This is a genomic window from Streptomyces sp. NPDC053513 (genome assembly GCF_044544765.1).
In the GTDB taxonomy this organism is placed as follows: Bacteria; Actinomycetota; Actinomycetes; order Streptomycetales; family Streptomycetaceae; genus Streptomyces; species Streptomyces litmocidini.
Genome location: NZ_JBITXP010000012.1, coordinates 1 through 57,671, shown reverse-complemented (window position 1 = coordinate 57,671; position 57,671 = coordinate 1). Strand labels below are relative to the sequence as shown.

45 protein-coding genes, 2 tRNA genes and 1 rRNA gene are annotated in these 57,671 nt (G+C 72.8%); 23 read left to right on the top strand and 25 right to left on the bottom strand.

Annotation, left to right across the window (positions count from 1 at the left end; all coding sequences use genetic code 11):
* Nucleotides 1-20 precede the first annotated feature (20 nt).
* The 11 genes from ACIGW4_RS21705 to ACIGW4_RS21655 are packed head-to-tail and all read left to right on the top strand — an operon-like array spanning nt 21 to nt 12,849.
* Nucleotides 21-1,058, top strand: coding sequence for a diiron oxygenase (locus tag ACIGW4_RS21705; RefSeq protein ID WP_123459106.1), 1,038 nt, complete (start codon nt 21-23; stop codon nt 1,056-1,058).
* A 19-nt stretch (nt 1,059-1,077) separates the two neighbouring features.
* A complete protein-coding gene (locus tag ACIGW4_RS21700; protein ID WP_359587813.1) occupies nt 1,078-2,361 on the top strand; it encodes a lysine 2,3-aminomutase in 1,284 nt (427 codons plus the stop codon).
* Nucleotides 2,358-3,863, top strand: a complete 1,506-nt coding sequence (locus tag ACIGW4_RS21695) for a dipeptide epimerase (protein WP_399582364.1) — start codon at nt 2,358-2,360, stop codon at nt 3,861-3,863. The genes ACIGW4_RS21700 and ACIGW4_RS21695 overlap by 4 nt, the downstream gene beginning before the upstream one ends.
* Nucleotides 3,860-4,978, top strand: coding sequence for an Ldh family oxidoreductase (locus tag ACIGW4_RS21690; protein WP_123459104.1), 1,119 nt, complete (start codon nt 3,860-3,862; stop codon nt 4,976-4,978). Before ACIGW4_RS21695 ends, ACIGW4_RS21690 begins: the two co-directional genes overlap by 4 nt.
* Nucleotides 4,975-6,213 (top strand): acetyl-CoA carboxylase biotin carboxylase subunit family protein, encoded by a 1,239-nt coding sequence (locus ACIGW4_RS21685; RefSeq protein WP_399582363.1) that lies wholly within the window; start codon nt 4,975-4,977, stop codon nt 6,211-6,213. Before ACIGW4_RS21690 ends, ACIGW4_RS21685 begins: the two co-directional genes overlap by 4 nt.
* On the top strand, nt 6,210-7,424 hold the full coding sequence (locus ACIGW4_RS21680; protein WP_359587808.1) for a GNAT family N-acetyltransferase: 1,215 nt from the start codon (nt 6,210-6,212) through the stop codon (nt 7,422-7,424). Before ACIGW4_RS21685 ends, ACIGW4_RS21680 begins: the two co-directional genes overlap by 4 nt.
* 6 nt (nt 7,425-7,430) lie before the next feature.
* On the top strand, nt 7,431-8,351 hold the full coding sequence (locus tag ACIGW4_RS21675; RefSeq protein WP_123459101.1) for a branched-chain amino acid transaminase: 921 nt from the start codon (nt 7,431-7,433) through the stop codon (nt 8,349-8,351).
* A complete protein-coding gene (locus ACIGW4_RS21670; RefSeq protein WP_398712402.1) occupies nt 8,348-9,166 on the top strand; it encodes a hypothetical protein in 819 nt (272 codons plus the stop codon). The genes ACIGW4_RS21675 and ACIGW4_RS21670 overlap by 4 nt, the downstream gene beginning before the upstream one ends.
* Nucleotides 9,163-10,503, top strand: a complete 1,341-nt coding sequence (locus ACIGW4_RS21665) for an MFS transporter (protein WP_399582360.1) — start codon at nt 9,163-9,165, stop codon at nt 10,501-10,503. The genes ACIGW4_RS21670 and ACIGW4_RS21665 overlap by 4 nt, the downstream gene beginning before the upstream one ends.
* Entirely contained in the window at nt 10,500-11,777 is a 1,278-nt protein-coding gene (locus ACIGW4_RS21660) for an ATP-grasp domain-containing protein (RefSeq protein WP_398712406.1), read from the top strand. Before ACIGW4_RS21665 ends, ACIGW4_RS21660 begins: the two co-directional genes overlap by 4 nt.
* 1 nt (nt 11,778) lies before the next feature.
* A complete protein-coding gene (locus ACIGW4_RS21655; protein ID WP_399582359.1) occupies nt 11,779-12,849 on the top strand; it encodes an alpha-hydroxy acid oxidase in 1,071 nt (356 codons plus the stop codon).
* Nucleotides 12,850-13,084: 235 nt separating this feature from the next.
* Here the strand turns inward: ACIGW4_RS21655 and ACIGW4_RS21650 are convergent.
* From ACIGW4_RS21650 to galU, 7 genes are all read right to left on the bottom strand, one after another.
* Nucleotides 13,085-13,158, bottom strand: a tRNA-Ala gene (locus ACIGW4_RS21650).
* Nucleotides 13,159-13,253: 95 nt separating this feature from the next.
* On the bottom strand, nt 13,254-14,288 hold the full coding sequence (gene glpR, locus ACIGW4_RS21645) for a gephyrin-like molybdotransferase receptor GlpR (protein ID WP_123459096.1): 1,035 nt from the start codon (nt 14,286-14,288) through the stop codon (nt 13,254-13,256).
* 136 nt (nt 14,289-14,424) lie between these two features.
* Entirely contained in the window at nt 14,425-15,036 is a 612-nt protein-coding gene (locus ACIGW4_RS21640) for a GNAT family N-acetyltransferase (RefSeq protein ID WP_123459095.1), read from the bottom strand.
* Nucleotides 15,033-15,503, bottom strand: coding sequence for a molybdenum cofactor biosynthesis protein B (locus tag ACIGW4_RS21635; RefSeq protein ID WP_398712442.1), 471 nt, complete (start codon nt 15,501-15,503; stop codon nt 15,033-15,035). Before ACIGW4_RS21635 ends, ACIGW4_RS21640 begins: the two co-directional genes overlap by 4 nt.
* Before the next feature lie 92 nt (nt 15,504-15,595).
* Nucleotides 15,596-16,081, bottom strand: coding sequence for a cyclic pyranopterin monophosphate synthase MoaC (moaC, locus tag ACIGW4_RS21630; protein ID WP_030690225.1), 486 nt, complete (start codon nt 16,079-16,081; stop codon nt 15,596-15,598).
* 59 nt (nt 16,082-16,140) lie between these two features.
* Nucleotides 16,141-17,400: a gephyrin-like molybdotransferase Glp gene (gene glp / locus ACIGW4_RS21625; RefSeq protein WP_185094955.1), complete on the bottom strand. Its 1,260-nt coding sequence runs from the start codon at nt 17,398-17,400 to the stop codon at nt 16,141-16,143.
* Between the two features lie 145 nt (nt 17,401-17,545).
* Nucleotides 17,546-18,457 (bottom strand): UTP--glucose-1-phosphate uridylyltransferase GalU, encoded by a 912-nt coding sequence (gene galU, locus ACIGW4_RS21620; protein WP_123459093.1) that lies wholly within the window; start codon nt 18,455-18,457, stop codon nt 17,546-17,548.
* Nucleotides 18,458-18,561: 104 nt separating this feature from the next.
* On the opposite strand from galU, the gene ACIGW4_RS21615 reads away from it, so the two are divergent.
* Nucleotides 18,562-19,164, top strand: coding sequence for a 5-formyltetrahydrofolate cyclo-ligase (locus tag ACIGW4_RS21615; protein ID WP_399582356.1), 603 nt, complete (start codon nt 18,562-18,564; stop codon nt 19,162-19,164).
* Here the strand turns inward: ACIGW4_RS21615 and ACIGW4_RS21610 are convergent.
* Nucleotides 19,154-21,970 carry a penicillin acylase family protein gene (locus ACIGW4_RS21610; RefSeq protein WP_399582353.1) on the bottom strand — a complete coding sequence of 939 codons (2,817 nt, stop codon included), beginning with the start codon at nt 21,968-21,970 and terminating at the stop codon, nt 19,154-19,156. The two genes, ACIGW4_RS21615 and ACIGW4_RS21610, sit on opposite strands and share 11 nt — an antisense overlap.
* Before the next feature lie 213 nt (nt 21,971-22,183).
* Here ACIGW4_RS21610 and ACIGW4_RS21605 point away from each other — a divergent pair, with 213 nt between their 5' ends.
* The 6 genes from ACIGW4_RS21605 to mscL all read left to right on the top strand — a co-directional run bounded on the left by ACIGW4_RS21605 (nt 22,184) and on the right by mscL (nt 28,110).
* Nucleotides 22,184-23,746, top strand: coding sequence for a potassium/proton antiporter (locus ACIGW4_RS21605; protein ID WP_398712443.1), 1,563 nt, complete (start codon nt 22,184-22,186; stop codon nt 23,744-23,746).
* Between the two features lie 258 nt (nt 23,747-24,004).
* Nucleotides 24,005-25,285, top strand: a complete 1,281-nt coding sequence (locus ACIGW4_RS21600; RefSeq protein ID WP_399582351.1) for an MFS transporter — start codon at nt 24,005-24,007, stop codon at nt 25,283-25,285.
* Nucleotides 25,286-25,353: 68 nt separating this feature from the next.
* Entirely contained in the window at nt 25,354-25,677 is a 324-nt protein-coding gene (locus ACIGW4_RS21595; protein ID WP_123459088.1) for an FmdB family zinc ribbon protein, read from the top strand.
* Nucleotides 25,678-25,911: 234 nt separating this feature from the next.
* Entirely contained in the window at nt 25,912-26,757 is an 846-nt protein-coding gene (locus tag ACIGW4_RS21590; RefSeq protein ID WP_123459087.1) for an S-methyl-5'-thioadenosine phosphorylase, read from the top strand.
* Nucleotides 26,758-26,928: 171 nt separating this feature from the next.
* Nucleotides 26,929-27,465, top strand: a complete 537-nt coding sequence (locus ACIGW4_RS21585) for an RcpC/CpaB family pilus assembly protein (protein ID WP_399582346.1) — start codon at nt 26,929-26,931, stop codon at nt 27,463-27,465.
* A gap of 126 nt (nt 27,466-27,591) precedes the next feature.
* Complete coding sequence (gene mscL / locus ACIGW4_RS21580; RefSeq protein ID WP_260174849.1) at nt 27,592-28,110, top strand: large conductance mechanosensitive channel protein MscL; 519 nt, start codon at nt 27,592-27,594, stop codon at nt 28,108-28,110.
* A gap of 16 nt (nt 28,111-28,126) precedes the next feature.
* Here the strand turns inward: mscL and ACIGW4_RS21575 are convergent, their stop codons facing one another.
* From ACIGW4_RS21575 to ACIGW4_RS21550, 6 genes are read right to left on the bottom strand one after another with little or no spacing between them, the layout of a single operon-like run.
* A complete protein-coding gene (locus ACIGW4_RS21575; RefSeq protein ID WP_399582343.1) occupies nt 28,127-28,342 on the bottom strand; it encodes a hypothetical protein in 216 nt (71 codons plus the stop codon).
* 43 nt (nt 28,343-28,385) lie between these two features.
* Nucleotides 28,386-28,847, bottom strand: coding sequence for a hypothetical protein (locus tag ACIGW4_RS21570; RefSeq protein WP_123459083.1), 462 nt, complete (start codon nt 28,845-28,847; stop codon nt 28,386-28,388).
* Nucleotides 28,844-29,500, bottom strand: a complete 657-nt coding sequence (locus tag ACIGW4_RS21565; RefSeq protein WP_123459082.1) for a ubiquinol-cytochrome c reductase iron-sulfur subunit — start codon at nt 29,498-29,500, stop codon at nt 28,844-28,846. Before ACIGW4_RS21565 ends, ACIGW4_RS21570 begins: the two co-directional genes overlap by 4 nt.
* Entirely contained in the window at nt 29,497-30,144 is a 648-nt protein-coding gene (locus ACIGW4_RS21560; protein ID WP_123459081.1) for a 4Fe-4S dicluster domain-containing protein, read from the bottom strand. The genes ACIGW4_RS21565 and ACIGW4_RS21560 overlap by 4 nt, the downstream gene beginning before the upstream one ends.
* Nucleotides 30,145-30,151: 7 nt before the next feature.
* Nucleotides 30,152-32,476: a molybdopterin oxidoreductase family protein gene (locus ACIGW4_RS21555; RefSeq protein WP_399582339.1), complete on the bottom strand. Its 2,325-nt coding sequence runs from the start codon at nt 32,474-32,476 to the stop codon at nt 30,152-30,154.
* Nucleotides 32,473-33,618 carry an MFS transporter gene (locus ACIGW4_RS21550; protein WP_399582337.1) on the bottom strand — a complete coding sequence of 382 codons (1,146 nt, stop codon included), beginning with the start codon at nt 33,616-33,618 and terminating at the stop codon, nt 32,473-32,475. Before ACIGW4_RS21550 ends, ACIGW4_RS21555 begins: the two co-directional genes overlap by 4 nt.
* A 205-nt stretch (nt 33,619-33,823) precedes the next feature.
* Between ACIGW4_RS21550 and ACIGW4_RS21545 the strand changes: the two genes are divergently transcribed.
* The 4 genes from ACIGW4_RS21545 (at nt 33,824) to ACIGW4_RS21530 (ending at nt 40,097) form a co-directional block, all read left to right on the top strand.
* Nucleotides 33,824-34,999, top strand: coding sequence for a low temperature requirement protein A (locus ACIGW4_RS21545; RefSeq protein ID WP_399582335.1), 1,176 nt, complete (start codon nt 33,824-33,826; stop codon nt 34,997-34,999).
* Between the two features lie 141 nt (nt 35,000-35,140).
* The gene (locus ACIGW4_RS21540) at nt 35,141-37,603 is read left to right on the top strand and encodes an ATP-binding protein (RefSeq protein ID WP_399582334.1); all 2,463 of its coding nucleotides are present in this window, start codon (nt 35,141-35,143) and stop codon (nt 37,601-37,603) included.
* A gap of 755 nt (nt 37,604-38,358) precedes the next feature.
* On the top strand, nt 38,359-39,204 hold the full coding sequence (locus ACIGW4_RS21535) for a DNA-formamidopyrimidine glycosylase family protein (RefSeq protein WP_398713646.1): 846 nt from the start codon (nt 38,359-38,361) through the stop codon (nt 39,202-39,204).
* A gap of 122 nt (nt 39,205-39,326) precedes the next feature.
* Nucleotides 39,327-40,097 carry an SDR family NAD(P)-dependent oxidoreductase gene (locus ACIGW4_RS21530; RefSeq protein ID WP_399582332.1) on the top strand — a complete coding sequence of 257 codons (771 nt, stop codon included), beginning with the start codon at nt 39,327-39,329 and terminating at the stop codon, nt 40,095-40,097.
* Here ACIGW4_RS21530 and ACIGW4_RS21525 read toward each other — a convergent pair.
* The 9 genes from ACIGW4_RS21525 to ACIGW4_RS21485 all read right to left on the bottom strand — a co-directional run bounded on the left by ACIGW4_RS21525 (nt 40,045) and on the right by ACIGW4_RS21485 (nt 54,491).
* Entirely contained in the window at nt 40,045-40,383 is a 339-nt protein-coding gene (locus ACIGW4_RS21525) for a hypothetical protein (protein ID WP_123455709.1), read from the bottom strand. The two genes, ACIGW4_RS21530 and ACIGW4_RS21525, sit on opposite strands and share 53 nt — an antisense overlap.
* A gap of 223 nt (nt 40,384-40,606) precedes the next feature.
* Complete coding sequence (locus ACIGW4_RS21520) at nt 40,607-40,993, bottom strand: helix-turn-helix domain-containing protein (RefSeq protein ID WP_030694284.1); 387 nt, start codon at nt 40,991-40,993, stop codon at nt 40,607-40,609.
* A gap of 109 nt (nt 40,994-41,102) precedes the next feature.
* The gene (locus ACIGW4_RS21515; protein WP_359592465.1) at nt 41,103-41,624 is read right to left on the bottom strand and encodes a CinA family protein; all 522 of its coding nucleotides are present in this window, start codon (nt 41,622-41,624) and stop codon (nt 41,103-41,105) included.
* Nucleotides 41,621-42,295 carry a CDP-diacylglycerol--glycerol-3-phosphate 3-phosphatidyltransferase gene (pgsA, locus tag ACIGW4_RS21510; RefSeq protein WP_123455707.1) on the bottom strand — a complete coding sequence of 225 codons (675 nt, stop codon included), beginning with the start codon at nt 42,293-42,295 and terminating at the stop codon, nt 41,621-41,623. The genes ACIGW4_RS21515 and pgsA overlap by 4 nt, the downstream gene beginning before the upstream one ends.
* The gene (gene rimO / locus ACIGW4_RS21505) at nt 42,292-43,782 is read right to left on the bottom strand and encodes a 30S ribosomal protein S12 methylthiotransferase RimO (RefSeq protein ID WP_123455706.1); all 1,491 of its coding nucleotides are present in this window, start codon (nt 43,780-43,782) and stop codon (nt 42,292-42,294) included. Before rimO ends, pgsA begins: the two co-directional genes overlap by 4 nt.
* A 78-nt stretch (nt 43,783-43,860) precedes the next feature.
* A complete protein-coding gene (locus ACIGW4_RS21500; protein ID WP_123455705.1) occupies nt 43,861-44,688 on the bottom strand; it encodes a helix-turn-helix domain-containing protein in 828 nt (275 codons plus the stop codon).
* Between the two features lie 356 nt (nt 44,689-45,044).
* Nucleotides 45,045-47,870, bottom strand: coding sequence for a DNA translocase FtsK (locus ACIGW4_RS21495; protein WP_398713653.1), 2,826 nt, complete (start codon nt 47,868-47,870; stop codon nt 45,045-45,047).
* 138 nt (nt 47,871-48,008) lie between these two features.
* The gene (locus tag ACIGW4_RS21490; protein ID WP_093873786.1) at nt 48,009-48,683 is read right to left on the bottom strand and encodes a two-component system response regulator; all 675 of its coding nucleotides are present in this window, start codon (nt 48,681-48,683) and stop codon (nt 48,009-48,011) included.
* 327 nt (nt 48,684-49,010) lie between these two features.
* Nucleotides 49,011-54,491, bottom strand: coding sequence for a HAMP domain-containing protein (locus ACIGW4_RS21485; protein ID WP_399582328.1), 5,481 nt, complete (start codon nt 54,489-54,491; stop codon nt 49,011-49,013).
* A 269-nt stretch (nt 54,492-54,760) separates the two neighbouring features.
* Here ACIGW4_RS21485 and ACIGW4_RS21480 point away from each other — a divergent pair, with 269 nt between their 5' ends.
* Nucleotides 54,761-57,406: a SpoIIE family protein phosphatase gene (locus tag ACIGW4_RS21480; protein ID WP_399582325.1), complete on the top strand. Its 2,646-nt coding sequence runs from the start codon at nt 54,761-54,763 to the stop codon at nt 57,404-57,406.
* A gap of 91 nt (nt 57,407-57,497) precedes the next feature.
* On the opposite strand, the gene ACIGW4_RS21475 is transcribed toward ACIGW4_RS21480, so the two are convergent.
* Both ACIGW4_RS21475 and rrf read right to left on the bottom strand, forming a co-directional pair.
* Nucleotides 57,498-57,573, bottom strand: a tRNA-Thr gene (locus ACIGW4_RS21475).
* Nucleotides 57,574-57,578: 5 nt separating this feature from the next.
* Nucleotides 57,579-57,671 (bottom strand): 5S ribosomal RNA (rrf, locus tag ACIGW4_RS21470); the annotation flags it as partial.

Genomic DNA, 57,671 nt, shown 5'->3' with positions numbered 1-57,671 from the left:
ACCACGTGAGGCCCAGAACCATGGCTGACGACCGGAACGAACCGGTTCAGGACGAAGAGTTCCCCACCGGACTGCCGGAGGAGCTCAGGGGACTGCCCGAGGGCGTGCCCCGCCACAACCCCGACGACCAGATCGAGAGCGCCGTCATCCGCCGCCTGGTCGGCAACTGGCAGCGCCGCGCCACCGTCAAGCGCGACGAGCCCAACCTCGACGAGCTCTTCGAGCTCGACCGGCCGGACTACCCCGAGCGGATCCTGCCCTTCCGCGACCACCCCACGTTCCAGGCGCTGGACCCGGAGAAGAAGACCCAGCTGCTCAGCTGGGCCTGGATCGCGTACAACCGGCACACCATCATGGCCGAGCAGAAGGTGGCCAACCCCGCCTTCGCCCTGGTCATGGAGGGCGAGTACCCCGAACTCCAGGACGAGGCGCTCAACATCTCGCTGGCCCAGGCCATGGTCGACGAGCAGTACCACACGCTGATGCACCTCAACGCCAGTGCCGTCACCCGGCGCAAGCGCGGCTGGGCGATGCCCGACCACGAGCTGCCGATCTCCCACACGGCGCGCGAGCACCTGCGGCTGCGCGAGAGCGCGAGCGAGCGCTGGGAGGCCTCGCTGACCACCCTCGCCTTCGCGACGGTCTCCGAGATCTCCATCAACGCCTACCTGGACCTGCTCGCCGACGACCCGGACATCCAGCCGATCAACAGCAGCACGGCCAAGCTGCACAACCGCGACGAGTACTGCCACGCCTCTATCTCCGCCGTGCTGGCCGAGGTCGTCCACGACCGCCTCGACGAGAAGAAGCAGCGCTTCTTCCGCGACATGCTCTTCGAGGGCCTGGAGGCCTTCGTCGCCACCGACTACACGACGTGGCACCGGATCATGGACCTCGTCGGCGTCGAGGGTGGCCACGAGATGCTCCAGGACTGCCAGGCCGAGCAGAGCCGCAGCCGCCTCGTCCGCGACTACACCGGCCTGCACACCCTGATCGAGCGCATGGGCGTCCAGGACCTCGTCGAGTTCGACTGGTCCAAGTCCCACGTCGCGCGCTGAGCGGGAATCGAGAAGCCTGGTGAAGCACTACGCGAACGAGCGCCTTGCACAGCTCGCGCGGGACCGCGGCATGCCGGACGAGTACGTCCGCGACCTGCGCGTGGTCGCCGGCGTCCTGCCCTTCAAGGTCAACGAGTACGTGGCCGACGAGCTGATCGACTGGTCGGCGGCGCCCGACGACCCGATCTTCCGGCTCACCTTCCCCCACCGCGACATGCTGCCCGCGCCGGTCTTCGACCAGATGGCGGCGCTGCTGGACGCCGGGGCACCGCGCGCCGAGCTGCGCGAGGCGGCCGCCGCCGCCCAGCGGGACCTCAACCCGCACCCGGGCGACCAGCTCGAGGCCAACGTGCCCACCCTGGACGGCCGCCGCCTCGACGGACTCCAGCACAAGTACGCCGAGACGGTGCTGGTCTTCCCCTCCCAGGGGCAGACCTGCCACTCGTACTGCGGCTACTGCTTCCGCTGGGCGCAGTTCGTCAGCCAGGAGGAGCTGCGCCAGGCGCTGCGCGACCCGGCGGACCTCACGGGCTACCTGGCCCACCACCCCGAGGTCACCGACGTGCTGTTCACCGGCGGCGACCCGATGATCATGCGGACCGACGTGGTACGCCGCTGGGTCGAGCCGCTGCTCGCACAGACCCCGTCGGTGCGCACCCTGCGGTTCGGCACCAAGGCGCTGTCGTACTGGCCGCAGCGGTTCACCACGGGCCCGGACGCGGACGACCTGCTGCGGCTGCTCGAACAGTGCGTCGCACAGGGCCGGCACGTGGCCCTCATGGCGCACTTCTCGCACCCGCGGGAGCTGGAGACGGACCAGGTGCGCGAGGCGATCGCCCGGATCCGCGCCACCGGCGCCGAGATACGGGCGCAGGCCCCGCTGGTCGCGCACGTCAACGACGACCCGGCCGCCTGGTCGCGGATGTGGCAGCTCCAGGTCGAACTGGGCGTCATCCCCTACTACATGTTCGTGGAGCGCGACACCGGGGCGAGCAGCTACTTCGGCCTGCCCCTCGTCCGCGCCCTCGACATCTACCGCGAGGCCGTCCGCGGCGTCTCCGGCCTGGCCAGGACCGCCCGCGGCCCGGTGATGTCGGCCGCACCCGGCAAGGTCATGCTGCACGGCACCACGGAGGTGGCGGGCGAGAAGGCGTTCGTCCTCAGCTTCCTCCAGGCCCGCCGGCCCGATTGGGTCGGGCGGCCGTTCTTCGCGGCGTACGACGAGCACGCCCAGTGGTACGACGAGCTCAAGCCGGTCTCCTTCGGTACCACCCTGCCGACGTCCGCAGGGGAGCCGTGGTGAGGCTCCACGTCCACGAGATCCGTCTCACGGACCACGACATCTGGCGCAGCGCCCGGGAGGCGATCCCGGTGCAGCCGGGCGTGCTCGTCGAGCTGACGGCGGGCGGCCGTTCCGGCTTCGGCGAGGCCTCGGCCTTCATGACCGACCGCTACAACTCCTCGCTCGACGCGCTGCACGCCTCGCTACGCTCCGTCGCCGGCGTCCTGCGGGAGCTGCCGGCCGACGACCCCGAGGGCGCCTGGTCGGTACTGGCCCCGTTGCTGGCCGACTCGCCGTTCGCGCTGGCCGCGCTGGACGTGGCCGCGCACGACCTGGCGGCCCGGCTGGCCGACGTACCGCTGTGGCGGCGGCTGGGCGCCGACGAGCCCGGGGAACTGCACTCCAGCTACAGCATCGGTCTCGACGAGCCCGATGTGATGGTGCGCAAGCTCCTGGACCGACCGGGCTGGCCCGCGTACAAGGTCAAGCTGGCCGCCCCCGGTGACCTGCACATCCTGAAGGCGCTGCGCGAACACACCGACGCACCGTTCTTCGTCGACGGGAACTGCGGCTGGGAGCCCGACGCGACGGCCGCCGCGCTCGGCGCGATGGCCGAACTCGGCGTGACGCTCCTTGAACAGCCCTTCCCCCGCGAGTCGTGGGCGGCGGCCAAGGCGCTCAAGGAGATGTCCCCGATCCCGGTCTACGCCGACGAGAGCATCACCGGGCCGCACGACCTCGACGCCTGCGCCCAGGCGTTCCACGGCGTGAACCTCAAGTTGATGAAGGCCGGGGGCGTCACGCCGGCCCTGCGGATGCTGCGCGCGGCGCGGGCCGCCGGCCTCGGCACCATGCTCGGCTGCATGCCCGAGTCCAGCGCGGGCGTCTCCGCGACGGCCCACCTGGGCCCGTTCGTCGACCACCTCGACGCCGACAGCATCGCGCTCCTGGCGGTGGACACCGGCACCGGCATCCTGCTGGACGGCACGGGCCGCATCACGCTGCCTTCGGCGGCCGGCACGGGCTTCGTGCCCGAGTATCGGGGACCGGCCTTCACCGTGCGTCCCGCGGCGGTCGGCCAGGCCGGCTGGGACGGCGACGAGCTGTCCGTACACCGCGACGGCACGGCGCTGGCCTCGGTACGGATCCGGCGTCGGCCGGTGCCCGGTCGGGCACCGGCGGACACGGTCCGGCAGCTCGACGTGCTGCCCGCGCCGTCCGCAGACCCGGCGACCGCCGAGGAACTGACGGCGCTCGTCCGCGGAGCGGTGACGCGCGCGGTCGCCGACGGGGCGGACACCGTCTGGCTCCGGACCGGACACGACGGCACCCGGGAAGCCTGCCGCGCGACCGGCTTCCACGCCCTGCCGGGCAGCGCCGGACATGACGGCGGCAGCGCTGACGTCGGCGACGGCCCCGAAGGCGGCAGCGATCTCGACGGCGGCCGGCCCGGCGACGGCACCCTCCCGGACGGCCACGGCCCGTCCTCCCTCATGCTCTGGAAGGCGGACCGACCCGCATGACCCACGTGCACGACGTGCAGCACCCCACGGCCGCCGGGGAATCCGCCGGCAGCGCGGCCCCGGCCGCGCCCCTGCTCCCCGCCGCCACGGCCGTAGCCCTCGCCGAGACGGCCCTGACCGGCGCCGGCCTGTCCGCCGGGGACGCCGGGGAGGTGGCGAAGGCCCTGACCGAGACGTCACTGCGCGGCATCGACACCCATGGCCTGCGGCTGCTGCCGCAGTACCTCGACGAGTTGGCCGACAAGATCGCCACCGCCCGTCCGGAGATCCGTACCGTCCGGGACAGCGGCGCGGCCGTGATGCTCGACGCCGACGGGGCGCTGGGCGTGGTGGCCGGCCTGGCCGCCGCCCGGATCGCAGCCGAGCGGGCCCGCAGCCACGGCGTGGCCGCGGTCGGCGTCCGCAACTCCAACCACTTCGGTGCGGCCTCCGTCTACAGCCGGTACCTGGCCCAGGAGGGCCTGGTCGGCATCGTCACCACCTCCGCCGCCTCGCGGGTCGCCCCCTTCTCCGGGACCGAACCGCTGTACGGCACCAACCCGTTGAGCTTCGCCGCCGCCGTCGAGGACGACGAGTTCGCCCTCGACATGGCGACGAGCCAGGTCTGCTTCGGCGAGATCAAGGAGCGCCGCAAGCAAGGCCGGGCACTGGACCCCGGCTGGGCGACCGACGCCGAGGGCCGCCCGGCCACCGACCCCGAGCAGGCGTACGCGCTCTCGCCGCTGGGCGGCTACAAGGGGCAGGGCCTGGCCATGGTGGCCACCCTGCTCGGCGCGGTGCTGACCGGTTCGCCGGCCGACTGGGAACTGGAGCACATCGGCGCCTCCACCCCCGGCCGCAGCCGCGGCATCGGCCACCTGATCGTCTGCCTGGACCCGGCCGCCTTCGCCGGTCGGCAGGACTTCGAGGCGGGGCTCGCCGGCATGCTCGACACCACCCGCGGCACCCGGCCCGGCGCCGATGCCGAGCAGCCCGTCCAGGTGCCCGGCGACCCGCAGCGGCGGATCGCCGCCCAGCGCACGGAGCTGGGCATTCCGCTGGACCCGCACACCGCTTCGGCCTTCGCGGCGCTCGCCGCGGAGCAGGGCGTGGCCTGGCCGGAGGTGTCGGCATGATCCTCGTCCTGCTCAGTCCGCGCAACGCGGGCCTGCCGTTCGCCGAGTGGCTGCGCGAGAAGTCGGGCCGACTGCTCGCCGTCACCGCGGAGGGCGTGGACCCCGGGCCCGGCTTCGCCGAGGTCGAACGGGTCCCGGACTACACCGACGACGCCGCCGTCCTCGACGCCGCCCGGCGGATGGCCGGCCGGCACGCCGTCACGCGCGTACTGGCCCTGGCCGAGGTGGACGTGGAGCGGGCCGCGGCGCTGCGCGCCGAACTCGGTCTGCCCGGCCAGCTCCCCGAAAGCGCCCGCGCGTACCGCGACAAGGTGCTGATGAAGGAGCTCGCGGCAGAGGGCGGGGTGGCGGTGCCGCCGTTCGCGGCGGTCGCCTCCGCGGCCGACGTCGAGGCGTTCATGACCGCCCACCCGGGCCCGGTCGTGGTCAAGCCGCGCGGCGGATCCGGTTCCACCGGCGTCGCGGTGCTGCACGACCCGGCGCGGATCCCGGAGCTGGCCGACCGGCTGACCGCCGGGGACCACGAGGTCGAGGGGTACGTCACCGGTCGCATGTGTCATGTGGACGCGCTGCACGTCGGCGGGGAGCCGGTGGTGTGCGTGCCGTCCGTCTACACCGACGGCGGCTGCCTGTCGCACTGGACCGACTCCGGCAACGGCAGCTGGACGCTGCCCGCCGACGACCCGCTGTACGAGCGGCTGGTCGCGGAGACCTGGAAGCTGGTCGGTGCGCTGCCCGCCGCCCCCGCGCTCTTCGTGCACGCCGAGTTCTTCGTGACGGACGCCGGCGGGATCGTGCTCTGTGAGATCGCCGGCCGGGTGGGCGGCACCCCGATCCCGGCCATGCTGGAGGCCCTGCTCGGTCTTGACCCGCGGCACCTGTGGGCCAGGATCGAGTGCGGGCTGCCGGTGGACCTGGACGCCGTACGCGCGCACGCCGCCGCCGCGCCGCTGGTGGCCAACTTCGGCCTGCCGCCGCGCGACGGTCGCATCGTCCGGCTGCCCGTCGAAGCGCCGGCCGGGACACGGGAGTTCACCGTCCTCGCCCGGCTCGGCGAGGACTGGGGCGGCGCCCGGTACGCGGGTCGCAAGTCCGGCGACTTCATCGCGACCTGGCTGGTCGAGGCGCAGGACGCCGGGGAACTGCTCGCCCTCCTCGACAAGACGGGCGCGGCGGCGGAAGCGGCGTTCGGCTGGGAACCGGCGGGCGCCGAGCCTGAGGGGGCGTCCCGGTGAGCGACCTGACCGCGGAGGTCCTGCATCCTGACCAGCGGCCCACCGCCGCCGCGTTCCCGGCCCTCGCCGCGCCCGCGGTGTTCTGGGAGGACGACCGCTGGTGGCGCTTCACCGAGCGCACCGACCTGCACGAGGTCCGCTACCTCGCCGTACGCGAGTCCGGCGAGCTGGTGGCCCTCGCCCCCCTGCTCGTCACCCGCGACGGCGGCGGGCTGCTCTTCTACGACACCCCGAAGATGACCGGCGAGCTCAACGCCTTCGGCGCCCCGGAGCTGCTGGCCCCGGCCGAGCGGGCACGCTGGGACGAGCTGGGCGGCAGCCTGGCCGAGGCCCGCCGCGGCCAGTACCCCTCCGTGGCACTGGCCGTGTTCGGCTCGCACCACGGCATCGTGCACGCCACCGGCCGCGACGCGGCCGGCCGGGCGCGGGTCCTCGCCGAGCTGCCGCGCCTCCTGGACGAGGCCGCGGCCGAACTCGGCTGCCGCAGCAGCTCCCTGCTGTACGCCACCGACGAGCAGGCCGCTGTTCTCGGCCCGGCGGCGGAGGCCCGCGGCCACGTCCCGGCCGTGCTCGGCGCCGAGTCCGTCCTGCGGCTCGACGCGCCGGACTGGGACGCGTACCTGGCGGGCCTGGCCAGCCGCAAGCGCAGGCGTGCCCACCGGGAGCTGGGCGAGTACGCGGAGGCCGGCTTCCGCACCGTGGTCCGTGAGGGGCCGGAGGCGCTCTCGGACTCGGTCGTCGACCTCCAGGTCGCCCTGCGTGCCAAGTACGGGCTTCCCGGCGGACGGCCCCGCGTCCAGCGGGACTTCGACGCCATCCGCGAGACGGTCGGCGACAGCTGCCTCGTGCTGAGCGCCGAACGCGACGGCGAGACCCTCGGCTTCGTCCTGTACCTGCGGGCCGGCCGGGCCCTGTACGGGCGGACGGCGGGCTTCGACGACGACCGGGCCAGGGGCGTCTACTTCGCCCTCACCTACCACGAGACGATCCGCTGGGCACTGGCCCACGACGTGCGCGAGATCTGGTACGGCCTCGCCGCTTACGACGCGAAGAAGCTGCGCGGCTGCGACCTCGAAGCGCGGCACGGCTGGTTCCGCTTCACCGGCGAGGGCCGCGCAGAGCTCGACGAGACCGTACGCCTGCAAGGGGCGAGCGAGCGCGACCGGCTGCTCGGCCTCGGGCAGGACAGCACCACCTCACAAGGAGACTGAGCAGACATGCCACTGACCCCGACCCCCTTCATCTGGATGGACGGCGAGCTGGTCCCCTGGGACGACGCGAAGGTGCATGTGCTCACGCCGAGCCTGCACTACGGATGGGGCGTCTACGAGGGCATCCGCGCCTACGCCACGGACTCGGGCCCGGCCGTGTTCCGGCTGCGCGAGCACATCGCGCGGCTGCGCGACTCGGCGCGCGTGTACCTGATGGAACTGCCCTGGACCGACGAAGAGCTGATCTCCGCGGTGCTCGAACTGGTCCGGATCAACGGCCACGAATCCTGCTACATCCGCCCCATCGCCTACCTGGGTTACGGCGAGATGGGCGTCGCGCCGCAGCTGGACGCGGTGAAGATGTCGATCGCGGTGTGGCCCTGGGGCTCGTACCTCGGCGACAAGGCCGAGGCGGAGGGCTGCCGGCTGATCGTCAGCAACTGGCAGCGCAACTCCCACCAGACGGTGCCGCCGCTCGCCAAGGCCACCGGCGCCTACGTCAACAGCGCGCTCGCCAAGGTGGGCGCGCTGCGTGCCGGATACGACGACGCGCTGATGCTGACCGCGACCGGACACGTCGCGGAGGCCTCGGCCGCCAACCTGTTCCTGGTGCGCGACGGCGCCCTGGTCACGCCGCCGGTCAGCGACGGGGTCCTGCCGGGCATCACCCGTGACAGCGTCATCACCATGGCCCGCGACCTGGGCCTGCAGGTGACGGAGCGGAGCATCCCGCGCAGCGAGGTCTACATCGCGGACGAGGCGTTCCTGACCGGGACCGCCGCCGAGATCGTGCCGGTCGCCTCGGTGGACGAGCGCCCTCTGGGTGCGGGCGGCGTCGGCCCGGTGACCAAGCAGCTGCGCGACCTCTTCCGTGACGTGGTCGGCGGCCGGCACGACGGGTACGCGCGCTGGCTGGAGCGGGCGTGAGCGCGGTGGAGGCGGCCGGGGAAGCGGCTGCGACCGCCGCGGCCGCCGCGCTGGAGAACGCCACGCGGCGGCTGCGGACGGTGCTGGACGCACCGGAGGCGGGCGAGGCCGGTCCGGCCGGTGCCTCTGCCTGGCGGGCCGCGCTGGACGAGGAGCTGTGCGACCGGCTGATCGACCTGGCGGCCGCCCGGGCCTGGGCCGCGCATCAGGCGGCCCCGGCCGGCGGGCAGGACCCGGCGGCCGACGTACTGCGCGGGTGCGCGCTGTGGGCCGTGGAGACGGACACCGCACGCGTCCTGGCCATGACCGGAACGGGCCGGCCCGCGACGGACGCCGACGTGCCGGACGGCACCGCACGTGCCGCCGTGGCGGCGCACGGCCAGGTGGCGGCCCTGGTCACCGCGCTGGCCGCGGCCGAGGTGTACGACGGGGTGCGCGATCGGCTGCGTACCGCGCTGGGCCCGTGCCCGGTCGGCCGGGCGGCCGCCGCCTGGGAGATCGCCGAGTCAGCGCTGTCGGGCCTGGGCACCACGCGAGACGAGTGGGTCGGGGCCGACCCGGCGCACACCGCCGCCGGCGGCTGGGTGCTGGTGGACCGCATCGGCCGGCTTGCGCTGGCCGTGGCTCTGCTGTCGGCCGCCCCGGCGTACCAGGACGAACAGGCCGAGACCTGCGTCAACGCGGCCCGCCGGTACACCTGGAACCACCTGCGCCAGCCGGCCCCGGAGGCCGCCACAGCCGTCCACGTACGGCGTACCGCCGAACTGGTCGACTGGATCGCCGGATCCGCGCCCGCGGAACGGAGCGGCGTATGAGCGAGCAGCCGAGCGGCACGAAGGAGGAGGAACAGCGCGCGGCCGGCCGGATCGCCGGCATGCTGCTCGCCGTCCTGCCCAGGACACCCGCGGGACGCCGGCTCGCGGCCGGCGCCGCGGTCGACTCGGTCGGCTCGGGCATGTTCCTGGCCGCCTCCACCCTGTACTTCGTCACGGTCGTCGGCCTGCCCGCCGCCCGGGTCGGCCTGGTGCTGTCCGTCGCCGCGGTGGCCGGGCTGCTCAGCCCCGTGCCGCTCGGCCGGCTGGCCGACCGAGTGGGTCCGGTGCGGGTGTACGTCGCCCTGCTGACGCTGCGCGGCCTCGGCTACGCCGGATTCGCACTGATCGACGACTTCTGGCCGTACGCCGTGCTCACCTGCGTGCTCACCGCTCTGGACCGTGGCTGCTCGCCCCTCCAGCAGGTGGTCGTGGGCATCGTCGAGGGCGGGCAGAACCAGACCCGGACGATGGCCTCCATCCGCTCGGTGCGCAACATCGGCCTGACCGCGGGCTTCCTGCTCGCGGGCGCGGTCCTCGCGATCCAGGAACGGGCGGCGTTCGTCGCGCTGTTCCTGGCGAACGCCGCGACCTTCTGGGTGATCGCCGCCGTGGTGGAGCAACTGCGCCGCCGGGCCGCGGCCGTGCCTCCGCCGGCCCCCGCACCGCAGGCGGATGCCGCCGAGCCTCAGCCCACAGCGGTCCGCAGTCCCTTCCGGGACCTGCGGTTCATGCTCTTCACCGTCTCCAACGGCGTGCTGTCACTGCACGACTCGGTGCTCTTCGTACTCCTGCCGCTGTGGCTGACCACAGCCACCGACGCACCGTCCTCGGCGGTCTCGGTGCTGCTCGCGGTCAACACCGTGCTGACCGTGCTGCTCCAGGTGTACGTGGCCCGGTTCGCCGAGACCACCGCGGGCGCCCTGAGACTCGTACCCGTCGCCCTCGTCCCGCTGCTGGTCTCGTGCGCGGCGTTCGCCGGCGCCGAGCACGTCCCGGTGTGGCCCGCCGCGGCCTGCGCGGTCCTCGCCGTGGTGCTGCTGACGGTGGGCGAGAACCTGCACTCGGTCGCCGTGTGGAACCTGTCGTACGAGCTGTCGCCCGTGCCGGCCCGGTCCCGCTACCTGGCCGCCTTCAGCCTGGGGATGACCGGCCAGCAGATCGTCGGCCCGGTCCTGATGACTGGCGTGCTGCTGCCGCTGGGCACGGCGGGCTGGGCCTTGCTCGCCGCGGTGTTCGCGCTGGCCGCCGTGGTGGTACGGGCCACTGGCGCACCCCGCGCGACGCCCGCCCCGGCGCTCTCTTCCGCTTCCAGTTCTCCCAGCGAGGTGACCCCATGACAGAACACGTGCTGATCGTCGGCGGCGGCAGGGAAATCCCCGGCCTGATCCGCGACGCGGGCGGCCCGGACGTCGTCACGACCATCCTGTGCCGGATGGACTTCGTCCCCAAGATCCGCAAGCCCGGGCAGCACGACCGGGTGCTGGCCCTGCGCAGCGACGCCCCCGACGCGGAGTGGATCGCGCTGGCCGCCGCCGTCCACGAGAGGCAGCCCTTCACCCGCGTGGGCACCTTCGGCGAGCGGGACCAGGACCGGGCCGCGGCGGTCGCCGCGGCCCTGGGCCTGCCCTGTCACTCGCCGCAGACCATCGCGTATGTCCACGACAAGGACGCGATGCGCCGTCGGCTGGCCGAACTCGGCGTGGACGAGACCCCGGGCGGGCGGGTCGCCGACGTGGCCGAACTGCGGGCCTTCCTGGCGCAGCACGGCACTCCGTGCGTGGTCAAGCCGGTGCAGGGAGCGGGCAGCTTCGGCGTCTCCGTGGTCCGCAGCGCCGAGGAGGCGGAGGCGGCCTTCGCCCGCGCCGCGGCCGACTTCGAGGTCATCCCGGACGCGGGCGTGCTGGTGGAGCGCTTCCACGAGGGCCCGCAGTTCAGCGTCGAGGCCTTCTCCGAGGACGGCGAGCACGAGATCCTCGCCGTGACGCGGAAGTTCTCCGACCCGGTGGGCTTCGTCGAGCTCGGCCACGTCGTGCCCGCCGAACTGTCCCCCGAGCAGACCGACGCGGTGCACGGGTACGTGCGGCGGCTGCTCGATGCCCTCGACATCACGTACGGCGTCACCCACACCGAGGTCGTGCTGACGGCGGCCGGACCCCGGGTCATCGAGACCCACGTCCGACTCGCCGGCGACGAGATCCCGTACCTGGTTCACGACGTCACCGGAGTCGACCTGGTGGACTGCGTGGTGCGCCAGACGCTGGGACAGCCGGTCCTTGCGGACATCCGCAAGACGCTGGCCGACCCGTCGGTGGACCGCAGCCCGGAGGCGATCTGGTTCGCCGTCCCGCAGGCCCGCGGCACCCTCGCGCGGATCGGCGGCCTGGACGAAGCCGCCGCCCGACCGGGCGTGGTGGCCGCCGAGGCCCTGCTCGACGCCGGCGACGTGCTGGGGGACCTGGACAGCTCGGAGTCCCGGGCGGCCTTCGTACGCGCCCGGGGTGCGGACGCGGCCGAGGCCGTGGAGCGCGCCCGGCAGGCCGTGGCGGCGCTGGAGTTCGAGGTCACGGTGTCCGGTGACGGTGCGGCCGGCGGCGCGGGGAACTGGATCTGACATGACGGCGGCACAGGAAGTCTCCGGCTCGGCGAGCGCCGGCATCCGCGCGTCGGGGGAGCTGGCCGAGCTGGCGCGCAAGGTCCTGCCGAGGGCCGCGTACGAGTTCTACGCCGCCGGGTCGGACGAGGAGATAAGCGTGGGCGAGGCGGCGGCCGCCTGGCGCGGCCGACGACTGCTGCCACGGGTGCTTCGCGACGTCTCGTCCGTCGAAACGGACGTCGACCTGCTGGGGACCAGGCTCGCGTCGCCGGTGCTCGCCGGCCCGACGGCCTTCCACCGCATGGCGCACGACGAGGGCGAGACGGCCACGGCGGCGGGCGTCGCCGCGGCCGGCTCGCTGCTCGTGCTCTCCTCCCGCGCGACCCGCCACCCGGAGGACGTCGCCGCGGTGGCCGGGCCCTGGTGGTACCAGGTGTACTGGCTGCGGGACGCGGAGATCACCCGCCGCCAGGTCGATCGGGCTGTCGCCGCCGGCGCGCGGGCCCTGGTGCTGACGGTCGACGCCCCGTACGTGCCGCCCCGGGCGACTTCGGGACTGCCGCTGCCCCTGCCCGAGGACGACGAGCTGTGCCGCTCGGTGGGCATCGGCACCCGGCTGCCCGGCTGGGAACAGGACCCTTCGCTGGGTCTGGACGCCATCGGCCGACTGCACCGGATGTCCGGGCTGCCCGTCCTGGTCAAGGGGGTGTTGCGGGCCGACGACGCCAGGGCGTGCGTGGCCGCGGGCGCGGCCGGGTTGATCGTCTCCAACCACGGCGGCAGGCAGCTGGACCGCGCGGTCTCCTCCGCGGACGCCCTCCCCGCTGTCGCGGCGGCGGTGGGCACCGAGGTCCCGGTCCTCGTCGACGGCGGCATCCGCACCGGCACCGACGTGCTGGTAGCCCTCGCCCTGGGCGCCCGGGCCGTTCTGCTGGGCCGTCCCGTCGTCTGGTCCCTGGCCCTCGGCGGCGCCGCGGGCGTCACCACCCTCCTGGACTCGTACCGCGCCCAACTCGCCACGTCCATGGCCCTCGCCGGCTGCGCCCGGCTCGCGGACATCGACGGGGAGCTGCTGTACGGAGGGCCCTGACTCGCTCTGCACATGACCGTACCGATCGACCGCGACGCAGGCTGCGCGGTCGATCGGTACGGTCATGTGCAGAGCGACCAGGTGTCCGCACAACGACCCGCCAGGCCCGATACGCCGCCATCCACCACCCCGAACAAGCATCGAGCGACCCCCGAAACGACGAAGATCCCGCCCGATCTTGCGATCGGACGGGATCTCGTCACCATTCCTGAGCTGACTCAAGAACAGTCGTCTGTGGACCTGTGGGGATTTGAACCCCAGACCCCCTCGATGCGAACGAGGTGCGCTACCAGACTGCGCCACAGGCCCTTGCGACGTGTGAAACATTAGCATCCCGATCGGGAAGAACAAAAATCACTTCCTCCCCAGGTCAGCCGGGGGGCCGTCGCGGCCCCCGGCCGGGGTCATTCGTTGGCCGCTCGGGGGCGGTCGTCGTCGGCGTACTGGTCGAAGAGCGGGGTGCGGCCGTGGTCGCGGCCGCGGCGGGGCTGGGCGGTGCGCTGGCGGGGCGCCGGGGGCGGGGTGGGGGCCGGGTCGGCCGCCGTGGAGGAGCGGGCCGCGCTCCAGGTCTCCGGGTCCGTGATGTCGATGCCGCTCGTGGCGCGCGGGGCGACCGGGGCCGTGACGTACGTGGGGAGCGGCACCGGGACCGGGTCCCAGCTGTCGCCGCGGGCCGGCCCGCGCTCGCGCTGCTGGTCCACCCACTCCGCGTGGTCGGTCTGTTCGACCAGGGCGCGCCGGTCCGCCTCCTGCGGGGAGACCGCGGGGGCCACCGGGGCCGGGTCGGCCTCCGGCTCCGGGGTCGGGACCGGGCGGCGGCTCTCGCGCAGGCGGGCGGCGGCGGCTTCGGCGCGGCGCCGGTCCATCACGTACACGAAGCGCCGGCGCTCCTGGATCCGCAGGTGCACGATGTACGCGCTGAGGAGCAGCGCCGGGACCGCCGGGGCCCACAGGAAGGCGACGCCGCCGACGGCCGCGACGACCGCGCCGAGGGTGAAGGCGGCGAAGAGGAGCGTCGTGGTCCGGCGGCGCCGGGCGAGGACCTTGCCCCGGCGGGCGCGCTCGGCGGCGCCGGGGGCGGGCCGGGCCTGCGCGGGGGCGGGCGCCGGTTCCGGGCCGGGTTCCGGGAGTTCCAGGCGCGCTTCCGTCCTGGCCGCGGGCGCGGAGAAGGCCCGGACGTCGACCGAGCTCAGATGCTCGGTCTCCGCGTCCGGGTCCACGTCGGGCGTCGGTCCCTCCGCCGTACGGTCCCGCTCCTTGAGCTCCTTGGCGTACCGGCGCTCCATGCCCGCCCGTCCGGAAAGCAGCCGGATGGCGGTGCTGAAGCGTTCCGTCGGACGGGCTTCGTTCAGCTCGTCCTGCCTGCGGAGCCACATCGGCACCAAGTAGGCGGCCCAGGCCCCGACGATGACTGCGTAGATGAGGCCGCTGCTGCTCACGCCTCACACGGTAGAGGGGTTCTGTAACACGCATCGGCCAATTGGCCCGGTGTGTCGCACGATCTGGCTGATATCACTGAACTTTTTTGTGATTGTTCAGATCGATTGGTGCCAACTGGCGATTAAATTCGAACACTTATTGCATTCTTGCGCGGTGCCAGCGCCTCAGAAGTCCCTCCGGCACCTCCTCCGCCGTCAGCGCGAACACCAGATGGTCCCGCCACGCCCCGTCGATGTGGAGATAGCGGGGGCGGAGGCCTTCTTCCCGGAAGCCGAGCTTCTCCACCACCCGGCGCGAAGGCCCGTTCTCCGGGCGGATGCACACCTCCATGCGGTGCAACCCGACCACCCGGAAGCAATGGTCGACGGCGAGCGCGACCGCCGTCGGCATCACCCCGCGCCCGGCCACCTCGTTGTCCACCCAGTACCCCACGTGCCCCGAGCACATCGAGCCCCAGGTGATCCCGGCCACCGTCAACTGCCCGACGAGCCGCCCCCGGTACTCGATCACGAACGGCAGCATCCGGCCGGCGTTCGCCTCCGACCGCAGATGGCGGACCATCTGACGGAACGTGGGCCGCTGCGCGACCGGAGCGCCCGGCGGCGCCGGCGGGACCGTCGCCTCCCAGGGCCGCAGCCACTCGCGGTTGCGCCGGTTCACCTCGCGCCAAACCGCCTGGTCGCGCATCTTTATCGGTCGGAGCAGCACCTCGCCGTCGACGAGGACCACCGGCCAGGACGGGATCACGACGCTCTCGGGTGGTCGCCGCCGCGGATCTGGTCCACGGCATGGCGCAGGAGCGGCTCCAGGACCGCGAGCCCGTCGCGCACCCCGCCGGGGGACCCCGGCAGGTTCACGATCAGCGTGCCGCCCGCGACCCCGGCCAGGCCGCGCGAGAGCGCCGCCGTCGGGACCTTCTCGCGGCCGTACGCGCGGATCGCCTCCGGGATGCCGGGGATCTCCCGCTCCAGGACCCGGCGGGTCGCCTCCGGGGTCTCGTCGGTGGGCGAGATGCCCGTGCCGCCGGTGGTGACGATCACGTCGTACCCGGCGGCCACCCCGTCGCGCAGGGCCTCCTCCACGGGCGCCCCGTCCGGGACGACCCGCGGGCCGTCCACGGCGAACCGCATCCGGGTCAGGCCCTCGGCGATCAGCGGACCGCCCCTGTCCTCGTACACCCCGGCCGAGGCCCGGTTGGAGGCGGTGACGACCAGCGCGCGGTAGGCCGCCGCCGGGACCTCCTCGGGCGCGCCGGACGGCGCCTCGTGCTCGTGCTCGTGTGTCCCGGCCACCCGGCCCGCGCGCGTCACGCCTCGGCCCTCGTCCAGTGGCCCGACTTGCCGCCCGTCTTCTCCTCCACCCGCACGTCGGAGATGACCGCGCCCTTGTCGACCGCCTTGATCATGTCGACCACGGTCAGGGCCGCCACCGAGACCGCCGTGAGGGCCTCCATCTCGACGCCCGTGCGGTCCGTGGTCTTCACCGTCGCCAGGATCTCGACCGCCTCGTCCGTGACCGCCAGGTCCAGCGTGACGCCCGAGACGGCCAGCGGGTGGCAGAGCGGGATGAGGTCCGGGGTCTTCTTGGCGCCCATGATCCCGGCGATGCGGGCGGTGGCGAGCGCGTCGCCCTTCGGGACGCCCTCGCCGCGCAGCAGCTCGATCACGCGCGGCGAGACGAGGACCCGGCCGCTGGCGCGGGCGGTGCGGGACGTGACGTCCTTCGCCGATACGTCGACCATGCGGGCCGCGCCCGCCTCGTCGATGTGGGTGAGACCTTGCTGCGTGCTCATGGCCGTGACACTCCCGGTCGCTGTGTGAAGGACGACACCGTACCCTCAGCGTCGCCCCCTCAGCCGAGGAGGACCACTTCCAGCTCGTCGCCCGGCTCCACGCTCTCCGTCTCCTCCGGGACCACGAGCAGGCAGTCCGCGTGCGCGAGGGCCGCGATCAGGTGGGATCCGGCACCGCCCACGGGTGTGACGGCGCCCGTCTCCCGGTCGTACCTGCCGCGCAGGAACTGACGGCGGCCGGCCGGGGACGACAGGGCCTTGTCCGCGTCGAGCACCGCCCGCACCCGCGGCCGGTGCAGGTCCTCGACGCCCATCAGCGCGCGGATCGCGGGGCGCACGAACAGCTCGAAGGAGACGTATGACGAGACCGGGTTCCCCGGGAGGGCGAGCAGCGGAATCTGTTCGGCGCCGATCGCGCCGAAGCCCTGCGGCTTGCCCGGCTGCATGGCCAGCTTGCGGAAGTCGACCTGCCCGTCGGCGGTCAGCGCCTCCTTCACCACGTCGTACGCGCCGACGCTCACCCCGCCGGTGGTCACGATCAGGTCGGCCCGGATGAGCTGGTCCTCGATGGTGGAGCGCAGCGACTCCGCGTCGTCGGCGACGGCCCCCACCCGGTAGGCCAGGGCGCCGGCGTCCCGCGCGGCGGCGGCGAGCGCGAAGCTGTTGGAGTCGTGGATCTGGCCCTCGCCCAGCGGCTCGCCGGGCTGGACGAGCTCGCTTCCGGTGGAGAGGACGACGACCCGGGGGCGGGGGCGGACCTTCACGGTGCCCCGGCCGATCGCGGCGAGCAGGCCGATCTGCGGCGGCCCGAGGACCGTGCCCGCCTCCAGGGCCAGCTCCCCGGCCCGTACGTCGCTGCCCGCCCTGCGGACGTGGGCGCCGGCCTCGGCGGCCCGGTGGACCCTGACCTCGCCGCCGGCCCCCTCGGGGGCGGTGCTCGCGGCGGTCATGCCGGTGGCCGCGCCGCCGCCCGTGCCGCCGTCGGTCCACTCGACGGGGACGACGGCCTCGGCACCGGGCGGCAGCGGGGCGCCGGTCATGATCCGGGCGGCCTGGCCGGGGCCGACCTCCGGCAGGCCGCCGGCGCCCGCGGCGACGTCGCCGATGACGGTGAGGACGGCGGGGAACTCCTCGGTGGCGCCGGAGACGTCGGCGACCCGGACCGCGTACCCGTCCATGGAGCTGTTGTCGAAGGGGGGCAGCGCGACCGGCACCGTCACGTCCTCGACGAGGACGCAGCCCTGGGCGTCGAGGAGTTGCAGCTCGATCGGTTCGAGCGGGGCGACCGTCGCGAGGATGTCGGCGAGGTGCTCGTCCACCGACCACAGGCCGCGGGCCGGGCCCGCGCAGGGGTCCGCGGGGCCGTGCCCGTGATCGTGGGCGTCGTGCCCGCCATGGCCGTCGTGGCCGTGGTCGTCGTGCTCGTCGTGGGACGGCGACGGTGCCGCGCTGCTGCTCAAGGTGCTACATCTCCTCGCTGACGTATCTCCGGAGCCAGGCCCGGAAGTCCGGTCCCAGATCTTCACGTTCGCACGCGAGTCTGACAATGGCACGCAGATAGTCCCCGCGGTCGCCGGTGTCATAGCGGCGCCCCTTGAACACCACGCCGTGCACCGGGCCGCCGATCTTCTCGTCCGAGGCGAGCTTCTGCAGGGCGTCGGTCAGCTGGATCTCGCCGCCGCGGCCCGGCTCGGTCTCCCGCAGCGTCTCGAAAACGGCCGGATCCAGGACGTAACGGCCGATGATCGCGTAATTGCTGGGCGCCTCGCCCGGGTCCGGCTTCTCGACCAGGTCCGTCACCTTCACGACGTCCGGGTCGGCGGTCGCCTCGACCGCCGCGCAGCCGTAGAGGTGGATCTGCGAGGGCTCGACCTCCATCAGCGCGATGACGCTCCCGCCCTCCCGCTCCTGGACCTCCACCATGCGCGCGAGCAGCGGGTCGCGCGGGTCGATCAGGTCGTCGCCGAGGAGCACCGCGAAGGGCTGGTCGCCGACGTGCGGGGCGGCGCAGAGCACGGCGTGGCCCAGGCCGCGCGGAGCGCCCTGGCGGACGTAGTGCATGGTGGCCAGGTCGCTGGACTCCTGGACCTTGGAAAGGCGTTCGTCGTCGCCCTTCCGGGTCAGGGCTTCCTCCAGCTCGTAGTTCCGGTCGAAGTGGTCCTCCAGGGGACGCTTGTTCCGGCCGGTGATCATCAGAACGTCCGAGAGCCCGGCCGCGACGGCCTCCTCGACGACGTACTGGATCGCCGGCTTGTCGACGACCGGCAGCATCTCCTTCGGCGTCGCCTTGGTCGCCGGGAGGAAGCGGGTACCGAGACCGGCGGCGGGGATGACAGCCTTGCTGATCCGGCCGAGCCTGGGGAGCGACTGATTCATGCGGTGAACCTTAGTCGTTCGTAATGAGAAGAAGATGTGCCTTCGGTTAACTTCCTTCACATAAAGACACTTACAAGAATTTCGTACCTGCACACGAGGCCGTCATGACTTCCGAGTTGTCCGAAAAGACCGTGCTGCGCAGCCGACTTCTAACCGCCCGCGCCGCACTGACCCCCGCATTCCTCGTGGATTCGGCCGAATCCCTCGCCCGGCACGGCATGGAACTGGCCGAGCTCGCCGAGGCCGCCACCGTCGCCGCCTATGTGTCGGTGGGCCGCGAACCGGGCACCCGCGCGCTGCTCGACACCCTCCACGCGCGCGGGGTGCGGGTCCTGCTCCCCGTCCTGCTGCCCGACAACGACCTGGACTGGGCGGCGTACGAGGGACCCGGGGCGCTGACGAAGGCCGGCCGCGGCCTCCTCGAACCGACCGGGCCCCGGCTCGGCCCCGAGGCGGTGTGCGCCGCCGACGCCGTGCTGCTGCCCGGTCTCGCCGTCGACGGGCGCGGGATGCGGCTCGGGCGGGGCGGCGGCTCGTACGACCGGGTCCTCGCCCGGCTCGCGCGCGCGGGCGTGGATCCGGCCCTGGTGGTGCTCCTCTACGCGGACGAGGTGGTCGCCCGGGTCCCGGAGGAACCGCACGACCACCCCGTGCACGCGGTGGTGACCCCGGAGGGGGTCACCCGTTTCCCAGGCCCTACGGCTTGAGGACCAGCGTGTCCTTCGCCGCCGCGTCGACCGCGGCCTTGCCGTAGGCCCAGTCGTACAGCTCGCCCTTCGCCCAGGCGTCCGTCTGGTCCGTGTAGTTCGAGTGGAAGGCGTGGCCGGAGGCGCCGGTCAGGTTGACCCACCGGGACCTGTCCCAGTCGCCGACGTTGACGACCATCCGCATCGACGGCACCCAGATGACCTCGTAGCCGCCGGCCGCGTTCCAGCCGGTGGCGTCGACGGCCGCCTCGCCGCCGCCCAGGTTCCACGGGCCGCGGTTGAGGAGCTTCTGCACGACGCCGGGGCCGGCGGTGCCGAGGGTCTGGTTCTTCAGGGTCAGCTGGTGCAGCCGGCCCCAGCTCCAGGTGGAGACGTCCTTGCCGAGCTTGGCGGTCAGCTCCCAGCGGGCGTCCTTCATGGCGCGGGCGAGCAGCTGGTCACGGGTCTCGGTGGGCGGGTCCAGACGGTTGCCGGGGGTGGTCCACCACTCGTTCTTCTCCTGCTTGAGGAGCGGTCGGACCACCTCGTACCAGCGGTCGCCGCCGTCGGGCTGCGCCGAGTCGGGGTCGCGCTCGCCGCACTCGCGGACGAGCTTGTTCTGCTCGTCGACGGGACCGGTGGCCTCGGCCGGGCGGACGTTGATGCAGTCGCCCTCGGCGCGCAGCTCCTTGGGCAGCTTGTTGCCGAAGGCGAGCTTGAGGACGTTGCGCCAGACCGCGTTGAAGTAGGCGGCGGCGGCCGAGTCGGGCTCCTGGGTGTAGTCCCAGCCCTCCAGGAGCTTCTGCGCCTCGCGGACGTACGGGTCGGAGACGTCGATCTTCAGCAGCAGCGGGTTGAGCAGCGTCGCGATCTCGCTGCGGTTGTCCGTCTGCATGGTCCGCATGTCGTCCGGCGAGATCTTGCCGCCGTCCTTGGTCTTCGACTCGATGAGGTCGTTGATCCGCTGGCTGCGCGAGCCGTAGCCCCAGTCCTTGGTGAGCAGGTCGGGGTAGGTCTTGTCGTCGACGACGGCCTGGTTGGCGGTGACGATGTAGCCGCGCGCCGGGTTCTCCTCGTACGGCAGCTTCTCGAAGGGGACGTAGCCCTTCCACCGGTACGAGGAGTCCCAGCCGGGGGCGGGCAGGGTGCCGTCGCCCTTGGTCCGCTGCGGGATCTTGCCGGGCGACTGGTAGCCGATGTTGCCGTCGGTGTCGGCGTAGATCAGGTTCTGGGACGGGACCTCGAAGTTCTTCGCGGCGGCCCGGAAGGCGGTGAAGTCCTTGGCGCGGTCGATCGCGAAGATCGCGTCCATCGACCTGCCCGGCTGGAGGGCGGTCCACTGGAGGGAGACGCCGTAGCCGGTGCCGCGGTCGGGGGCGGCGTTGCCGACGGGGGCCTTCTGGCCGACGGTCTCCAGCTCGGAGGAGCGGTCGGAGACGAGCGGGCCGTGGCCGGTGGAGCGGACGGTGATCTTGCGGTCGGCGCCGCCGGCGACCTTGATGGTCTCCTCGCGGCTGACGAACGGCTTGACCTTGCCGTCGACGAGGTAGCCGTCGGGGCCGATCTTCTCCAGGTAGAGGTCGGTCACGTCGGCGCCGAGGTTGGTGAGGCCCCAGGCGATCTTGTCGTTGTGGCCGATGATCACGCCGGGCATGCCGGAGAAGGTGTAGCCGGCGACGTCGTAGCGGCAGGTCGCCGAGACCGAGCGGCAGTGCAGGCCCATCTGGTACCAGAGGGACGGCAGCTGGGGCGCGAGGTGCGGGTCGTTGGCGAGCAGCGGCTTGCCGGAGGTGGTGAGCCGGCCGGAGACGACCCAGGAGTTCGAGCCGATGCCGTTGCCGTTGGGGCCGAGCAGGGCGGGGACGGTGTCGAGGACCTCGGAGAGCGCGCCGAGCTGGGAGGAGACGCCGCCGGTGGAGCCCGTGGAGCCGGTGGAGCCCGTGGAGCTGGAGGAGCCCGTGGAGCTGGAGGAGCCCGTGGAGCCGGTGCCACCGGGGCCGGTGCCCGGGGTGTCCCCGGTGGTCGTCCCGTCGCCCTCGGTCGCCTCGCCCTTCGGGTCGAACTTCCCGTCGTCGCCGACCGTGCCCTTGTCGACGATCGGCTGGTGGAGCGCGTACGGGTACTCCGGGTACAGCTGCTTGATCTGCTTCGTGCTCAGCCGGCTCGTCATCAGCGAGCGGTCGATCTCGTCCTGCATGTTGCCGCGCAGGTCCCAGGCCATGGCCTTGAGCCAGGCCACCGAGTCGACCGGGCTCCACGGCTCGATCGTGTAGTCGCCGGTGAGGGCGAGCGCCGCGTACTCGACGGAGACGTCCTTCGGGGCGCGGTCCTTCAGGTAGGCGTTGACGCCGTCGGCGTACGCCTGGAGGTACTTCTTCGTCTCCGGCGACAGGACCTTGTCGTACTCCTCCTGCGCGACCCGGCGCCAGCCGAGGGTGCGCAGGAAGGCGTCGGTGTCGACCTGGCTCTCGCCGAACATCTCGGAGAGGCGGCCCGCGGTCACGTGCCGGCGGACGTCCATCTCGTAGAACCGGTCCTGCGCCTGGACGTAGCCCTGGGCGCGGAAGAGGTCCGTCTCGCTGTCGGCGTAGACCTGCGGGACGCCGTTCGCGTCCCGCTTCACCTCGACGTCGGCGGAGAGGTTGTCGAGGCGGATCTCGCCGGTCGTCTGCGGGAACGAGGCCCGGACGGTGCTGACCCCCCAGTACCCGCCGAAGCCGATGCCCGCGACCAGTGCGAGGACCAGGACGAGGAGGAGCAGGCGGGCACGCCGCCCTTTCTTCTTGGCGGTCTTCTTGCCGGGGGGCGCGGTCGTGTTGGAGGGCATCGCTGTCCTTCGAGGGGCAGGGTGGTCCTGGAGTACGGGAGCAACCTTAGGCGCAGCGTCCGGACGGCCCGGACGCGGTGTCAGGAAGAGAACCGTACTGGTGAGCGAGGAGACGCAAAGGGCGCGTCAAGAAAGCGTTAAAGATTAGGTAAGGTAACGAAGTACCGGCCGCTGGAGGAACGATCCAGCCGCACGTGAGGGAAGGAACGGCCACTGACTGTCCACCAGCTCAACGAACTCCTGCTCGTCTGCTCCCTCGTCCTGCTCGTGGCCGTCGCGGCCGTGCGGATCTCCTCCCGGAGCGGGCTCCCCAGCCTGCTGCTCTACCTGGGCATCGGCGTCGCCATCGGCCAGGACGGCATCGGCAACGTCGCCTTCGACAACGCGGAACTGACGCAGGTCATCGGCTACGCCGCCCTCGTCGTGATCCTCGCCGAGGGTGGTCTCGGCACGAAGTGGAAGGAGATCAAGCCGGCGCTGCCCGCCGCGGTCGTCCTCTCCACCGTCGGCGTCGCCGTCAGCGTCGGCGTCACCGCCGCCGGCGCCCACTACCTCGTCGGCCTCGACTGGCGGCAGGCCCTGATCATCGGCGCCGTCGTCTCCTCCACCGACGCCGCCGCGGTCTTCTCCGTGCTGCGCAAGGTGCCCCTCCCCTCACGGGTCACCGGTGTCCTGGAGGCCGAGTCCGGCTTCAACGACGCCCCCGTCGTCATCCTCGTCGTCGCCTTCTCCACCGCCGGACCCGTCGACCACTGGTACCTCCTGGTCGGCGAGATAGCCCTCGAACTCGCCATCGGCGTCGCCGTCGGCCTCGCCGTCGGCTTCCTCGGCTCCTACGGACTGCGGCACGTCGCCCTGCCCGCCTCCGGCCTGTACCCGATCGCCGTCATGGCCATCGCCGTCGTCGCGTACGCCGCCGGCGCCATGGCCCACGGCTCCGGCTTCCTCGCCGTCTACCTGGCCTCGATGGTCCTCGGCAACGCCAAGCTGCCCCACGCTCCCGCGAACCGCGGCTTCGCCGAGGGACTCGGCTGGATCGCGCAGATCGGCATGTTCGTCCTGCTCGGCCTGCTCGTCACCCCGCACGAGCTCGTCCACGACTTCTGGCCCGCCGTCGTCATCGGCCTCGTCCTGACGGTGGTCGCGCGGCCCATGGAGGTCCTGGTCAGCCTGCTGCCCTTCCGGATCCCCTGGCAGGAGCAGGCCCTGATGTCCTGGGCCGGCCTGCGCGGAGCCGTCCCCATCATCCTCGCCACCATCCCGATGGTGACGAAGGTCGAGGGCAGCGAACGGATCTTCAACATCGTCTTCGTCCTCGTCGTCGTCTACACCCTCGTCCAGGGCCCGACGCTGCCCTGGCTGGCGAAGGCCCTCAAGCTGGGCGACCCCGCCGAGGCCGCCGACCTCGGCGTCGAGTCCGCCCCGCTGGAGCGGCTGCGCGGACACCTGCTCTCCGTCGCCATCCCCGAGGGCTCCCGGATGCACGGCGTCGAGGTCGCCGAGCTGCGCCTCCCCGCCGGGGCCGCGGTCACCCTCGTCGTACGGGAGGACGCCAGCTTCGTGCCGGGGCCCGCGACCGTCCTGCGGCACGGCGACGAACTGCTCGTCGTCGCCACCGACCCGGTGCGCGACGCGACCGAGCGACGGCTGCGGGCCGTCGGCCAGGGCGGCAAGCTCGCCGGCTGGCTCGGCACCGGCGGCGCGACGGCGGCCTCGACGCCGGCCGCCACGGGACGGTTCCACCTGCCGGGGAGCGACCGCCGTAAGGAAACCTAGGGTTAATCCCAGGCATTAATTGGGGTGCGGGAGCGTTTTCCCAGGCGGGAAGACGCTCTTCCCTGTACCATGAAGGCACACCTGATCGAACCAACTCTGCCTGACGCAGAGCTGGCGCGACCGTATGGCGGCCGTGGCGCCCCTCCGCAGTGGGGCCGGCCCGGTATCTACCGCAGTAACGCGCATGAGGACAGCTCTCGGCGACACCCGCACCACCGTGCAGGGGGCGCGCTACCAGGCGGCAGAAAGGCAAGGACCGTGGCGTCCACGGTCATCACGGACAAGCGACCCGGCTACGGGCAGCTGCTGCGCACACCCGGCGCGCTGTCCTTCCTGCTCCCCGGCTTCGCCGCACGGCAGCCCTTCGCGATGCTGACCATCGGCATCGTCCTGCTCGTGCAGCACACCACCGGCTCCTTCGGCAGCGCCGGCGCGGTCGCCGCCGTCACCGGCGTCTCCATGGCGCTCTTCGCCCCCCAGAGCGGCAAGCTCGCCGACCGCTTCGGCCAGCGCGCCGTCCTGGTCCCCGGCGTCCTCGTCCACGCCGCCGCCGTCTCCCTGCTGGTCGTGCTCGCGCTGGCCGGCGCCCCGCTGTGGGCGCTGTTCCTGGCCGCGATCCCCGCCGGCGCCTCCGTCCCCCAGGTCGGACCGATGGTCCGGGCCCGCTGGGCCGCCAAGCTGGACGGCACCCCGCTGATGCCGACGGCCGCCGCCTTCGAGTCCGTCACGGACGAGTTCACCTTCGTCGTCGGCCCCGTCCTCGCCACCGCCCTGTGCACCGGCGTCCACCCGGCCGCCGGCCTGATCGCCGAGGCCGCCCTCACCCTCGTCGGCGGCCTGTTCTTCGCCGCGCAGCGCGCCACCCAGCCCGCGTACGGCCTGACCGCCGTCGGCGGCCGGCACGGCGGCGAGCCCCACCGCTCCGCCCTGTCCGTCCCCGGCGTCCGCGTCCTGATCGTCGCCTTCCTCGGCATCGGCTCCGTCTTCGGCGGCATGCAGGTCTCTCTCACCGCCTTCACCGAGGAGATCGGCAACCCCGGCGCCAACGGCCTGCTGTACGGCGTCTTCGCCGCCGGCAACATGCTCGCGGGCATCGCCATGGGCGCCGTCGCCTGGAAGACCGGCCCCCGCCGCCGCCTGATCACGGGCTACGCGGGCCTCACCGTCGCCGCCTCCCTGCTGTGGACCGCGCACTCGGTGCTGCTCCTCGGCGCCCTGGGCCTGGTCGTCGGCCTGTGCATCGCGCCCGCCCTGATCACCGGCTACACCATCGTCGAGACCCTGATCCCGGCCTCGGCCCGTACCGAGGCCTTCACCTGGCTCACCGGCGCCGTCGCGCTCGGCCAGGCCGCGGCCGTCACGGTCGCCGGCCGCCTCGCCGACGCACACGGCGCGAGCACCGGATTCCTGGTGCCGATGGCGGGCACGGCCCTCGCCCTGACCACACTGCTCGCCCTGCGCTCGCGGCTGAAGCCGCGCGAGGCGAGCCGGGTCGCGGCACGTGGTGTCGGTCACCGCGTGCCGGTGACGGTGGACTGATCCCACGGAATACGTCAGTATGGATCGTCGTTAGCACTCGATGAGTGTGAGTGCCAGGAGGAAGTCAAGTGCCGACCTACCAGTACCAGTGCACCGAGTGCGGCGAAGGCCTCGAGGCGGTGCAGAAGTTCACCGATGACGCCCTGACCGTGTGCCCCAGCTGCCAGGGACGCCTGAAGAAGGTGTTCTCGGCCGTCGGCATCGTCTTCAAGGGCTCCGGCTTCTACCGGAACGACAGCCGCGGCTCGTCGTCCAGCAGCTCGCCGGCCTCGTCGAAGTCCTCGACCGCGTCGTCCTCGTCTTCGTCGTCCTCCTCGGACGCGAAGCCGGCCGCGTCGACCGCTTCCTCCTCCTCGACGTCTTCGTCGAGCACCGGAAGCTCGGCCGCCTGACCCGCTCTTCCCCGAGGGCCCCGTCGCCGTGCGCGACGGGGCCCTCGGTGTTTTCGTACGCCCCGCGCGGACGCCGCGCGGCGGGCCCTCGGTGTTCTCGGGGGTTCTCGGTGGTGCGGCGGGGTCTCGGTGTCTCCACGGTGCGAGCGGGCCCTCCGTGTTTCCGCGCGGCCCGTACAGACGCCTTACGGCGGGCCCTCGGCGTTTCCGCGCGTCCTGCGTAGGGTGACGGGCATGGCCAACCATGACGTGTACGCGGACATCGGCGTGATCGGCGGCTCCGGGTTCTACTCGTTCCTGGAAGACGTCACCGAGGTGTCCGTCGACACCCCGTACGGCAGCCCCAGCGACTCCCTCTTCCTCGGCGAGATCGCCGGCCGGCGGGTCGCCTTCCTCCCCCGGCACGGCCGCGGCCACACCGTCCCGCCGCACCGGATCAACTACCGCGCCAACCTCTGGGCGCTGCGCTCCGTGGGCGTGCGCCAGGTCCTCGGGCCCTGTGCCGTGGGCGGGCTGCGCGAGGAGTACGGGCCGGGCACGCTCGTCGTGCCCGACCAGCTGGTCGACCGCACGAGGACCCGGGTCCAGACCTACTTCGACGGGGAACGGCGGGCCGACGGGGCCGTGCCGAACGTCGTCCACGTGACCTTCGCCGACCCCTACTGCCCGGACGGACGGCGGGTCGCGGTCAAGGCCGCCCGGGGACGGGGCTGGGAACCCGTCGACGGCGGCACGATGGTCGTCGTCGAGGGCCCCCGCTTCTCCACCCGCGCCGAGTCGCGGTGGCACGCCGCCGCCGGCTGGTCCGTCGTCGGCATGACCGGCCACCCCGAGGCCGTCCTCGCCCGCGAGCTGGGCCTCTGCTACACCTCGCTCGCGCTCGTCACCGACCTGGACGCGGGCGCCGAGACCGGCGACGGCGTCTCCCACACCGAGGTGCTGCGGGTCTTCGGCGAGAACGTGGGGCGGCTGCGGGAGGTGCTCTTCGACGCCGTCGGGGCACTGCCGGCGACCATGGACCGGGACTGCCTGTGCACACGGGCGCACGACGGCTGGGACCTGGGGATCGAGCTGCCGTGAACACCCCCTGAGACGGGCCGTGAACCACCGCCGGGGGCTGAGGTGAATCACCCCTGAGGGTGAGGAGGTTGTCCACAGGCACGGGGTGATCCCCAGGCCGGAGCGGGACGGTGGCGGAGTCGGGAGAGTGGGGGGCACATCCCGTTCCGACCAGGACAGGCGGTACCCCGCATGACGACCACCCTCTCCTCCTCCGTCCCCGCCCCCTGCACGGTCCCGGCCTTCGAGCCGCTACGGGTCCGGGGCGCCCGGCACCGACTGCGCCGGGCGCTCCGGCGCGGACGGCGCGCGCCGGCGCTGCTCCTGGCCCTGACCGCGGCCGCGCTGGCCGCCGCGGCGACGGGGACGGGGTCCTCCCGTGAGGAGCCGCTGCGGGCGGCGGCGACCGCCCGTGCGCGGCCGCCCGCCGCCGTGCCCCTGGTGTCCGCGCCGGTACGGATCGCCGACGCCGCGACCGTGCGGCTGCTGCGGCCCGGCGACCGGGTCGACGTGATCGCCGCGCCCCCTCCGACGCCGGGCGGGGAGAGCGAGGCCCGGGTGGTCGCCAGGGGCGCCCGGGTGGCCGCGGTGCCACGGCCGGACGCGAGCCGGGCGGACGGGACCCGGGTGGACGGAGGGGCGCTCGTCGTCCTGTCCGTGCCGCGGTCGGCGGCGGCGGAGCTGGCGGGTGCCGGTGTCACGTCCCAACTGGCGGTGACGGTGTGTTGATTCGCACTGACTCGCTGTCAAGTCACCGTCCCGTGTGTACGGATTGGACGGCCCTGCGCCGCTCACGGCCTAATGGCTCCGCACACAGCGGTACACGCGACATCACACGCGACGAAAGGCATCCCCGTGGCCGAGAAGAAGGAAACTCTGCTGGGAGGCTTCAAGGCCTTCCTGATGCGCGGCAACGTGATCGACCTGGCGGTGGCGGTCGTCATCGGTGCCGCCTTCACGAACATCGTGAACTCGGTGGTCAAGGGAATCATCAACCCGCTCGTCGGCGCCTTCGGCACGAAGGACCTGGAAGGCTACGCGTCCTGCCTCAAGGACCCCTGCAAGGTGGTCAACGGCGAGATGCAGGGCATCCAGATCCAGTGGGGCCTGGTCCTCAGCGCGGTGCTGAGCTTCCTGATCACCGCGGCCGTCGTCTACTTCCTCATGGTCCTGCCGATGGCGAAGATCCTCGCCAAGCGCGCCGCGCACGACAAGGCGAGGGAGGGCGTCGAGGAGGTCATGGAGGTCAGCGAGCTGGAGGTGCTCAAGGAGATCCGCGACCACCTGGTCGCCCAGCGCGGCCCCGTGAACAACACCCACCCGGGCTCCGCGGTCTCCGGCGGCGGGGCCGCGGGGGCGCACTCCACCTCCTGACCGGCGCGGGCCGGTTTCAGAGGTGGTGCGGCGGCTTCTCGTCGAGGAAGCGCGCGAGGTCGGCGGCGCTGTCGCCGCCGGCCGGAGGCCGCTCGCCCCACCCGCGGTCCGTGTCGTCCGCGGATTGCCGGTCCAGCGGATCGTCGAAGACGAGTGCCGGCTTCGGAGTGCTCTCGGAATGGGTGCCGGTCCGCTTCGCGTCTCGCGGTCCGTGGGCGGGGGCGGTGCTCATCTCTTCAGGGTACGCCCGCTCACCCGCCCCGCACCCCCCCTGATCAGCGGTCCTTCGGATCGATCAGCCACAGCCCCAGCACCACCAGGAACGACAGGACGAGGAAGCCCGCGCCCCACCAGGCGGTGCCGGTGTCGCCCGCCATCCACTCGTCCACCACGATCGTCAGGCCCCACAGCTGGCCGATGACGACCGTGAGCGCCAGCGCGAGGCGGGCCGAGAGCTTCGAGGAGCGTTCCGGCTCCTGTTCGGTCCCCGCCCCGGGGCCCGGCCCGGTGTGCCGGATCCGGGGGTCGCCGTAGCCGCTGGTGGGCCGGATCTGGGGATAGCGCTCGTGCACGGGCCGGTTCAGACGGGGCTGCGCGCTTCCGGGGGTGTACGCGGGCGGCCGCGGGTGCGCCGCCGGGCCCGGGGCCCTCGACGCCGCCGGGTCCGGGGCCTGCGGGGCCCTCGTCGCCCCCGGATCCGGGGCCTCGGGGTCCCGGGGGAACGCGCTCTCGCTCATGTCCGCTCACTCCTCTCGGACCGGCCGGGCGCCTCCGGGGCGCCGCCGCCCTCCAGCCGGGCGCAGAGCGGGCCGCCCGCGCCGCGCTCGCGGCAGTAGCCCTCCTGGAGGGTCTCGCCGGAGCGGGCGGTGCCGACGGCCCACACGGAGCCGTCGGGCTGCTCGACGAGGATCACCTTCGGCAGCCCCCGAGGGGGCGGGCCTGCGGTGACCTCTCCCGTACGGGCGTCGAAGACCCCCTCGTGGCAGGGGCAGTACAGCTCGCCCTCGCTCCCCCGGTCCTTGCGCCAGAGCACGGCGCAGGCGAGGTGGGTGCAGACGGCGGAGTAGCCGGCGAGGGTGCCGTCCTCCATGCGGACGGCGATCGCCCGGTCCTCGTCGCCGGGGTAGCGGAAGGCGAGGGACTCGCCCGGTTCGATCCGGTCGGCGACCTTCCTGAGCGGGGGGACGCCCTCGCTGTCGCCGTGCCGGTGCAGGATGCCGGAGGCGACGCCGATGCCGCCGACGGCGAGGCCGCCGGAGACGGTGGCGACGATCCGCAGGTAGTCGCGGCGGGTGGTGAGGGAGTCGGCGGCGATCCGGTCGTGGAGTGCTTCCTGGGCCGCGTCGGCGCGGACGCCCGGCGCGGGCGGCTCGGGGTCGGTGACGCTCAACGGACGCCCTCCCGTCGCCCGCCGCCACCCTTGTTCCGGTTCGCTTCGCTCACATCCCTTCCGTTGATCTCGACGACGGGGAGGCCGCCGGGCACCGGCCACTGGACCTTGTCGGCGGGGACGACCATCGCCACTCCGGTGGAGACGGTGGTGGTGCCGAAGGTGAAGGAGTCGGCGACCTGGACGCCGGGGCGTTCGGCGCGGAGCTCGTCGAGGGTCCCGTAGAAGAGGGCGCCGGTGGGGCAGACGGTGGCGCACATGGGGGCGAGGCCGTAGGCGGTGCGGTCGTAGCAGAGGTTGCACTTCATCTGGAGCTTCGCCTGGAGGTCGATCTTGGGGACGCCGAAGGGGCAGGCGTTGACGCAGTTGGCGCAGCCGATGCAGCGGGTGGTGTCGGCCTGCTGCACGACGCCGTCGGCGGTGACGAGGATCGCGTCGGCGGGGCAGACCTCGGCGCAGGGGGCGACCGGGTCCTCGCAGTGCATGCAGACGGTGGGGAGGGAGGCGACGGAGTGGCCCTCGTCGGGGTAGTCGAGGTGGATCATCGACCTGCCCCGGTGCGAGTCGCATTCGCGGCAGGCGGAGACGCAGGCCTGGCAGCCGATGCAGCGGCCCGGGTCGATGAAGATCGTGCGGCCCATCATGTGCGGGTCAGCTCCTCTCCGCGGTGCCGCGGCCCTGGGGGGAGGTGGGGGGCAGCGGGTCGGCGCGGGAGACCTGGGTCTCCGGGTAGGCCTGCCGTCCGGGGGCGGTGGGCGGGGCGGGGACCTCGTCGACGCGTTCGGCGGCCTCGATGCGGGCGGCGCACACCTTGTACTCGGGAATCTTGGAGCGCGGGTCGAGGGCGTCGATGGTGAGGGCGTTCGCCGCCGTGGGGACGGGCCAGTGGTACGGCACGAAGACGGTGTCGGGGCGGATGGCGTCGGTGACGAGGGCGGGGAAGACCTCGCTGCCGCGGCGGGTGACGACGCGGACGGGGTCGCCGTTGCGGAAGCCGTGCGAGGGGTGGACCTCGACCCAGGGGCGGGGGGTCTGTTCGACGAGGGCGCCGAGGCGGCGGGTCTGGTTGCCGGAGAGGAAGTGGGCGACGGTGCGGCCGGTGGTGAGCGAGAGGGGGTACTCGTCGCTGTACGGGTCCATGGGCGGGTGCCATTCGACGACCTGCATGTGGACCTTGCCGTCGGGGTGGTAGGTGCGGCCGTCCTCGAAGAGCCGCGGGGTGCCGGGGTGCTCGGTGGTCGGGCAGGGCCAGGCGATGCCTCCGGTCTCCTCCAGGCGCTCGTACGTGATGCCGTAGTAGTCGTTGACGGTTCCGGCGGAGGCGATGCGGAGCTCCTCGAAGACGGAGCGGGAGTCGGGGAAGGCGAACTTGTCCCCGGCGCCGAGCCGCTTGGCCAGTTCGCAGATGACCCAGGTGTCGGTGCGGACGCCGGCCGGTGGCTCCTGGGCCTTGTTGTGCTTGACGACCCGGGCCTCGGCGTTGGCCATGACGCCCTCGTCCTCGGCCCACACGGTGACAGGGAAGACCACGTGGGCGTTGGCGGCGGTCTCGGAGAGGAAGAAGTCGAACTGGGCGTGGAATTCGAGGGCGTCGTAGCCGTCCTTGACGGTGGCGTGGTTCGGGAGGGAGACGAAGGGGTTGTTGCAGATGCCGACGAGGCCGCGGATCTCCTTCCGCTGCATCTGCCAGACCATCTCCATCATGGAGGTGCCGGCGGGCGGGAGTTCGGCCTCGTCGATGCCCCAGATCTCGCAGATCTGGCGGCGGTGCTCGGGGTCGGTGATGGAGCGGCCGCCGGGGAGGAGGTCGGACTTCTGGCCGTGTTCGCGGCCGCCCTGGCCGTTGCCCTGGCCGGTGATGGTGCCGTAGCCGGCGCCGGGCCTGCCGATGTTCCCGGTGGCGACGCACAGGTTGATGATGCTGAGGCAGTTCTCGACGCCCTGGGAGTGGTGCTCGACGCCGCGGGCGTGCCAGGCCATGGCCTTGCCCGCGCCGGCGAACATGCGGGCGACCTGGACGATCTGCTCCTCGGGGACGCCGCAGATCTCGGCCGCGCGGGCGGGCGGACAGTCGGCGACGGCCTTCCTGACCTCGTCCCAGCCGGTGGTGCGGTCCGCGAGGCAGGCCTCGTCGGTGAGGCCCTCGGCGACGACGACGTGCAGGACGGCGTTGAAGAAGGCCGAGTCGGTGCCGGGCTTGAGGGCGACGTGGACGTCGGCGGTGCGGGCGATCGCCGTCTCGCGGGGGTCGACGACGATGAGGGTGGCGCCCCGGTCGCGGGCTCCCCACAGGTACTGGGTCATGACGGGGAAGCATTCGCCGACGTTGGAGCCGGCGATGAGGAGGCAGTCGGTGAGGAGGATGTCGGAGAAGGGGTTGCCGGCGCGGTCGATGCCGAAGGCGAGCTTGTTGGCTCCGGCGGCGGAGACCATGCAGAGGCGGCCGTTGTAGTCGACGTGCCGGGTCTTGAGGGCGACGCGGGCGAACTTGCCGACGAGATAGGTCTTCTCGGAGAAGAGGCTGGCGCCGCCGAGGAGTCCGAAGGAGTCGTTGCCGTACGCGCTCTGGATGCGGCGGATCTCGGCGGCGGTGTGGTCGAGGGCCTCCTCCCAGCCGACCTCGCGGAACTCCTCGTCGCGGTTGCGGCGCAGGAGGGGCGCGGTGAGCCGGTCGGGGTGGTTGACCTGCTGGTAGGCGTTGATGCCCTTGGGGCAGAGCCGCATCCGGTTGATGTCGTGGTTGCGGGGTTCGACGCCGAAGACCTTGCCGTGGTGGTCGACGCGGAGGTACATGCCGCACTGGACGCCGCAGAAGCAGCAGTGGGTGGGGACGAGGGTCTCGCCGTTCTGGTCGGCGTGCCAGCGGTCGGCGGGGATGCCTCCGGCGTCGCGGAACCGGCGGGTGCCGGGCGGGGCGAGGGACGGGTCGAGCGGCAGCGGCCGGCCGGGGGTGGTCGCGGGGTCGGTCGCGGTCACTTGAAGCCCTTCTTCACGTGGTCGAGGTAGGCGGTGCCGCGCAGGACCCGCTTGCAGCGGGGGCAGTACTCGGCCCACTCGTCGAAGCCGAGGTCGAGGTCGCGCATGGTGCCCCGCAGGTTCGCCACGTACGGGGCGGTGTCGATGGGTTCCTGGCAGCGGCGGCAGGCGAGGACCTCGGTCTCGTCCCGGCGGCGGGAGGTGTACTTGAAGAGCTGCATGCCGACCGCGGCGGGCCGCTGGACGATGTGGAAGAACTTCCCGAAGGGGATGTAGATCAGGGTGAAGACGACGGACACCATGTGGAGGACGGCGAGGAACTCGTAGCCGCCGCCGTGCAGGAAGATCGACGAGAAGGTCAGCAGCAGGCCGGTCACCGAGACGACGACGAGGGCGATCAGCGGCACCAGGTCGTAGGCGAAGCGCTGGCCGGTGACGGCGCCCCGGTCCCTCATGCGGCGCCAGAGGAAGTAGGCGGCGCCGGCGATGACGAGGACGGCGGCGATGTCGAGGCCGTGGAACATGAGCCAGCCGGGCACACTGAGGGAGTCGAATCCGATGATCTTGAAGCCCCAGATCCGCATCTCGTAGCCGGGGCCCGAGCCGGTGGCGGAGGTGAAGGTGAACCAGCCCCAGGTGAGCGGGAAGGTGATCGCCGCTGCCAGCAGACAGCCCCAGAAGACGAGCTGGTGGGCGGCCCAGCGGGCGTGCGAGCGGGCGCCGAGGAACTTCTGGAAGCCCAGGTAGGTGGCGATCATCCTCGGCAGGGCGGTGGGTGCCCTGCGGAAGTTCGCGGCGGAGAAGAAGGAGCGCCAGCCCTGCCGGAAGAGGCGGCGGGCGCCGGGCGCGGAGATCCAGACCGTGTAGCGGTGGGCGACGCCGAAGGCGAGGAAGACGGTGGCCACGGCGTAGGGCAGGAGGGCCGAGTCGAAGTCGCGGAGCAGGCGGCTGCCGAAGACGATCGCGAGGATCAGCAGGGCGGAGACGGCGGCGCCGGCGAGGGCGGCGCGGCGACGCACGGCGGCCGGGGTCCGGGGCGCGGGGCCGTCGACCGCCGTGGCGCCGGGCGCGGGGCCCGGGTCGGGGGCGAGGGCCGAGCCGGACGTGGAGGTCGGCTCGGCTGTCTGCGGTGGCTCGGTCACGCCGCCACGGTAAAGCCGTATGACCTGCTTGGTCCTGTTTTGACTGCCCCGAGGGTGATGGGCCGGCCGGACGGCATACGAACCGCCGAGAAGCCGGTCGCCGGACGGCCGGGCGGGCCCAGGGCCCGTCGGTCGCGGGCTGTGGGCACCGCGCAAAGCGTGGCACGTGCGGAGGCCCGGCGCCCGTTCTGCTGTGCTGGGGCGCATGACACAACCGCTCATGCCCCTCACCGCTCGCTCCCGCGAGGAGTCGCACCGGGTCGCCACGCCCCTGGAGCTCTTCTTCGACCTCTGCTTCGTCGTGGCCGTTGCCCAGGCCGGCGCGGAACTCGTGCACGCGGTCGCCGAGGGCCACGCCGGCGAGGGCATCCTCAACTACGCGATGATCTTCTTCGCGATCTGGTGGGCCTGGATGAACTTCTCCTGGTTCGCCTCCGCCTACGACAACGACGACGTCCTCTACCGGATCGTCACCCTCGTCCAGATCGCCGGTGTGCTCGTCCTCGCCGCCGGCGTCTCGCGCGCCTTCGAGGAACACGACTTCCTCGTCGTCTACCTCGGCTACGTCGTGATGCGGCTCGCCATGGCCACGCAGTGGCTGCGCGCCGCCCACCACGCCACCGACCCGGCCGAACGGACGATGTGCCGCCGGTACGCGGGCGGGGTCCTCGCCGTCCAGATCGGCTGGCTCGCGCTGCTCCTCGCACCCGAGTCGGCCCGGCCGTGGGTCTTCCTGGTCATGGCGCTCGCCGAGATGGCAGTGCCGGTGTACGCGGAGAAGGACCGCCCCAGCAACTGGCACCCGCACCACATCGCCGAGCGGTACGGCCTGTTCACCATCATCGTGCTCGGCGAGACCGTCGCCGCCGCGACCGTCGCCGTGAAGACGGGCATCGTCGAGAACGACGCACTCGGCGAGGTGCTGCCGATCGCCGCGGGCGGTCTGCTGCTGGTCTTCGCCGCCTGGTGGATCTACTTCGTCGTGCCCGCCCACGACCGGCTGACCTCCAGCCGCCAGGGCTTCCTGTGGGGCTACGGCCACTACGTGATCTTCGCGTCGGCCGCCGCCGTCGGCGCCGGCCTGGAGATCGCCGTCGAGCAGGCCGTGGGCAAGGCCCACATCTCCACGCTCGCCGCCTCCGCCGCCGTGACGATCCCCTCGGCCGTGTTCCTGCTGTCGGTGTGGCTGCTGCACGCCCGCTACTTCAAGGTCGGCATCGCCCAGCAACTGGTCCTGCCGGTCGCGTCGTTCGCGATCCTGATGTGCTCGTTCGCGGGCCACTGGGCGGTCCTCGCGGCCGGACTCGTCGCGACGGCCACGGTCGCCGTCGGGGTCACCCTGACCGCCCGCGACCCCCGCACGCGCGCGAGGACGACCTGAGGGGCCCGGGAGGTCGGAGGACCGGAAGAGCGACGACCGTCCGCCGGAGCTCCGGGAGGCCGGGGACCGGAAGAGCGACGACCGCCCGCCGGAGCCGTCGGAGGCTGGAGGAGCCGCCGTCCGCCGGGACACAATCCGCACATGCTCTTCCGCCTCCTCGGACCGCTCGCGGTCACCGGCGCCGACGGCGCCCCGGTGCCCGCCCCCGGCGGCCCCAAGGTCCGCGCCCTGCTCGCCCGGCTCCTCCTCGACGCGGGCAGGACCGTCCCGGTGGAACGGCTCGTCGACGGCCTGTACGGGGACGAACCGCCGGCCGGCGCCCCGGGCGCGCTCCAGGCCCAGGTCTCGCGGCTGCGCCGGGCCCTCCCTCCGGGCGTCACGGTCGCGTTCTCGCCCGCCGGGTACCGGCTGACCGTCGGCGACCCCGCCACGGACGTGGACGTCCTGCGCTTCGAGGCGCTCGCCCGGGACGGCGCGCGGGCCGGTGCGGCGGGCGACCCCGGCCGCGCGGCCGGCCTGCTGCGGGAGGCGCTCGGGCTCTGGCGGGGGCCGGCGCTCGCCGACGTGCGGGACGCGCCGTTCGCGGCGGGCCAGGCGGCCCGGCTCGACGCGCTGCGGCTCGACGCGGTGGAGGAGTGGGCGGCCGCCGAGCTGGCCGTCGGCGGGGACCCGACCGCACTCGTAAGGGAGTTGGAGGAGCCGGTACGGGAACAGCCGCTGCGGGAGCGGCTGCGCGGGCTGCAGATGCGGGCGCTCGCCGCGGCGGGACGGCAGGCGGAGGCGCTCGCCGTGTACGAGGAGGTGCGGGCGGCCCTCGCCGAGGAGCTGGGGGCCGACCCGTCGCCGGAGCTGTCCGCCGTACACCTGGAGGTGCTGCGGGGCGGGCCGGCCGTCCCGGACCGGGCGGGCCCGCCGCTGCCCGCGCCGCTGACGGACTTCGTGGGCCGCGAACGGGAACGGGAACGGCTGGCCTCCCTGGTGGCGGCCACGCGCCTGGTGACCCTGGTGGGGCCGGGCGGCGCGGGCAAGACCCGGCTGGCCCTCGAGGTGGGCGCGGGGCTGCCGGGGGAGGTGAGGTTCGTGGACCTGGGGGCGGTCGGGGGTACGGGCGGCTCGTCCACCGAGGTCGCGGAGGCCTTCGCGGCGGCGCTCGGCGTACGGGGCGCGGCGCGGCTCGAAACGGCCCTGGCCGGGCGGCCGGTGCTGCTGATCGTGGACAACTGCGAGCACGTCGTCGCGGAGACCGCGCTCCTCGCACGACGGCTGCTCGCCGCCTGCCCGGGGCTGCGGATGCTGACGACGAGCCGCGAGGCGCTCGGCATCACCGGGGAGTCCCTGTTGCCGCTCGGCGCGCTCGCGCCGGACGCGGCGGAGGAGCTGTTCGTGCGGCGGGCGGCGGCGGTCCGGCCCGGATTCACGGGCCACGCGCGCGTGGCGGAGCTCTGCGCGGGCCTCGACGGGCTGCCGCTCGCCGTCGAGCTCGCGGCCGCCCGCCTGCGGACCCTGTCCGTGGAGGAACTGGCGGACGGCCTCGGCGAGCGGTTCGAACTGCTGTCGCGCGGGGACCGTACCGCGCCGGAGCGGCACCGGACGCTGCGGGCCGTGGTCGAGTGGAGCTGGTCGCTGCTCGAACCGGACGAGCGGGAACTGGCCGCGCGCCTCTCCGTGTTCCGGGGCGGCGCGACGGCGGAGGCGGTGGCCCGGGTGTGCGGCGCGGGCGCGGGCCCGCTGGCCTCGCTCGTGGAGAAGTCGCTGGTGGAGGTACGGGACGACGGCCGGTACCGGATGCTGGAGACGATCCGCGTCTACGCCGCCGAGCGGCTCCCGGATGGGGACCCGGCGATCGCCGCCCATCACGCGTACTACCGGGAGCTCGCCGAGGCGGCCGACCCCGAACTGCGCGGGCCCGCCCAGCTGGAATGGCTGGCCCGGCTGGACGCGGAGGACGCGAACCTGCGGGCGGCGCTGCGGCGCGGCACGCCCGAGGACGGGCTGCGGCTGGTGGCCGCGCTCAGCCCGTACTGGTGGCTGCGCGGGCTCCGGGGCCGGGTGGCGGCGCCGGTCGCGGAACTCCTCGACCGGGTGGAACCGACGGAGGAACTCGGCGAGGAGTACGCGCTGTGCGTCCTCGCGGCGGGCCTGCGAGAGGGCGAACACGTGGACCGGGCGCGGGAGTTCCTCGTCGCGCGCACGGCTCCCCTCGGGCAGCCGTACACGGCCTTCCTCTGGTCGACGTCCATAGGCCCCCTGGAGGGCCTCCGCATGGGCGACGACCCCTGGTCCCGGGCCCTGGGCCAGGTGGGCCACGCGCACCTGACCTCCTCGGAGGCCCTCTTCTCCCAGGCCCTCGCCGGCTTCCGGGCGCTCGGGGAACGCTGGGGCACGGCGACCGCGCTGGAGGGCCTCGCGGCGCACTCCGCCGACCCGCTGCCGCTGCTCGCGGAGGCCCTCGACCTCTTCGAGTCCCTGGGGGTCGCCGAGGACGTCGTGGACCTGCTCCACCGCCGCGCCGCCGTCCACGAGGCCGCGGGGGACGTCGCGGCGGCGGCGGCGGACCGCGCCCGCGCGACGGACACGGCGCGCCGCGCGGGCCTACCGACGTAGGCCCCACGCCTCCCCCGCCCTACGGACCACCCCGGGCCGACGCCCCCGCCCGGAGACAGGCCCCCGCCGGACCGTGCCCCCGCCGACCGCGAGCCGGCGCCCCCGTGCACTCCCGCACCTGACTGAACGGGGCCCGCGCCCGACGCCCCGGCCCGCGCCCCTGCTGAGCACGGCCCCACCCGCCCCGTATGGGCCCGCGCTTGCCGGGGCAGCGCCCCTCCCGCACCCCCGTGTGGGGCCCTCACCCGCCTGGACGGCGCCCCCACCCGTATGGGCCGCGCCCGCCGGGGCGGCGCTCCTGCCGTGTGGGCCCGCGCCCGTGCTGGGCGGTGCCCCCTGCCCGTGCGGGCCCGCGCCCGGCGGGGCGGACCCCACCCGCCGTGTGGGCAATCGTCCCGCTGGGGCGGGACGGGTGGGCACACGGGACGGCGCCCTGAGCGGCGCCTCCGCGTTCCGCGCCTGAACCCGCACCACGAGCTGGGTGCACCTAGGGGTGCGGGTCCGGGCGCATGAGCCTCTGGCGCCGGCAGGGCGCCGTTCCGTTGTGCCCACCCGTTCCGCCCCAGCGGAACGACTGCCCACAACGGGGGGGCGCGGGGGTGGGCACCGCCCCGGCGGCGGGCGCCCACAACGGGGGTGGGCGGGGGCACCGCACCGGCGGGTGCGCGCCCACAACGGGGGCGGCGGGGGCACCGCCCCAGCAGCCGCAGCCCCGTGCCCCGGTGCGGGAAAGGACGAGGCCCCACAATGGACCCGTGCCCGAAGGAGACACCGTCTGGCAGGTCGCCCACCGCCTGCACTCCGCGCTCGCCGGCCAGGTCCTCACCCGCGCGGACCTCCGCGTGCCCCGGTTCGCGACCGCCGACCTCACCGGCCGCGCGGTCCTCGACGTCACCCCGCGCGGCAAGCACCTGCTGGCCCGGATCGAGGGCGGGCTCACCCTCCACTCGCATCTGCGGATGGACGGCGCCTGGCGGGTGTACGCCGCCGGGGAGCGCCCGCGCGGCGGCCCGGAGCACCAGATCCGGGCGATCCTCGGGAACGCCGAGTCCACCGCGTACGGCTACCGCCTCCCCGTCCTGGAGCTGATCCGTACCGCCGAGGAGTCCCGCGTCGTCGGCCATCTGGGCCCGGACCTGCTCGGCCCGGACTGGGATCCGGAGGAGGCCGTCCGGCGGCTCGGCTCCGATCCGGAGCGTTCCCTCGGCGAGGCCCTGCTCGACCAGCGCAACCTGGCCGGCATCGGCAACATCTACAAGTCGGAGCTGGCCTTCCTCGCCGCCGTCACTCCCTGGCTCCCGGTGGGCGAGCTCGCCCCGGAGGTCCCGGCCCGTCTGGTCGCCACGGCCCACCGCCTGCTCGACGCGAACAAGGAACGTCCGGACCGGCGCACCACGACCACGCGCCACCCGGGCACCCCGCTCCACGTCTACGGCCGCGAGGGCCGGCCCTGCCTCCGCTGCGGCACCCCGATCCGGAAGGCGGAGCTCGGCGACCGGGTCACGTACTGGTGCCCCGGCTGCCAACGGGGACCCGACGGAAGCCGAGACGGAAGCCGAGACAGGATCCGAGACGGAGGACGGGACAGAAGCCAAGACTGAGGCCGAGACGGAGGACGAGGCCGAGGGCGGAACAGAAACCAGGACTGAGGCCGGGACGGAAAGCCCCGCCAGAGCGACCACGACAATTGACGGGCCGTCAGATCCAGTCGTACGGTCCGGACATGACGACGACTCTCCCGGCATACGACCTGACCGGCCGCATCGCGTTCGTCACGGGCGCCGCGAGCGGCATCGGCCGCGCCACCGCGGTCCTCCTCGCGCGGGCCGGTGCCACCGTGCACTGCGCCGACCGCGACGAGGAAGGCCTCGAGGGGACCGCCGCCCTGATCGCCCGGCAGGACGGCGCCGCCCGCCTCCACCCCCTGGACGTCACAGACCGGCCCGCCCTGGCGGCGGCCGTCCGCGCCGCCGGCCCGCTCCACGTCATGGCCGCCATCGCCGGGATCATGCACACGAGCACGGTCCTGGACACCCGGGACGAGGACCTCGACCGCGTCCTCGCCGTCAACTTCAAGGGCGTGCTCTACGCCTGCCAGGAGGCGGCCCGTTCGATGATCGCCTCCGGAGTGCCCGGCTCGATCGTGACGATGGCCTCGGGCGCGATGGACACCGCGAGCCCGGGTCTGCTCTGCTACAGCGTCACCAAGGCGGCCGTCGTCCAGCTGACGAAGACCCTGGCGACGGAGGCGGGCCCGCACGGCATCCGGGTCAACGCGGTCGCCCCGGGCTGGATCCGCACCCCGATGACGGACCGCCACGAGCCGGCCGCCCAACTGCAGGCCGAGGCCGCGATGGTCCGTCACTCACCGCTGGGGCGGGTCGGCGAGGCCGAGGACATCGCACACGCGGTGCTGCACCTCGCCTCCGACGCCTCCGCGTTCACGACCGGCCAGATCCTCCGCCCCAACGGCGGCGTCGCGATGCCCTGGTGACCGCCGGACCGGCAGCCCCCGCGCCGGCGACCCCCCGCCCCGTGACAGTGGCCGTGTCCCCCGTACGCCCCCCGGACCCGCCCGTCCCGCGCCGTCCCGACGACGCCGCCACGTGCACCGGCAGCAGGCTCAGCCCCCAGCCGCCCGCGGCCACCGTTCCCTCGACCGGCCCGGACTCGCCCGGCACGAGCAGCAGACGCAGTACCGCCCACCACCAGAGCCCCCCGGCCGCAAGGCCGCACGCGAGCAGAGCGAGCGTCACCAGGGGAACCCGTCGCCGTACCATGGCCGCCTCCTGCGGTCGACGCTAGACCGGCAGGATCACCCTGCGGGAGGGCGCACCGGTGGCAGACCCGGCGCACACGGCCCAGTCGGACGTCCCTCCCACCATGGCACGCCACCCCGGAACCCGGCATCTCGGAAAAACCGACCCCGCCCTCGGAATTGAGAAAAGCCCCGGTCAGCGCCCTGCGAACAGGGCACCGGCCGGGGCTTCACCCCACTTCGGTTCAGGCAGCGACGACGTCCACCGCTTCCGCGGGCGCCTTGATGGTCACCCGCTCGGTGGGCACACCGGCCACCGACGTCACCGACACCGAATTGAGCATCGGACGGCGCACCGGCGTCGGTACCGGTTCGCTCGCCGCTGCCGACTCGGCCAGTTCGGCCAGCGACAGCTCGTCGCTCACTTCGCGCATGAGCTCGGACATCCGTACGTCCAGCGCGTCGCAGATCGCGGAGAGCAGCTCGGAGGAAGCCTCCTTCTGCCCCCGCTCCACCTCGGAGAGATAGCCGAGCGAGACTCGGGCGGACGAGGAGACTTCGCGCAGAGTACGGCCCTGGCGCTGGCGCTGCCGACGCAGCACGTCACCCAGCAGGCGACGGAGCAGAATCATCGGTGGCTCCCTCCTCGGACCGCGTAGCCGCATCCTTCACGCCCCACCGTACCGCCTCGCGCTGCGGCCGTGCGGGGAGCGATGTCGTGTTCACTCAGGGCTGCAAACATCAATCCCCCCCGTTGTGTTCCGTATCCTGTGCCCGCGCATTTCCCGAGAGTTCCTCACGGAGCAGTTCCAGCACGCTCCGTACGCTCTCTCTACGGATTTCCTCGCGGTCGCCGTTCAACCTCAACGAGACCACTTTCCCGGCGCGGGCGCTCGTCGCGGCCGGTCCCGCGACCGCCACGTAGACCGTTCCGACGGGCTGTCCGTCCTGCTCCGTGGGTCCCGCGACCCCGGTCGTCGAGACGCCCCAGTCGGCGCCGAGCCGGTCCCGCGCACCGGCCGCCATCTGCAGCGCGACCTCGGGATCCACCGCCCCGCGCTCCGCGAGCAGGGCCTCGTCGACGCCCAGGAGCTCGTGCTTGAGGACCGTGGCGTAGGCGGTGACCGACCCCAGGAAGGACACCGAGGAACCGGGCGGCCCGGTGAGCGCGGCGGCCACGAGGCCGCCCGTGAGCGACTCCGCGGCGGCGACCGTCTGCTCACGCTCCGCGAGCAGCGCCAGCACCCGGACGGCCTCCCTCATCGCGTCGCCGTCTCCGACCGCGCGGCCGCCCGCTCCTCCGCGAGCCCCTTGCGCCGCAGGACGACCGCCTGTCGCACGTAGTCCAGACCGGTGACGACCGTCAGCACGACGGCCAGCGCCATCACCCAGAAGCGGAGGGTGGCCAGCGGCCCGGTGAGCATGAGGACGTACATGCCGACGGCGGTTCCCTGGGCGAGGGTCTTCATCTTGCCGCCGCGGCTGGCGGGGATGACCCCGTGCCGGATGACCCAGAACCGCATCAGGGTGATGCCGAGCTCGCGGGCCAGGATGACCGAGGTCACCCACCAGGGAAGGTCGCCGAGCGCGGAGAGCGAGACGAGCCCGGCGGCCATGATCGCCTTGTCGGCGATGGGGTCGGCGATCTTCCCGAAGTCGGTGACCAGGTTGTACGTGCGGGCGAGGTGCCCGTCGAAGACGTCCGTGATCATGGCGACCGCGAACGCCGCCCACGCCCAGGCCCGCCACGCGGGGTCGTGCCCGCCGTCCTGGAACAGCAGGATCACGAAGCCCGGCACGAGGACGAGCCGGATCATGGTGAGGATGTTCGCGATGTTCCACAGGCTGGCCTGGTTGACGGCCGCAGCGCCCAGCTTGCCGCGGGGCGCCGGCCTACCGGTCCCGCCCGTCGCGGATGCCGGGACTCCGGTCATCTGCCCGCCTCCTCGAAAAGACACTCGGCCACCAGGTCGACGCCCTCCGTGCCGACGACCTTCGCACTGACCATACGGCCGGGGGCCAGGTCGGGGCTCGTACCGTGGGACGTGGTGAGGACCACCTGGCCGTCGGTCTCGGGCGCCTGGTGGGCGGCGCGGCCGATCCAGCCGTCCTCCTCGTCGAAGGACTCGACGAGTACCTCCAGGGTCTCTCCGAGGCGCTCCTCCGCGCGCTGCGCGGTGAGCTCCTCGGCGAGCCGGGAGAGGTGGGCGAGCCGCTCGTCGACGACCTCCTGGTCGAGCTTGTGCTCGTACGTGGCGGCCTCGGTGCCGTCCTCGTCGGAGTAGCCGAAGACGCCGATGGCGTCGAGGCGGGCGTGGGTGACGAAGCGTTCCAGCTCGGCGAAGTCCGCCTCGGTCTCGCCGGGGAAGCCGACGATGAAGTTGGACCGGGCACCGGCGGTGGGGGCCTTGGAGCGGATGGTCTCCAGGAGCTCCAGGAAGCGGTCGGTGTCGCCGAAGCGGCGCATGGCCCGCAGTACGTCCGGGGCGCTGTGCTGGAAGGACAGGTCGAAGTAGGGCGCGACCTTCTCGGTCGACGTGAGGACGTCGATCAGGCCCGGACGCATCTCGGCGGGCTGGAGGTAGCTCACGCGGACGCGCTCGATGCCGTCCACCGAGGCCAGCTCGGGCAGCAGGCTCTCCAGGAGCCGGATGTCGCCGAGGTCCTTGCCGTAGGAGGTGTTGTTCTCGGAGACCAGCATGACCTCCTTGACGCCCTGCTCGGCGAGCCAGCGCGTCTCGTTCAGCACGTCCGAGGGGCGGCGCGAGACGAAGGAGCCCCGGAAGGAGGGGATGGCGCAGAAGGAGCAGCGGCGGTCGCAGCCGGAGGCCAGCTTCACGGAGGCGACGGGGCTGGTGTCCAGACGGCGCCGGAGGGGGGCGCGGGGGCCGGAGGCGGGCGCCAGGCCCTCGGGCAGGTCGCTGGGGACGTTCTCGGGGGCGTCCACGGAGCCGTGGCCCGGAAGGGCCACGGTCGCGGCGGCCTCCTGGCGCTCCACGGGGGACAGCGGCAGCAGCTTGCGCCGGTCACGCGGGGCGTGGGCCTCGACGCTGCCGCCGCTGAGGATGGTCTGGAGGCGGTTGGAGATGTCGGCGTAGTCGTCGAAGCCGAGGACGCCGTCGGCCTCCGGGAGGGCCTCGGCGAGCTCCTTGCCGTACCGCTCGGCCATGCAGCCGACGGCGACGACGGCCTGGGTCCTGCCGTGGTCCTTCAGATCATTGGCTTCGAGGAGGGCGTCGACGGAGTCCTTCTTGGCGGCCTCGACGAACCCACAGGTGTTGACGACGGCGACGTCCGCTTCCTCGGCGTTCTCGACGAGCTCCCAGCCGTCCGCTGCCAAGCGGCCTGCGAGCTCCTCCGAGTCCACCTCGTTACGGGCGCAGCCAAGAGTGACAAGGGCGACGGTACGGCGTTCGGGCATGGACTCAAGACTACTTCGTCCCGGCCGTTCCCCCGTCGCGCAGGGTTCACCTGCGCGACAGAGGTCACATCACGGGGCTCAGCCGGCCTCGGGGTCGCCCTTGGTGTAGCTGAGTCGCTCGACCTGGCCGGATTCGAACTTGTCGGCGAGCTTCTTGCCGTTCACGTAGAGCTCGATCGCGCCGGCGTTGCCGAGGACCAGGTCCACGCGCTCGTCGTCCTGGAAGGTCTTGGACTCGCCCTTGAGGAGGAGACCGTCGAAGAGGAGCTTGCCGTCGTGCCCCTTGGCCGAGATCCAGCTCTTGTCGTCGATCGCGGAGAGCTTGACCGTGACCTTGTCCCGCGGGACCGCGGCGATCGCGCTCTCGGTGGGCTTGGGCGCGGCGGGCTTGGCCGGCTTCGGCTTGGCCGCGGAGGTGGCCTTCTCCGGGGCGGGGGCCGGGCCGCCGTCGGCCACGGTGGTGCCGTTCGGCGTCTCGTTGCCGTTGAACATCGTGAAGCCGACGAAGCCGACGACGGCGACGATGGCCGCGACCATCGCGGCGGTCCAGTTGGGCCGGCGCGGTTCGGGGCGGATGCGTTCCGCCTCGAAGAGCGGGGCGGCGGGGGTGGGCGCGGGACGGCCGCCGTGCTCGGCGTCGTACTGCTCGATCAGCGGAGCCGGATCGAGGGCGACGGCGCGCGCGAGGGTACGGATGTGGCCGCGGGCGTAGACGTCGCCGCCACAGCGCGAGAAGTCGTCCTCCTCGATCGCGTGCACGATCGGGATCCGGACACGGGTGGAGGCACTGACCTCTTCGACGGTGAGACCGGCGGCGATTCGGGCCTGCTGGAGAGCGCGACCGATCGAGTCCCGGTCGTCTGCCGGGAAGGTCCGGTCGTCTTCGGGGGAGTTGCCGATGGACACGAGAGCGCCTTTCGAGCGTGTAGCCACCTGCTGGACGTTCAGTCTATGGGTGGTACGAAAGGGTGGGGCAACCGGGCGGGTGCTGTTTGTACGCCATGAGGCTGGGACATCCTGCTGTCCCTTCCTCAACTTGACGTACGGCCAGGGGAAACGGTTGCCCTCCGTTCCCTTACGAGTGAGTCTCGGGCTGATCTCGATCGGGTACCCGGCTCCCGGAGGAGCCACACCCGCCGGGCCCCGTCCGGCGGACCGGACACCGCGGCCCCGGTCCGCGGGACGGGCCGCCCGCCGACCCGCCGGACGGGCTGCTCCCCGTTCCGCGGAACGGCCCCTGCTCCCCCGCCCCGCGGATCCCCCTACTCCCCGCGGATCACGGCGAGGACCCCGTCCAGCTCGTCCGGCTTGACGAGCACGTCGCGTGCCTTCGAGCCCTCGCTGGGTCCGACGATGTTGCGCGACTCCATCAGGTCCATCAGCCGGCCGGCCTTGGCGAAGCCCACGCGCAGCTTGCGCTGGAGCATCGAGGTGGAGCCGAACTGGGTGGAGACGACGAGTTCGGCGGCCTGGCACAGCAGGTCGAGGTCGTCGCCGATCTCCTCGTCGATCTCCTTCTTCTGCTTGGTGCCGACGGTGACGTCGTCCCGGAAGACGGGCGTCATCTGGTCCTTGCAGTGCTGCACCACCTGCGCGACCTCGGCCTCGGTGACGAACGCGCCCTGCATGCGGACCGGCTTGTTGGCACCCATCGGCAGGAACAGGCCGTCGCCCTTGCCGATCAGCTTCTCGGCACCGGGCTGGTCCAGGATGACCCGGCTGTCGGCGAGCGAGGAGGTGGCGAACGCGAGCCGCGAGGGCACGTTCGCCTTGATCAGACCGGTGACGACGTCCACCGACGGCCGCTGGGTGGCCAGCACCAGGTGGATGCCGGCGGCACGCGCCAGCTGGGTGATGCGGACGATCGAGTCCTCGACGTCACGCGGCGCGACCATCATCAGGTCGGCCAGCTCGTCGACGATCACCAGCAGGTACGGGTACGGGCTGAGTTCGCGCTCGCTGCCCTCGGGCAGCTTGATCCTGCCGTCCCGGACGGCCTGGTTGAAGTCGTCGATGTGCCGGTAGCCGAAGGCGGCCAGGTCGTCGTAGCGCAGGTCCATCTCGCGCACCACCCATTGGAGTGCCTCGGCGGCCTTCTTGGGGTTGGTGATGATCGGGGTGATCAGGTGCGGGATGCCCTCGTAGGCGGTGAGCTCGACCCGCTTGGGGTCGACCAGCACCATCCGGACGTCCTCGGGGGTCGCTCTTATCATGACCGAGGTGATCAGGCAGTTGATGCACGAGGACTTTCCGGAGCCGGTGGCACCGGCGACCAGGATGTGCGGCATCTTCGCCAGGTTGGCCATCACGTAGCCGCCCTCGACGTCCTTGCCGAGCGCGACCAGCATCGGGTGCTCGTCGCCGGCCGCGTCCGCGAGCCGCAGTACGTCGCCGAGGTTGACCATCTCGCGGTCGCTGTTGGGGATCTCGATGCCGACCGCGGACTTGCCGGGGATCGGCGAGATGATCCGCACGTCGGGCGAGGCCACCGCGTAGGCGATGTTCTTGGTCAGCGCCGTGATCTTCTCGACCTTCACGGCCGGGCCGAGCTCGACCTCGTACCGGGTGACCGTCGGACCGCGCGTGAAGCCGGTGACGGCCGCGTCGACCTTGAACTCGGCGAAGACGTTGGACAGCGCGTCGACGACCGCGTCGTTGGCGGCACTGCGGGTCTTGCCCGGCCCCCCGCGCTCCAGCAGGTCGAGCGAGGGCAGGGAGTACGTGATGTCGCCGGCGAGCTGGAGCTGCTCGGCCCGGGGCGGCAGGTCGGTCGGCTCGGGCGCCGGCTTCGTCAGATCGGGTACGCCTCCGCCGGTGCGGTCCTCCCCGCGGGCCGGCGGTACGGGCGCGGCCTTTCCTGCGGCGCCCTTGGCCTGGGCTTCCGCGGCCGGGGCTTCCGGGGCCGCGGAGGCGGCCAGGGCGGCGTTCCGCTCGGCGGTGACGTCCTTGGTCAGGTCGGCGACGAGCGGCGAGGGCGGCATGCCGTTCAGCACGGCGCCGTCGAGCGCGGCGGCGGCCGCCGCGGCCACGTCCACCGGATCCAGGCCGGCGCTCCGGCGGGTCGAGCGGCCGCGCCGTTCGAGCGTCTCCGCCTCGGCCCGGTCGATGTCGTACGGCTCCGCGGGTCCGGCCGAGCGGCGCCGGGCGGGCCGTGCGGGTCGCGGTCCCGCGTCCCGCCACTCCTCGTCGTACGCCTCGTGGTCCGGGCGTCCCCCGTACTCCTCGACCTCCGCCGGGTCGTACGGGAGTTCGATGATGCCCAGCCTGGCGCCGAGCGCGCGCAGCCGCTGCGGGATCGCGTTGACCGGGGTGGCGGTGACCACGAGCAGTCCGAAGACGGTGAGCAGCACCAGCATCGGTACGGCGAGGACCTCGCCCATCATGAAGACGAGGGGCTGGGACGCGGCCCAGCCGATCAGTCCGCCGGCGTCCTGCATGGCCGCGCTGCCGTCGCCGCGCCCCGGCGAGCCGCAGGCGATGTGCACCTGTCCGAGGACGCCGATGACGAGCGCGGAGAGGCCGATGCTGATCCGGCCGTTGGCCTCGGGCTTCTCCGGATACAGGATGAGCCGGATGGCGATCGCGCCGAGGAGCAGCGGCACGAGCAGGTCGAGCCGGCCGAAGGATCCGGTCACGAGCATCTCGACGAGGTCGCCGACCGGGCCGCGGAGGTTGGACCAGGTGCCGGCGGCGACGATCAGCGCGAGGGCGAGGAGGAGCAGCGCGAGCCCGTCCTTGCGGTGTGCGGGATCGAGGCCCTTGGCGCCGCGCCCTATGCTCCGGAACATCGCCCCGATGCCGTGGGCGAGGCCGAGCCAGGCGCCGCGCGCGAGCCGGTAGACGCCCCCGGTCGGGGACGGGGCGGGGCGCGGGGCGGCCTTCTTCGCGGCGGTCTTCCGCGCGGGCGGGCGCTTGGCGGGCGCGGCCTTCTTGGCCGGTGCCCTCTTGGCGGCCGCCTTCTTCGCGGGCGGTTTGGCGGGGGACTTCACGGGCGCCGCTTTCTTCGCGGCACCCGTCGTCCGGCCGGCGCGCGGTTTCGCGGTGCCCGCCGTGCCCTGGGAACCCTTGCCGGACGTACGTGAAGCCATGATGCCGAGGTTACCCGTGTGAGGAGGGGCATGGGGAGCGCCCGTCCGCCTCACCCGTTCGTGTCGTCCGTGCCGCAGCGCGGTGCTGACGCCGCATCACGGCGTTCCCCGCCGGACGCGAACCCGGGTGACGGAGCGTCAGCTCTGGGCGGGCAGGGTCGGCGCGGCGCCCGTGCCCGGCTCCAGCGCGTCCAGGGCCCGGCGCAGCCCGGTGAGCTTGCGCTCCAGATGCGCGGCGGTGGCGACGGCCGCCGCGTCGGCGGAGTCGTCGTCGAGCTGCTTCGACAGGGCCTCGGCCTGCTCCTCGACGGCCGCGAGCCGGGCGGAGAGCTCGGCGAGCAGCCCGGCGGACTCCTTGCCGTGACCGCCCTCGCCGCCGCCCTCCAACTGCAGCCGCAGCAGGGCGGCCTGCTCGCGCAGCTTGCAGTTCTTCATGTAGAGCTCGACGAAGACGGAGACCTTGGCCCGCAGCACCCACGGGTCGAAGGGCTTGGAGATGTAGTCGACCGCCCCGGCCGCGTACCCCCGGAAGGTGTGGTGGGGGCCGTGGTTGATGGCGGTGAGGAAGATGATCGGGATGTCCCGGGTCCGCTCGCGCCGCTTGATGTGGGCGGCGGTCTCGAAACCGTCCATTCCCGGCATCTGGACGTCGAGCAGGATGACCGCGAAGTCGTCCGTCAACAGCGCCTTGAGCGCTTCCTCCCCGGACGATGCCCGCACCAGCGTCTGATCGAGCGCGGAGAGAATGGCCTCCAGCGCCAGCAGATTCTCCGGCCGGTCATCGACCAGGAGGATCTTGGCCTTCTGCACCATGCCCCGTCCTCCTCGTCCCGGCAACGGCTCTCCCCGGTCCCCCGAACCGGGGGAGGCACCGGGCGCCGCCCCAGAAGACGACTCCCTAGCGCCGTCCGTCCTTGTGCCGGTCATCGTAGCCGCACCCCGCCCGTCGCCACACCCTGTCACCGCGATGTCACTGTGCACGTATCGGCGCACGTACCGGAAACGCGGTGGGAGACCAGAAGGTTCCCCGTATCCGGCCCTCTCACACACCCCCGGCGACAGCCGGTCGACGGACCCCCGGCGAGCCCCGGCGGAGCCCGGGGGTCCGCGCCGCGCCCGGCGCGGACCCCCGGGGCGGAGTCACGCCCCCCGCATCCACTGCTCCATGACCGACAGCAGGTGATCGGGGTCGACCGGCTTCGTCACGTAGTCCGAGGCACCGGACTCGATCGCCTTCTCCCGGTCGCCCTTCATCGCCTTCGCCGTCAGCGCGATGATCGGCAGCCCCGCGAACTGCGGCATCCGCCGGATCGCGGTCGTCGTCGCGTACCCGTCCATCTCCGGCATCATGATGTCCATCAGCACGACCGCGACGTCGTCGTGCTGCTCCAGGACCTCGATGCCCTCCCGCCCGTTCTCGGCGTACAGCACCGCGAGCCCGTGCTGCTCCAGGACGCTGGTGAGCGCGAAGACGTTGCGGATGTCGTCGTCGACGATCAGCACCTTCTCGCCGGAGAAGTCGAACGTACGGCGCGGCTCGGCCTCCGGTTCCTCCCGGTCCGCCGCGCTCGGCTGCCCGGACTGCCCGGGAACCGCGCCCCGCACCCCGGACGCCTCCGCCGCGGCCTTCCGCCGGTGCCGGAACAGCGCCCCGGCCCCGGACCGCGCCTCCGTCCGTACGGGCGCCGGCGGGAAGTGCGGGTAGGGGTGCGCGGCACCGGCCGTCCCCTCCTCGGCCCCCTGCTGCGGATCGTCGGCGTCCTGCCCGCCCTGCCCGTAACCGCCCGCCGGCAGCTCCGTCGGGCTCAGCGGCAGGTAGAGCGTGAACGTCGAACCGCGGCCGGGCTCGCTCGCCGCGAAGATCTCGCCGCCGAGCAGCCGCGCGATCTCCCGGCTGATCGAGAGCCCCAGACCCGTACCGCCGTACTTCCGGCTGGTCGTGCCGTCGGCCTGCTTGAACGCCTCGAAGATGACCCGCATCTTGCTCGCCGCGATCCCGATCCCGGTGTCGGTGACCGAGAAGGCGATCAGATCGGCCTCCGGATCGCGCAGCGAACCCGCCTCCAGGAGCTGCTCACGGATCGACTGCGGCACGTCCGCGCCGGCCGGCCGGATCACCAGCTCCACCGCGCCCGTGTCGGTGAACTTCACCGCGTTGGACAGCAGGTTGCGCAGGACCTGGAGCAGCCGCTGCTCGTCGGTGTGGAGCGTGGCCGGCAGCTCGGGCGAGACCCGCACCGAGAAGTCGAGCCCCTTCTCCGCCGTGAGCGGCCGGAACGTCGCCTCCACGTAGTCGACGAGCTGGACGAGCGCGATGCGCGTCGGTGAGACGTCCATCTTGCCCGCCTCGACCTTCGACAGGTCGAGGATGTCGTTGATCAGCTGGAGCAGGTCGGAACCCGCGCCGTGGATCGTCTCGGCGAACTCGACCTGCTTCGGCGTCAGGTTCGTCTCGGCGTTGTCGGCGAGCAACTTGGCCAGGATCAGCAGCGAGTTGAGCGGCGTGCGCAGCTCGTGCGACATGTTCGCGAGGAACTCCGACTTGTACCGCATGGAGACGGCGAGCTGCTCCGCCCGCTCCTCCAGGACCTGCCGGGCCTCCTCGATCTCGGTGTTCTTCACCTCGATGTCGCGGTTCTGCCGGGCCAGCAGCTCGGCCTTCTCCTCCAGTTCCAGGTTGGAGCCCTGGAGCTCCTTCTGCCGGTGCTCCAGCTCCGCCGACCGCTCCTTGAGCTGCTCGGTGAGCTCCTGCGACTGCTTGAGCAGCACCTCGGTCTTGGTGTTGACGCTGATGGTGTTGACCGTGGTCGCGATCAGCTCGGCGAGCTGGTTCAGGAAGTCCCGCTGGATCTGCGTGAACGGCTGGAACGACGCCAGCTCGATCACGCCGAGGACCTTCCCCTCGAAGAGGACCGGCAGCACGATCACGTGCGCGGGCGCGGCCTCGCCGAGCCCCGACGAGATCTTCAGATAACCCGGCGGCACGTTGACCTGGATGGTCCGCTTCTCCTCCGCCGCCGTCCCGATGAGGGTCTCCCCGGGCCGGAACGAGGTCGGCATGGACCCGGCGGAGTATCCGTAACTCCCGCGCATCCGCAGCTCGTACGAGCCGTCGCCCTCGCCCACGAGCTCGGCGTCGCTGTTCGCGGAGCCCGTCGGCATGGCCACGAAGAAGGCGCCGTGCTGGGCCGAGACCACCGGCGTCAGCTCGCTCATGATGAGCGAGGCCACGTCGTCCAGGTCCCGCCTGCCCTGCATGAGACCGGAGATGCGGGCCAGGTTGCCCTTGAGCCAGTCCTGCTCCTCGTTGGCGAGGGTGGTGTCGCGCAGGTTGGCGATCATGGTGTTGATGTTCTCCTGGAGGGCCTGGATCTCGCCCGCCGCGTCGACACCGTCGATCTTGAGGTTGAGGTCGCCCCGGGTCACCGCCGTGGCGACGGCCGCGATCGCCCGCACCTGACGGGTCAGGTTCCCGGCCATCTCGTTCACGGACTCCGTCAGGTCACGCCAGGTGCCGTCCACGTCACGGACCCGGGCCTGACCGCCCAGCTGCCCGTCCGTACCCACCTCGCGGGCGACCCGGGTGACCTCCTCGGCGAAGTTCGACAGCTGGTCGACCATCGTGTTGATGGTGCTCTTCAGCTCCTGGATCTCACCGCGCGCGTCGATGTCGATCTTCTTGGTGAGGTCGCCCTTGGCGATGGCGGTGGTGACGGCGGCGATCTGCCGCACCTGGCCGGTCAGGTTGTCGGCCATGCCGTTCACCGAGTCCGTCAGATCACGCCACGTGCCCGACACCCCGGGCACCCGCGCCTGACCGCCCAGGATGCCGTCGGTGCCCACCTCGCGGGCCACCCGGGTCACCTCGTCGGCGAACGACGACAGCGTCGTCACCATCGTGTTGACGGTGTCGGCGAGCTCGGCGACCTCGCCGCGCGCCTCGACGGTGACCTTCTTCGTCAGATCGCCGTTGGCGACGGCCGCGGAGACCCGTGAGATGTTGCGCACCTGGCTGGTCAGGTTGTTGGCCATCAGGTTCACGTTGTCGCTGAGGTCCTTCCAGATGCCGGTCACCCCGCGCACCCGGGCCTGACCACCGAGGATGCCCTCGGTGCCCACCTCGCGGGCCACCCTCGTCACCTCGTCGGCGAAGTTCGACAGCTGGTCCACCATCGTGTTGACGGTCGTCACCAGCTCCAGGATCTCGCCCTTGGCGTCGACCGTGATCTTCTTCGACAGGTCGCCCATGGCGACCGCCGTCGTGACCTCGGCGATGTTCCGGACCTGGAAGGTCAGGTTGTTCGCCATCATGTTCACCGACTGGGTGAGGTCCTTCCAGGTGCCGGAGACCCCCTGCACCTCGGCCTGACCGCCCAGGATGCCCTCGGTGCCCACCTCACGGGCCACCCTCGTCACCTGGTCGGCGAAGCTGGAGAGCTGGTCCACCATCGTGTTGAGGGTGTTCTTCAGCTCCAGGATCTCGCCCCGCGCGTCCACGTCGATCTTCTGCGACAGGTCACCGCGCGCCACCGCGGTGGCGACCTGCGCGATGTTGCGGACCTGGGTGGTGAGGTTGCCGGCCATGCCGTTCACCGAGTCCGTCAGATCACGCCACACACCGGCCACGCCCGGCACCTGCGCCTGACCGCCCAGCCGCCCGTCCGTGCCCACCTCGCGGGCCACCCGGGTCACCTGGTCCGCGAAGGCGGACAGCTGGTCCACCATCGTGTTGATGGTGTTCTTCAGCTCCAGGATCTCGCCCCGCGCGTCCACGTCGATCTTCTGCGACAGGTCGCCACGGGCCACGGCCGTCGTCACCTGCGCGATCTGCCGCACCTGTGAGGTCAGGTTGCCGGCCATGAAGTTCACGGAGTCCGTGAGCTCCCGCCAGCGCCCGGACACCCCGTCCACCCGCGCCTGACCGCCCAGCCGACCCTCGGTGCCCACGTCCCGGGCCATCCGGGTCACCTGGTCCGCGAAGGACGACAGCTGCGACACCATCGTGTTGACGGTGTTCTTCAGCTCCAGCATCTCGCCGGCCACGTCCACCGTGACCTTCTGCGACAGGTCGCCGTTGGCGACCGCCGTCGTCACCTGCGCGATGTCCCGCACCTGACCGGTCAGGTTGCGGAAGGCCGTGTTCACCGAGTCGGTGAGGTCCTTCCACGTCCCCGCCGCGCCCGGCACCTCGGCCTGACCGCCGAGCAGACCCTCGACGCCGACCTCCCGGGCCACCCGGGTCACCTCGGAACCGAAGGCGGACAGCTGGTCCACCATCGTGTTGACGGTGTTCTTCAGCTCCAGCATCTCGCCGGCCACGTCCACCGTGACCTTCTGCGACAGGTCGCCGTTGGCGACCGCCGTCGTCACCTGCGCGATGTCCCGCACCTGCGTGGTGATGTTCCGGAAGACCGTGTTGACGGAGTCCGTGAGGTCCTTCCACGTCCCCGCCGCACCCGGCACCTGCGCCTGACCGCCGAGCAGACCCTGCGCGCCGACCTCGCCCGACACCCGGGTCACCTCGTCGGCGAACGTCCGCAGCGTCTCCGTCATCTGGTTGATGGTGTCGGCGAGCTGGGCGATCTCACCGCGCGCGGAGACCCGCACCTTCTGCGACAGGTCACCGTTGGCGACCGCCGTCGTCACCTCCGCGATCCCTCTCACCTGATTGGTGAGGTTCCCCGCCATCGTGTTGACGGAGTCGGTGAGGTCCTTCCACACGCCGGCGACCCCGGCCACCTCGGCCTGACCGCCGAGCTCACCCTCCGTACCCACCTCGCGCGCGACACGGGTCACCTCGGAGGAGAACGACGACAGCTGGTCCACCATCCGGTTGACGGTGTTCTTCAGCTCCAGCATCTCGCCGGCCACGTTCGCCGTGACCTTCTGCGACAGATCGCCGTCCGCGACCGCCGTCGTCACGAGCGCGATGTCCCGCACCTGCGCCGTCAGCCGGTTCGCCATGGTGTTGACCGAGTCCGTGAGGTCCTTCCACGAACCGGACACCCCGCGCACCTGCGCCTGCCCGCCCAGCTTGCCGTCCGTACCCACCTCGACGGCGACCCGGGTCACCTCGGAGGCGAAGACCGACAACTGGTCGACCAGGTTGTTGGCGGTGCGGGCGACCTTCAGGAACTCCCCGCGCAACGGCCGCACGGTCCCGTCCGCGCCCTCCGAACGCAGGTCCATCCGCTGGTCCAGATCGCCCTCGGCCACCGCCGACAGGACCCGCCCCACCTCGGACACCGGCCGGGCCAGATCGTCGACGAGCGCGTTCGCGGCCTCGATCGCCGCCGCCCACGCCCCCTCGCTGGCCCCCGCCTCGAGGCGCTCGGACAGCTTGCCCTCGCGGCCGACCACCCGCCGGACCCGCGACAGCTCCCCCGTCACGTGCAGCTGCCGGTCGGCGACCTCGTTGAACACGGCGGCGATCTCCGCCATGACCCCGTCGCCGGACACCGTCAGACGCCTGCGGAAGTTCCCGTCCCGCATCGACACCAGCGCGGCCAGCAGCCGCTCCAGCGCCGCCGCGTCCACCTGGACCGTCCCCCCACGGGAACGTCCGCCCCTCGCGCGCGTGCCACTGCCTCCGCCGCGCCGCGCCGCCGTGCCAGACTCCACCGTGTCCCTCCCGAAAGGGGTCGACCGTTCCGCTCCGGCTCTCGCCGTCAGCCTGCCCAGTGTTTCACCGTGTCCGAACCTGGCGATAACAGTTCGGCAGCTTCGTACAGCGTCCCTACCCTCTAGGGACGGAATCAACGGTGACCGGCATCCGCCCGGACAGCGAAGGTAAGTAACCTGGCATCCGGCTGTCCAACCGCCCCGGTCCGCCCGGCGGGGGCGGTGTGGCGTGCGCACGACCACCGGGCAGCGGGAGGGACAGACCGAGCATGGCAGAGCCGGGCGTCGAGACGCGTACGAGGAGTGCTGTGATCACCGCGCGGGCGACTGCCACCTTCGAGCCCGTCGGGCGGTCCGTCGCGGCCGCCCGCGCCTTCGTCCGGGACACCCTCCAGGGCTGGGGCCACCCCGAACTCATCGACGACGCCGTCGTCCTCACCAGCGAGCTCGTCACCAACGCCGTCATCCACGCCGGCACCTCCGCCGAGGTCCTCTGCCTCCGCTCCGACGACAGCGTCCGGGTCGAGGTCGCCGACCGCTACCCCGAGCGCGAGATCCCCGTCCAGGGCGGCCGCTCCCTCGGCAGCCCGGACCGCGAGAACGGCCGCGGCCTGCTCCTCTGCGCCGCCCTCGCCCACCGCTGGGGCGTCGACTACTCCCCCACCCGCAAGCACGTCTGGTTCCACCTCGACCTCCCCCAGCGCCCCGTCGGCACCCGCTCCGCGGGCCCCGTCCTCCCCGACGCCCTCCTCCCGGTCGCCGAGAGCCGCGTCCGCGTCGCCGTCGCCCAGATCGACCGCGGCGGCACCATCACCGCCTGGAACGAGGACGCCGAGGAGCTCTTCGGCTACGAGGCCGAGCAGGTCACCGGCAAGCCCCTCGGCGACCTCGCCGCCTGGCCCCACACCCCCGGCATCGGCACCGGCCTCGCCGAGGCCCTCCGCCTCTCCCGCTGGGAGGGCAGCTACGGCATCCGCTGCGCCGACGGCCGCGTGATCCCCGTCTACGCCTCGCACCTCCGGGTCCGCGACGCCCTGGGCGAGCCCTCCACCGTCTGCCTCCTGGTGCGGGAGCACGAGCGCGCCGTCCTCCAGACCCCCCAGCGCCCCGCCGTCGACCCGGGCGCCGAGAGCCGCACCACCGACCCCTTCGAGGTCTTCATCGGCTCCCCGGCCCCCGACGACCTCGACGGCCTCCTCCAGCGCACGGTCGAACGCGCCCGCGACATGCTCGACGGCGACGCGGCCTTCCTCCTGCTCGCCACCGACGACGAGACGGAACTGGAGGTACGGGCGACCACCGGCCTCCCGGCCGCCCGCCAGCGCTTCGCCCGCGTCCCCGTGGAGACCGGCGCCAGCCGCTACGGCTCCGCCCGCATGCCCGCCGTCCACGAGGACCTGGCCGCCGTCCCCGGCGCCGTCCCGCTCCTCGAAGGCACCGGCATGCGCTCGGTCGTCACCGTCCCGCTCAAGGTCGAGGGCCGGCTCACCGGCTCCCTCGGCGTGGCCGCCGAGAGCGCGAACCGCTACTCCAACGAGGAGGCGCTCCGCCTCCAGTTCGCCGCCGACCGCATCGCCCTGGCCGTCGAGTCCGCCCGGCTCGGCGAACTGGAGCGGCTGCGCCGCGGCTCCCTCAGCTTCCTCGTCGAGGCCTCCGACCTCCTGGCCGGCACCCTCGACCGCGACCAGACCCTGGCCCTCATGGCCCAGATGACGGTCCCCACCCTCGCCACCTGGTGCGCGGTCTACACGATCGCCGACCAGGCCTCCGACCCGTACCTCTCGTACGTGCTCCACGAGGACGAGGACCGCATCGACGGCCTCAAGGCCCTGCTCTCCTCCATCGCCCCGCCGGACCCGGTGCCGACCCCCGGCGCCCGCGTCTGGTCCGCCCCCGGCGAGGCCGCGCATCGCGCCGCGCTGACCGCCTCGGTCCGCGCCCTCGACCATCCCGCGAGCCCGCTCTCCTCCGGCATCGACAACACCCTCGCCACGGCGAGCGCGGTCGCCGGCGAGACCGTCGTCCTGCCGCTGGTCGCCCGCAACCGGGTCATCGGCATGCTGACCCTCGGCAGGCCCTCGGAGGACCACTTCCGCCAGGAGATCCTGGAGCTCGCCGAGGACCTCTCGCGCCGGGCCGCCCTGGCCCTGGACAACGCCCGCCTGTACTCGGAGCGCGTGGCGATCAGCCAGTCCCTCCAGCGCAGCCTGCTCCCGCCCGGCCTCCCCACGATCCCGGGCGTCGAGGTCGACGTCATCTACCGCGCGGCCGGCGAGGGCAACGAGGTCGGAGGCGACTTCTACGACCTCTTCCCCATCCGGGACGGCGCGTACGGATTCGCCATCGGCGACGTCTGCGGTACGGGACCGGAGGCGGCCGCCGTCACCGGCCTGGCCCGCCACGCCCTGCGCCTCCTGGCCCGCGAGGGCTTCGGCGGCCCCGCCGTCCTGGAGCGGCTGAACGCGGCGATCCTCGACGAGGGCGCCCGCAGCCGCTTCCTGACGCTCCTCTACGGCGAGATGCGCCCGCAGGAGGACGGCTCGGCGATCCTCAAGGTCGTCTGCGCCGGCCATCCCCTCCCGCTGCGCCTCCGCCCGGACGGCACGGTCGAGCCCGCGGCCGAGCCGCAGCCGCTCCTGGGCGTCATGGAGGACCTGGAGCTGTACGAGCAGACGGTCACGCTCGACCCGGGCGACGTCCTCCTCTGCGTCACGGACGGCGTCACGGAACGCCGCGAGGGCTCCCGGATGCTGGGCGACGACGGCCTGGCCGAGGTCCTGAAGACCTGTACGGGCCTGACGGCCGGCGCGGTCGCCTCCCGTGTCCTCCGGGCCGTCGAGCGCTTCGCCCAGGCCCCCGCCTCCGACGACATGGCCATCCTCGCGATGCGCCTGCACGAACCGCACGACCACTGAAGGTCCCGGCGATCCCCCTCGGGGGTCGCCGGCACCCCGTCCGTACGACAACGCAAAAAGGCCCCCGCCACAAGGCGGGGGCCTTTTCACTTGGAGCCCTTTAACGGAATCGAACCGTTGACCTTCTCCTTACCATGGAGACGCTCTACCGACTGAGCTAAAAGGGCGGGTTGTTCGGCGGCGTCCTACTCTCCCACAGGGTCCCCCCTGCAGTACCATCGGCGCTGAAAGGCTTAGCTTCCGGGTTCGGAATGTAACCGGGCGT

Bases quoted from the DNA above. Each gene is read 5' to 3' on its own strand.
- ACIGW4_RS21705 (WP_123459106.1), top strand. From the start codon at position 21: ATGGCTGACGACCGGAACGAACCGGTTCAGGACGAAGAGTTCCCCACC.
- ACIGW4_RS21690 (WP_123459104.1), top strand. From the start codon at position 3,860: ATGACCCACGTGCACGACGTGCAGCACCCCACGGCCGCCGGGGAATCC.
- ACIGW4_RS21685 (WP_399582363.1), top strand. From the start codon at position 4,975: ATGATCCTCGTCCTGCTCAGTCCGCGCAACGCGGGCCTGCCGTTCGCC.
- ACIGW4_RS21675 (WP_123459101.1), top strand. From the start codon at position 7,431: ATGCCACTGACCCCGACCCCCTTCATCTGGATGGACGGCGAGCTGGTC.
- ACIGW4_RS21665 (WP_399582360.1), top strand. From the start codon at position 9,163: ATGAGCGAGCAGCCGAGCGGCACGAAGGAGGAGGAACAGCGCGCGGCC.
- ACIGW4_RS21660 (WP_398712406.1), top strand. From the start codon at position 10,500: ATGACAGAACACGTGCTGATCGTCGGCGGCGGCAGGGAAATCCCCGGC.
- ACIGW4_RS21655 (WP_399582359.1), top strand. From the start codon at position 11,779: ATGACGGCGGCACAGGAAGTCTCCGGCTCGGCGAGCGCCGGCATCCGC.
- moaC (WP_030690225.1), bottom strand. From the start codon at position 16,081: ATGAGCACGCAGCAAGGTCTCACCCACATCGACGAGGCGGGCGCGGCC.
- galU (WP_123459093.1), bottom strand. From the start codon at position 18,457: ATGAATCAGTCGCTCCCCAGGCTCGGCCGGATCAGCAAGGCTGTCATC.
- ACIGW4_RS21615 (WP_399582356.1), top strand. From the start codon at position 18,562: ATGACTTCCGAGTTGTCCGAAAAGACCGTGCTGCGCAGCCGACTTCTA.
- ACIGW4_RS21610 (WP_399582353.1), bottom strand. From the start codon at position 21,970: ATGCCCTCCAACACGACCGCGCCCCCCGGCAAGAAGACCGCCAAGAAG.
- ACIGW4_RS21590 (WP_123459087.1), top strand. From the start codon at position 25,912: ATGGCCAACCATGACGTGTACGCGGACATCGGCGTGATCGGCGGCTCC.
- ACIGW4_RS21585 (WP_399582346.1), top strand. From the start codon at position 26,929: ATGACGACCACCCTCTCCTCCTCCGTCCCCGCCCCCTGCACGGTCCCG.
- ACIGW4_RS21575 (WP_399582343.1), bottom strand. From the start codon at position 28,342: ATGAGCACCGCCCCCGCCCACGGACCGCGAGACGCGAAGCGGACCGGC.
- ACIGW4_RS21570 (WP_123459083.1), bottom strand. From the start codon at position 28,847: ATGAGCGAGAGCGCGTTCCCCCGGGACCCCGAGGCCCCGGATCCGGGG.
- ACIGW4_RS21560 (WP_123459081.1), bottom strand. From the start codon at position 30,144: ATGATGGGCCGCACGATCTTCATCGACCCGGGCCGCTGCATCGGCTGC.
- ACIGW4_RS21545 (WP_399582335.1), top strand. From the start codon at position 33,824: ATGACACAACCGCTCATGCCCCTCACCGCTCGCTCCCGCGAGGAGTCG.
- ACIGW4_RS21540 (WP_399582334.1), top strand. From the start codon at position 35,141: ATGCTCTTCCGCCTCCTCGGACCGCTCGCGGTCACCGGCGCCGACGGC.
- ACIGW4_RS21530 (WP_399582332.1), top strand. From the start codon at position 39,327: ATGACGACGACTCTCCCGGCATACGACCTGACCGGCCGCATCGCGTTC.
- ACIGW4_RS21525 (WP_123455709.1), bottom strand. From the start codon at position 40,383: ATGGTACGGCGACGGGTTCCCCTGGTGACGCTCGCTCTGCTCGCGTGC.
- ACIGW4_RS21520 (WP_030694284.1), bottom strand. From the start codon at position 40,993: ATGATTCTGCTCCGTCGCCTGCTGGGTGACGTGCTGCGTCGGCAGCGC.
- ACIGW4_RS21515 (WP_359592465.1), bottom strand. From the start codon at position 41,624: ATGAGGGAGGCCGTCCGGGTGCTGGCGCTGCTCGCGGAGCGTGAGCAG.
- pgsA (WP_123455707.1), bottom strand. From the start codon at position 42,295: ATGACCGGAGTCCCGGCATCCGCGACGGGCGGGACCGGTAGGCCGGCG.
- rimO (WP_123455706.1), bottom strand. From the start codon at position 43,782: ATGCCCGAACGCCGTACCGTCGCCCTTGTCACTCTTGGCTGCGCCCGT.
- ACIGW4_RS21495 (WP_398713653.1), bottom strand. From the start codon at position 47,870: ATGGCTTCACGTACGTCCGGCAAGGGTTCCCAGGGCACGGCGGGCACC.
- ACIGW4_RS21490 (WP_093873786.1), bottom strand. From the start codon at position 48,683: ATGGTGCAGAAGGCCAAGATCCTCCTGGTCGATGACCGGCCGGAGAAT.
- ACIGW4_RS21480 (WP_399582325.1), top strand. From the start codon at position 54,761: ATGGCAGAGCCGGGCGTCGAGACGCGTACGAGGAGTGCTGTGATCACC.